The following is a 57,671-nucleotide window of genomic DNA, read 5'->3' on the forward strand; positions in this document are numbered from 1 at the left end:
GTTGGTTAGAATTCGGTGCCGATTTCCTGTTCCATTCAACTGGCCGGTACCAGGGGTTTTTGGTTTCATGAAAGCTGGTACAAAGGGGCGAATCATGGCCTAGGACTCATTGTCTTTGCCTGCTGTCGTTTTTAAATATTTATCTACGAGATTATACAACTCTATGATCAGTAATTCCCTCAACTCTGAATTGGAATTCATAAACAAGAGAATGGTCAGGGGTTCATCGAGTTTTCGAACCACCATTGTTCGCGTTCCATTCCAGCTTCCCCGATGCATGGCAAGGTCATCAGTGACTATCCATCCCATACCATAACCGAACTTTTTCCCCTGGTTAAATGGATATAAATCAATCATTTCGTGCCCGGTAGCAGGCCAATCGCCGGTGATCTGTGAACTTGGCTTAAAAATTCTTTCATGTAAGTCGTTGGAAAGGATCACATTACTTCGAAGGGCGCGATCGTATGCCAGGTAGTCCATGATATTCGTATAGACGGCACCATCTCCCAGGATTCCATTCATGAAATACCCATCCACTTTTTCCCAATTCCCCAGGCTGTCCTTTTCATAGCAATAGGCCCGTTCCGGAATGTCAATGGGATGGGCCAGGTTGTAATAATTAGTGCGTTCCATTCCAGCTTTGCTAAAGACATTTTCTTTTGCATATGCTGAAAACTCCTGCCCGCTTACCTTCTCTACCAATAGCGCTAAAACCAGATAGGCTGTATTTGAATATTCCCACCCCTTTCCGGGCTCGAATAATGGCTCCGGATTGGTTTCTAGCCATTTCAAGATATCCTTATTTTCGACAATCTTTGACCTATCCCAACTTTCCAAAAAATAAGGGGATTCATAATCTGCTATTCCAGAAGTATGATTGAGTAACTGCTCAACAGTAATATCCTCAAAAACAGGATAGTTCCAAAACTTCGTTATTGTATCCTGAAGGGAAAGGACATTATTATCAACAAGACTTAAGATGCATAGTGCTGTAAACTGCTTACTGACAGAGGCCATTCTCATATTCGTGCGGAGCGTGACAGGCTCTTTTCCTGCTATATCCCTTAATCCGTAGCCTTTCCCGAAAATCATTTCCTGCCCGTACGAAACTGCGATGGCAGCTCCTGGTCCCTCTGCTCCGATTTTAGCATTGAAAAGCGAATCAATACTCGATTGAAGCTGCTTGAGTCCAATTGATTGTGATTCTATTTTATTGTCCTTGTTTTGCTTACAGGAAACCAAAACCATTAATAAAATTAGCATCAATAGGTTTTTCATGGTATTGGTTTTAACTACAGGATGTTTTAAAGGCGTTTACCGCTTCATTGGATAATTCCTTTATTTCCATATGTTCGAATTAGGCAAAACGCTCCGACTACAGCTCATGGACGAGAGCAAAGAAGTTTTTGATTTGATGGAAAGTTAATAAAAAGGGCACAAGCGGAGGAGCATGGGCTATCCCCACGGAAGTGCCTTCGTTACTTCTTGGACTCTGAAAAAATTTGATTCATCCACACGGAAAAATCCCTGGAAAAGGCAAATCCCACTTCATTCCAATACGCTTCGAAACCCGGTGAGTTTAGAGCTGCCACGATGAATTTTGCATAATTGTCCCAATGATTATCCGGCATAAGGTTCAATTTATGGTGGTGAAAGTAGGTTTCTGCGTGAAGCAAAAGCATCATATGGTTCCAATTCCTGAATTCCAGATCCCCGGAACTTAAATCCTCTTCCGTCATTACTTTCGCCCAACGGTCTGCATGTTCCACCCTGAATTTTGTCAGTTCCAGGGCGAATTAAGATAGTGAATGTCTTGCTGAAGCCCTGTTTACCCGAGTGCCCTGTCTTACTTGTTTCGCCAAATAAATCAAGGTGATGATAACGGCAACCGAGGCTATAATCTCACTTATTCGCGCGATGTTTTCTAAAGTCATTTTGGTGCTTTTGTCAATGATTAATTTCGGCTTCGATCAACTCTAAAATCTCCAGTATTCTGTTGCGTAAAGCCTCTGATTGCAGATTTGCTGCTTTATTCAAGGTAATCGCGCTTCCGGGAACCGCTTCCAGCTTTCTACTGCTTAATATTTCATTCAAGGGAGCACCCAGCTTGGAGGTTCCGATTTCTATTTTATAGGATTCCTCGTTTTTATCTAAAAGCCACAGATGTTTGGAGTCATTTATAAAACTATCAGAGACATCTCTGCCCAGGCCTAATTCTGACAGAATTATACCGAATTCGCCATTCACGAATGCAGACCATGTAGCTTCAATTTCCCGGACTCCTACAACATCGGACGACCAATTTGATAGCAGGCGTTTTAGCTTATGGTTGCGGATCAGCATTAAATTGCCCGAACTCGTTAAATCATTTTGAATAGGATCGTATGTGGGATCATGGAACATGTTCGCAATGTCTTTGACCAGACTGTCACGAATAACTCCTTCAGGTTGGTCAAAGGCCCTTAACAGGCTGATAGCCGAAGAAATGATCCGGTCCCTGGTTGTCATTTTTTCTTCTAACTGCAAGAGATTGGCCTGATAATCTTCCTGCAGTTGTTTGAGGACCACTTGTTCCCTTATCCGGTCTTTTCTTTGTTCATTCCAGTCATTTACCTGCAACGCCAGCAGGATACCTATCATGACCAGAACTATTTCACCGATGGCGTACTTGAAATACCTTCCGGTATTCCCTTCGGAAAGCAGATTTTGCCTGATCCGTCTGAAAAACTTGATCATATCGTATGTCTTTTCGGCCAGCGTAGCGCCTGGCTCCTCACTATCAAAGGGTTTAATGATCGTTAAGCCTAATCCATCTAAGACGGCTTTTAGGGTATCGATTCGTGAGGGGGTAAAGTGTCAGTGTATCACCAGAGAATTCATACCTCCGTATAGCCACCGTACCCCACATAGCCTGAAAGTTTGCCGATTCGATATGATGCTCGATAATGTTCAGTGTGTCATTCACCGTATACTTCCCAAAATAGACAAAATTATCAGCTAAATGCCTTAAATCCCGGGTTGTCAAACTATCGAGTCCACCACTTCCCTCAAATTCATAGGCTTCATAATTTTCAGTTACGTGATGCACGCCCATTCCACCTTTACCGTCATAAATTATAAATCCTTTTCTGTTTTTATAATTACCTTGTCTTGGTTCCCACCGTGAGGTAGTATCCTTTTGAGTTTCTACGATAGAAAGCGTCCATCTTCCTGTGAATTTATCAAAGTCGGATGATTCATTCTCAGCATTGCAGGATAGCAGCAAAGGCAGAAGAAGAAGTATTTTTGGCTTATTCAATTCCTAAAAGGTCAACACATTCCCCCAATTCAAAAGGAGCATGGTTATAGATGTAAATACAATACTATATAAAATTGCAGCCTGCCAATAGGATAGTCTCGTTGGCCAGTGTTTCCACATCTTTGGACCATACCCTTTTTTAGCATAAGCACTGGTCAGCTTCCAAAAAAGTAAAGTGAATAATGAGAAAATCATTATCGCCGTAAACATTACCCAGGTTTTTTCCATTTTTCAGACTTTTACTTTTTCTTGAATGTTGCCACCGGTTTGCATGGGGCTGGTGCTTTTATTTTTCAATGTCATAGGTCAGGATTTTAAGTCCTTCGTCAAATGATTCGGTTTCCTTCAAGTTCCATTTTGTATTTGTGGTCGATTTTCCGAAAAGCCGAATTCCTTCTCCGAGAATAATTGGATTCAGTTTTAATTTCAGTTGGTCTATAAGTCCATTGTCCAGCAACCAACCTGCAAACTCACCGCCACCACATAAGTAGACGTCCGTGTCGGCTTCGCTTTTTATTTCTCTTACTCTGTCGATTGATTTTGGTTCTACATGAACTGTTTTCGACCTGTTTTCGAGTTTCAAGGAGTCGGAAAAAATGTAGTGTTCCATATGGGGATATGCGGGTTGCCCTGGTTCGAGTCCATACCGATAGCCAAATTCATACGTTCTGCGGCCCATGATCACAGTCCTGAACTTTTGCAAGTCAGACAGGTATTTATCAACACCGCTTCCACCGGCAACAAAGCTGCTTATATCATCATTCGGTCCGGCAATGAAACCGTCAATAGAACTTGCCACATAGTAGATAATCCTTGCCATGAGTTCCTGATTTTTTGTATTGCCATAACCCCGTCAATAACTGTGGCCGAGCTCCATGCGGTTTTGTGTTGATTTGTAAGTTAGGAAAAAAAGGGGGTAATCAGGCGCGGAAGTATTCCCACTGGTTTCTTGCCAGCGGCAATGCATCGGAGAAGCCCTGCTTCTTCCAAATATATTTCAATCGTAGTTTAGGCGGTCCCTGATGCTGCCGTCCTGTCTATGGATAATCACATCTGCTTTGTACTTTCTCGCCAGTCCTTTTGCTTTTTTAATGGCGGTTTCCTGCAGCCTGTGTTTGGAGGTGATGCGTTTATTCCCTTCGCGCCTTACGGCCCAAAACTCTCCATAGGGCACCACGTGCTGGTTCCAGGACCTTCCCCGTTTACTTTGACGGCTGCTTTTCAAAAAGAGCTCTGCGAGTTCGCTAATAATGTCTATCCAGGACCGGGATCCGCTGCTTTTCGGCATTTGAATATTTTGATCATGCCTAAGATACTCCTAAACCGATAAATTAGGGTTTGATGCCTGTAAATGTCACCTGGGTTCACAGTCTGGCTGTGTCTTGTGGCCGGGCGCCAGGCGTTTTTTGGTTTAGTGGGAAGTTATCTGAAAGCGGCCAGCAAAAGTCGATTGGTAAAGTCCCGGTTGGCCCTAGATTTCATTGATCTTGGCGTTCTGTACCCATATAAGAAATTAACATTCTTCGGCGGGAAATAAACGAGCAAGGAATAAATGGAAAGGGAAGAAAACCCAGTTATCAACAATACCATTGTCGCAGTATTTTCCAGGATTTAGCAATTAGCATGTCGCCTTCAACGATTTTGCTACGCGCAGTGTCCCGAAGGGCATTGCGAACAGGTTTTGTTGTGCGCCTTTTTTATTCCTTTGAATTTTCAAACTCTTTCAAGCATTCATTCAATGGTTGACCATCTTTATGAATGCACTCACAAAACTTAATTCCAACAGCTTCATTTCCAGTATTCTCAAATTGCTTTTTACAATCTGATAAAGAATTCCTGGGCATTACATCATATCCATAACGGGCAAATGAAATCGTTAGCGCCACAGTAATCACAACCCCTGAGAAAAACAGAAATGGAAATTTTGTGCTGTATTTTGCTGGTTTCCTGATAATTCCAAGATCCGGGAACTGCCTAAATGGTAGAATGTATCTTAACCTGTCATAATTCCATATCAGCAGATACAGATTGGCCAGGACCATTAGGGGTGAGGTCACAAGGGAACCTTCAAAGCGAACTGCAAATGAGAGCAACCAAATATTCACAATAATTGGGAAGTACAGCAATGCTCCCAAAGTCACGGTTCTGGGTATTAGCAGCAAAACAGCTGCAACCACCTGCGCAATTCCAATGAATGTGTAATAATAACCCGTGTGATGCAATGCTTCGAGATAAGCACCCATAGGATGAATATCAGATAACCCACTAGCAAATCTTTCGCCCACAATTTTCACCATTCCTGCAACGATGAAAGCATAAGCCAATGCCAACCGACAAAAGATTGAAAACAACCAATACCATCTATTCCCCTTTATTTGAAGATAGAATCGTTCAAATGATTGAATCAGGTTCAAATGATAGTTTTTTCTTCAATTACACACTGCGGTTTGCGTTTGGCGCATTTCCGATAGGATATGTACTATACAGCTTGTTGCCGCGCGCTGACTCTTTTTATTTTTTGCTTTTTCCAATACGTCAAGCTACGCCATAACCACTCAAATGGCCCAAATCTGAAATGCCTTAACCAAATAGGACTGTACCAAAGTTGCAGAACCCAAATGATGATAACTACAAAATATAGCTGGTAGTAACTGAGTTCATTAAACAGCCCTAAACCAAAACCAAAAAATATACCTGCCAGAAAAATTGACTGCATCAAATAATTTGTCAACGCCATTTGCCCAACAGCTTCGAGCCTTTTGAACAGGCTGCCGAACCAGCCTTTTTGATATATCAGGATAATGAGGGCAACATGAGCCAATGCCAACGCTATGCGCTGAAGGTGATAAACCAGCAACGACAAATCAAAGGCCTGGTTCTCATACATGGTCATCCTGGCAGTTTCCTGATTTTGTACTTCAAGAACGAAGTACCAGTCATAAATGACCAGGGGGATACCCAACAGGTAACCGATTATTGCCATTTTTTTGTACTGTCTTTTTTTCCATTCATTGGTAAAAAATCCCAGTTGAAACAGTGCCATGCCCAGAAGCATTAGCGGGATATTATCGGTAATCCTGCCAATGAATTCCTTTGTTTGTGCCGCAAAGACCTTGGGATAGACAGCGGTGGCCACATTGACGTAGCCTCCCTTCATCAGGCGTTCTTCTGCCTCAAATGTTGGATTCGTTTTCGGCTGATCTCCTCCCTGTGGCGCATTTAAAGCCGAATTGTCGGTTTCTGTCCGGGTCTCAAAGTAATACATCCTTTCCCTTTGATAGTCCATGTTGCTCTCAACAAGCCCAATTAAAATAACCAGGGGCATGGCCAGCAGTTTAAATCGGATTCTCAGGTTTTTGAGAAAAATCAATAGCCCCCCGGCAATTGCATACATGAAAAGGATATCGTATTGAAATAAAAGGATATAGCCATTAAACAAACCGAATAAGGCCAGCCAGAACATCCTTTTGAAGTGTAATTTCCTGATTCCTGCAACTTCCTGTTTTTCCTTATTCCGGAGAAACAACAATATGCCTGCACCAAACAACATGCAGAAGAGGGCTCTCATTTTACCTTCAAAAAGACCCTGCACAATAATAGTGGACAGAAAATCTGCAGATGAATAATTGCTTATGAGATTTTGAAAATAGGCGCCCTCCCAGTATTGCCCACCAACATAAACGTTCATCAGCAGGATCCCGAGAATTGCAATGCCCCTGATGGCATCTATGATCCGAATACGTTTATTGTCGGCTATTGGTTGCGTATTCAATAGAAAGTTTTTAGAAAGGTTTAAAACGCACTTCAACGGTCTGGCTAAAACCCATAGGCGGGCGCCAGGCGATTTTGTTTAAATGAAAGTTAGCAAAAAGTGATAAGCGGAGACCAATGATTGATGGCACCTGCTGTGTGTAGTTCATATTCTACTTGATTTCGCGCAAGTATTCGCGGGGTATATCCAGGAATTCCTGATAGCACCAACTGTCCGGACAGTCTTCATTGCGCTCAGAATGCTCGGCGATTCTGATTTTAATGGATGCCCCACCACTATCCGTGCCTTCATAAATTTCGCCAACTTCGAACGTTCTTTCTTCAGTTCCCACAACGCCCCCAACTGTAACATCGGTGGTATAAACTTGAATGAATTCAAACCTTTCACCCTCGGATTCGCCGGAATTATTGCTGCAGGAATACAAACAAATTACCAGGAAAAGAACCTGCAATACGTTTTTCATATTGAAAGAATATGCTCCTAAGATGCTAATAGACAGAATCGTTGCATGGTCTGTTGCACAACGCTCTTGTTTATAAGTTGTTTTAATGGCTTATATACATTGTTGTGTTGCGGGTTTAGTCATTCAGGAAATCCAGTTCAAAAAAACGAACGGCATTTTCATAGAATATCTTTCGTTTGTCCTGCTCATCCAGGAATTCAAAACTGTCCAGTCTTCTGATGCTGTTCTCAAGCTCATCAGGCCAGTACATGCTATCTGAACCGAACATTACCCTGTCCACGAATCCATAATCCTTTACCTTCTTTAAGAACTCCGCTACATGGAAAGGAGTGGATCCCCCCTGCAGGAAGAGGACAGCCCCCAGATCAACATATACTTGTGGGTATTGATCCATCAGAGCTAATGTGTTTTCAAAAAACGGGATCCCGGCATGCATCAGGTAAATCTTGAGTTTGGGATATTTTATGAGGACTTCGTCAATCAATAACGGATCCCCGAGATGTAATCTGAATTCTGGATAGCGTTTGTAGATGGAAGGTGGCCCCCGCCCGGTGTGAAGTGCGATAGGAATTCCCTCGCGTTCACAAATCTTTAAAAAAGGGGCAAATCCGGGATCCGCAACAGTCATTCCATTGAACATAGGCATAAACTCCCCCCATACCTGAACTTTATCCTGCTCGATGAGACTTTTGAATTGGATCGTGTCAAACTCCGGGTAGTTATTGCTTTCATAGCCCTGAAGCATCCTTGACTCCATATCCGCGTCAAACGCTCCTCCGCTCTTCACCGCATACACGATATTGTATTTTTCAAAGACCCGTTTCATTTCCTTCTTGAACAATTCAAAATTCTCCGGGGCACCTTGAACGGGACGATATGTTCTTTCGGTATATCCATGAACGTGAACATCGATAATGGGCTTGACTCCATCCTGGGCCATCGCCGTAAATGTCAGAATAAAAAGAAACAGAGTTATTCTTTTCATAATCAAAACTTTAAGGATTATAAGGTGCAATACAAAGGGTCCGGCTATGACAGGGCGCTTGAATGCGCAGGCCCAGGCAGACCAAATTTGTATTCAATTAAGATAAGAAATTAGCGCAAACCCCTGAGGCCGATGGGTTATGGGCCCTGCGGATTGCGAGTAAAATATGCCGGCACGCCCCATATATAGTCAGTCCTTGTTCAGTTCAGTCCGGATCAAAGCCATTAGTTCTTCAAGGGACTCCTGGATTTGAAGCAAATAATTCCTTCCAGTAGACAACGCGCCATAGACATCCCGGCATTCCGAAACCAATTCCTCATAGTTGGCATTGAAACGATCCGGATCTGCATGGCTGAGGAAGGTGAATTCCGATTGGGCATTGTAGGTACCCAAAAAGCGGATTTTCTTTCGGATCAGGGAATTAAGCTGATTGTGGAATTTTTGATCCACCGTGGCATCCACGTCCTGATAGCGTTTGTATTGAAAATCATACAGGTTGATCAACCGGGATTTAATCTGGTCGGATTCCAGCAGTTCCATACTGTTGTTGGAGGTAATCAGTTCATATACCCCGGATTTCGGATAAAAGCTCATGATGCCGCCAAACAGGTAACCGAGTTTTTGATCCAGTGTGTCCTGGTCAACCCCTTGTGCATAGGGATTTTGGGGGCTCAGGATGAGGTCCTTCTGAATGGCCAGGCTCCGGGTTTGAAGTAAGATGGCCCGTTTCACCTCCATGGAATCCTGTTGCATGGAGGTTAGCAAATTGATGTAGATCTCCCGTGCCACCGCCCGGGATTTCCGCGTCTCATTCCAGGTATTGATTTGCAGGGCGATCAGGATTCCGATAACCACAAGCACTATTTCCCCTATGGCATAGAGCATATACTTACGGAATCTAGCATCTAAGAGTAGTGTTTGCCGAATTTTTCGAAAGAATTTCATCCCTGGTTGGTGATTGATTATAACAAAGAACAGGACCCTGTTACTTACGGAAAGCAATATACAGTGAGGCCTGGCGCTACCCGGCGGGTTAGAGTCAAAAGTCAGCAATATCCCGCGGATGGAAAACTGCCGAAATGTGGCATACCCGATTTTGTGATTGCGCTATTTTTTTAATTCAGTTTCTATTAAATCAATGATGTTGATCGTTTTTTCTTTAACACCAGTCGACTGGTCATTGGTGTAAGCGGTGTAACTAAATAATTGCAATAAATAGTCTTCAAAGTCCGGATGACCTAATAAATTCCGATAGTCCGATATTTGAACTAAACTGATCAGAGAGTCATAATTCCTAAGTTCCCCAGAAGTGATTTTGGCTCTTAATTCTTTATCATCCAGAAGAACCATCATCATCCGCCCAATTTGATAGTTTTCTCTGATGAAAGGAATTAACTGCTTTTCTGTTAATTCAAATATTGCCTGTTCCTCTTCCTTCAGTTCGCTTAGAAAACTGGAATAGGATGAAACATTGTTTCTTAAATCTGAGTTTTCTATTAAATAGAGCTTGCCGGAATTTATTAATTCATTGCTCACACTGAGTTCCGGGTCGAAGGTAGGTCTTATGGTAATCCTGAAAAGATGCGCATCAAGACTATCCTGATCAATTAATTCAGGTTTTTCCTTTCGGAATTGCAACAGTTTAAAACACGAATGCAACATCTCATTTCTGATATCGATCTTTTGCTCAATCTGCTTGAGATTACTGGTATATTCTTTCGATAGTTGCGATAGGATTTGCCGCTCTTGTTCTCGGTTTAACCGCTCCTCATTCCAGGTATCAATCTGCAACGCAATCAAAATACCAATAACAACAAGCACGATTTCTCCAATGGCATAAAGCAGATACTTGCCGGATTTGTTTTCTGTCAATAATCTTTGACGGATTCTTCTGAAGAATTTTATCACAAGCGGTTAGTTTCTCTAAAAATATGTCTTTAAATGAATTGAGGATTCTGAATTTTTAAGTACATAGATCTGGGTATGACTCGGGGCCGAGCGCCGGAAGTTCCTGTTTTATTGAAAGTTAGTGAAAAAGAATTCTGCGAATTCGCTAATGATGTCTGTCCAGGACCGGAATCCCCTGCTTTGCGGCATTTGAAGATTGTCAATTGACATGGGTTAACGTTGAGTATTAACGGTCGTTTTAATGCCGTTAATGCCTTGTTGGTGATGCTTGTTGTATCAATCCAAACCTTATTCATGATTTTCTATTGTAGATTCATGAACGTAGATTATTTTCCATTCATCATCCCTCCTGGTCATCATCAAACTAACTGCACCTTTTCCATATGGGGAACCATTCCTGTCATCAAAATGGAAGAATACAACAGCATTGTTTCTATCAACAATAGTCTGGTCAACATTAAACATTATCAGTTCATAGTATGTGTCAAGAGTGGTCATTGACTCAGCTCCTGCTTTTGATGTTTCATAGTTGCCTGGAGGGCTAACACCCCTCCAGACATATTTCATATCTGAATGATAATTTGACATCATCTTCTCAGGGTCAACCTTGCCACTCCAGGAGTTGAGCCAGTTTTCGGCAAGACTGAGAGTTTGTTTTTCTATTTGTTTCGTTTCCTCTTCTGTTAGAGATCTTTCATTTTCTGTTGAGCAGTTGAAAAACAAAACTGACGTTAGCAGGATTATAAAACACTTAATCAGAAATCTCATTATAACTGATTTTAACCTTCGTGTATATGTATGATTTTCCATTCTGAACCAACGCGGGTTAATACCAGCGTAAATGCATTTTCATCCTTTTCCACATCCTCAAGGCTATCCCCAAGTTGAAAACCGACGATGACATTGTTTTCTTCTATCACTGTCACCACAGGATTAAAAAGTTTATTGTTGTATGTCTCGACCCCAATAACATATTTCTTCAGAACTTCTTCAAAACCCGCATAAGATAGTGGCTTGCCATGCCAGTAGTATTGTAAATCCTTGTGGTGAAGTGACATTATCCTGTCAATGTCAATATCCCCATTCCATGCCTTATTCCAACTTTCTGCGATTTCAAGTGCCTCCTTCTGAATTTTCTCCCTATCGTATTCTACTGAATTACTACACCCGGTAGCCAGGAGAATAAATAAAAGTGTTGATGTGTTTTTCATATCGATTATCGCTAACGGCCCGGCTATGACTCGTGGCCAAACGCCGTACGTTTTTGTGTTAGTGAAAGTTAGTGAAAAAGAGGGGTAATCCGGGGCTGAAGGGTTTCAGGACCTTCCCCGTTTACCTGGACGGCTGCTTTTAAAAGAAGCTCTGCGAGTTCGCTAAGAATGTCTATCCAGGATTGGGATGCGCTGCTTTTTGGCATTTGAATATTTTGATAATGCCTGAGACTCTCCTTGCAAAAACATTTTGGGTTTTATGGTTTTCCCTGTCACCTGACTACATTGCCTTGCCCTAACCTGTTGATTATAAACATTTCTTACTGACCGGGATCATTTTATGTCCTTCTCTTGCAGAGTAGTTTTAACAGCTAATGCTAAAACACCATACCCATGAGACTTCTCAAGAGGATTCTACTCATACTTCCGGCATTATTTCTGGTCATTTCCTGTTCGGATGATGACGATGAACCAGAAAAGTTCATTCTATCGGTAACCATAATTCCTGAAAATGGGGGAATTGCTTCCCCGGATGGAGGAACATTCGAGGAGGGAACCGAGGTAACCCTCAAAGGCGAGCCTTCCGAGGGATATCTTTTCAAAGAATGGACGGGGGACCTCAACAGTACGGAGAACCCTGTGTTGGTTTCTATGAATTCTGATATGAACGTAACCCTTGTTTTTGTTGTGGCCGATGGGGACAATGATGGTATTTCCGATGATTTGGATTCGTGTCTGAACACCCCTGAGGGAGAAGAAGTGGATGAAAAAGGGTGTTCCTCCTCACAGTTGGACACTGACTTGGATGGGGTATCTGATGATGACGATCTATGTCCCAATAGTCCTGAAGGAGAAGATGTAAACGAGCACGGATGTCCACTAATATCTCCAGTTTATCTGGATGAAAATGGAATTACCATTAAATGCCACGAATGGGGGGAAATTGGTGAACAGGGTACAATTAATGCGGTTGTCTACACTATTGTTGATGAAACTATGTTGAGAGAGATGGCGCAGGATGGGAAAGATTTGACCAAAGTTTGTACTACTAAAGTTACAGATATGAGTTATTTGTTCCAATTCTTAAACTTCAACCAAGCCATAGGTTCCTGGGATGTAAGCAATGTCACGGATATGGCAGGAATGTTCTGGAATCCTATAGGAATGGGAACTTCAACTCCAAATCCTTTTGACCAGGATATCAGTGCTTGGGATGTAAGCAATGTTAGCAATATGCGGGTAATGTTTGCGGGTAGCCTGTTCAATCAAGATATTGGTGCCTGGGATGTAAGTAAAGTCACTGATATGAGTGCTATGTTTTCAACTTCTGTATTCAATCAGGATATAGGCTCCTGGAATGTGAGTAGCGTAACTAACATGGCAAGTATGTTTTTTAATTCTTCCTTTGATCAACCCATACAGAACTGGGATGTGAGCAATGTCGCTGATATGAATAATATGTTCGCATACTCCTCTTTTAATCAAGACATTAGCTCTTGGGATGTCACAAGCGTTATAGACTGTGGGGAATTCAGCTTAAACACCCCCCAATGGACCCTGCCTAAACCCAATTTCACGAATTGTAATCCTGATTGAGATGGTCACACCCGGGTTGCTTCCTCCTGCGTCGGAAGCGACCAGAGAAGGCGCGAGTTTGCTGCTTGATGTGGTCCCAAGGGGATAATTTCGTATCTTATTTAAGGGATTTAAAGATATAATGTTATGGGTATCAAGAGTTTTACAGGACCGAGGAAGAAACAGGAGCCGGAGCAAACGCCCTTGAGCGTCCGGGATTATATGACACGTGAGTTGATCACATTCAGGCCGGACCAGTCCGTGGAAGAGGTGATTGACCTGCTTATCAAACACAAGATTTCAGGCGGACCGGTAGTGGATGAGGAAGGGAAGCTGGTGGGTATTATTTCCGAGGGCGATTGCATCAAGCACATAAGCGAAAGCCGTTACTTTAATTTGCCTATGGAAGAGGGTCAGGTGTCCAGCCGGATGATCCGAAATGTAGAAACCATCGATGGGAACATGAACATTTTTGATGCAGCCAAGAAATTCCTGAGTGCCCGCAGGCGACGGTTCCCTATATTGGAAAACGGGCGGTTGGTAGGACAGATTTCGCAGAAAGATATTCTGAAAGCTACCCTGAAGTTAAAATCGCAACATTGGAGGTAAGGCATCGGCAATGACCGGGCATGTAATGTTTGTCCGGGTCCATTCCTTGCAAGAGTAGACCAGAGAAGGCCCGCTCCTGCAAATAGTGTCGAGCGATCACCAATTGTCCGGTGGACATTTGGTAGCGAGGAGCCAGCCGGTGCGGTGGCGTTAAAATGATAAGCCGACACCTGGGTTGCTTCCTCCTGCGTCGAAAGCGACCAGAGAAGGCCCGCTCCTGCAAATAGCAAACCTTGCCTTTGCTGACGCAAAGCCTGTTTTTACTTTCTGTCCGAAAATCAAAGCAAGCTTTATTTTCTACCAGAAAGCAAAAACCCGCGCCTTCTGGCGCGGGTTTGCTGCTTGATGTGGTCCCACCTGGGCTCGAACCAGGGACCACCTGATTATGAGTCAGGTGCTCTAACCAACTGAGCTATAGGACCGGGGAATCGGGTGGGCGGTTCCCGGATGCTCCAATCGCGTTGCGGAGGTGCGGGAAAACCGCGGGCCGAAACCGGATTTTAGAGCATGCAATATTACCACTTATTTCGTGAGGTTGCAAGCCGTCCGGGCTAATTGAGGGAGCGGGCAGGGGCCTGTTCTTGGCAGATGGTGCAGAGGGCTTGCAGGCGGGTGAAAGCACCACTCATGTCTGCAGCTGCGAATGGGGAAGCACGGTGTGCGGGACAGGCTCTGGGAACGGGGTCCCGCACCGGGGGCAGGGCATAAAATTATTTTTTTACCTGCCTACAATTCAGTAACTTAAATAGCATCAAAACAACTTAATCATGGGAACAATAGACACCTGGAACAAGTGGGCAGATGCCCATTCGTATTACGCACTGGACGTGTTGCGGGTTGCCCTGGGGGTATTCCTGTTTGTCAAGGGCGTCAGTTTTATGTCGAACCTGGATATGTTCATGAGCATGATGCGGCCCTACGAGCACATGCCGGGAAGCTGGATTATCCTGCACTACGTGGCGGCAGCGCATTTCGTGGGCGGGTTCTTTATCGTCATCGGGCTGCTGACGCGCTGGGCGGTGGCCTTCCAGTTTCCGATCCTGTTCGGGGCCATCATGACGAATTTTCTGGGCGAGATGATCCCGGCCAACCTGATTACGGCGGTAGTCGTCCTGTTGGTCTGTGTGTTCTTCTTTGTCTACGGGTCGGGCAAATTTTCCCTGGACAGTTACCTGAACACCTACCAGTAGGTCCTTTTCAGGAGATTTCCTGGCAGAGTTCCACGAGCACGCCGTGGGTGCCCTTTGGGTGAAGGAAGGCCACGAGTTTGTTGTCGGCCCCCCGTTTGGGTTCCTCACTGAGGATGGTAAAGCCCGCTTCTTTCAGGCGCTGCATTTCCGCCCGGATATCGGCCACGTCAAAGGCGATGTGGTGGATGCCCTCCCCCCGCTTTTCAAGGTAGCGGGCAATGGGGCTGTCGGCAGAAGTGGCCTCAAGCAGTTCGATCTTGTTCGGTCCGGACCGGAAGAAGGAGGTGCGCACGCCCTCTGAGGCCACTTCCTCCATTTTGTAGGGGGGTTCCCCCAGGAGTTTTTCGTACAGGTCGTTCGCTGCTTCCAGGTCGCGGACCGCGATGCCGATATGTTCGATTTTGCGCATTCCCATCCCCATTTTTAACGAAAATAAGCCATTTGTGCGTACTTTTGGGCCGTGGAAGAAACGCAGCGACAGAAAAAGATTGCCGGTGTCCTCCAGCAGGACCTGGCCGAAATCCTCCAGCGCACCGCCACCGACGGCGGGCTGCAGGGGGTCATCCTCTCCGTGACCAAGGTCCACGTGACTTCCGACCTGTCCATTGCCAAGGTGTACGTGAGCATCTTCCCGGTCAAAGAGGCCGCCGCCCTGATCAAGGGTATCAAGGCCCAGAAAGCCCAGTTCCGGCACGAACTGGCCCGCCGCACCCGCAACCAGCTCCGGAGGGTCCCGGAACTGCTGTTCTTCCTGGACGACTCCCTGGATTATATCGAGAACATCGAGAAGTCCCTCAAGGAAGGGGAAGACCCCATCGAGAACCCGGACCTGCTCCCCCGCCGCAAAAAATCCTGAGCGTGAACTTCCCGCTCTACATCGCCCGGCGCTATATCCGTTCCAAAAGCAGCCAGAACGCGGTAAACATCATCAATGCGGTCACCTTTGCCGTCATCGTCATCGGGTCGGCCGCCCTTTTTATCGTCCTCTCCGGCTTTGCGGGCCTCAAGAATTTCAGCCTTTCCTTCAGCAATACCTTTGACCCGGACATGCGGGTGGTACCGGCAACCGGCAAAACCTTTGCCTTCGGGCCGGAACAGGCGGGAGCGCTGCAGGACATCCCCGGGATCGCCTCTTACTCCCGGGAGTTGGAAGAGCGGGTCTACCTCACCCACCAGCAGAAGAGCATGATCGCCTATATCAAAGGGGTGGATTCGGACTACAACCGGACCACGGGCATCGACAGCACGCTCTACATCGGCCTCTGGGACCTCAGCGCCCAACAGGCAGTGTCCGGCATCTCCATTGCCAACCAGCTGTCGGTCAGCGTACAGGACTACCGCTCCCCCCTGATCGTACTGGTGCCCAAACCGGGCAGGGGCAACCTGTCGCCCCAGGGGCTGGGGGACCAGCCCTACAACCAGATGGCCGTGGTCTTGTCGGGTGTCTACCAGATCGAGGAGGGCCTGGACAAGAAATACATCTTTGCAGAACTGCCCCTGGTGCAGGCGCTGCTTGAGCGGGACAGCCTGCAGGTGTCCGGGGTCAACCTGAAACTGGCGCCCGGGGCAGATGAAGCGGCTACGCTGGCAGCCATCCGGGAAGCGCTGGGCGGGGGCGTGGATGTCCGGACACGGAGGGAACTCAACCAGACGCTCTACCGGATGCTGAATACCGAAAACCTGGCTACCTACCTGATCTTTACCCTGGTGCTGATCATCGCGCTCTTCAACGTGGTGGGGGCCATCATCATGATGATCCTGGACAAGCAGCTCCACACCCGAACGCTCTATTCCCTGGGGCTCACCATCCGGCAACTGCGACGCATCTACTTCCTGCAGGGGGTGCTGGTGACCAGTGCCGGGGGCGCCATCGGTGTGTTGATCGGGGTAGTCCTGATCGGATCCCAGCTGGCCTTCGGGTGGCTGCTGATCACCCCTTCCCTGGCTTACCCGGTGGCCCTGAAATGGGCCAATGTGGGGATTGTCCTGGCCACCATCATGGTGCTTGGGGTCATCGCCGCCCGTATCGCGAGCAACCGGATCGATAAAAAGATGCTGAGTATTTAGGTACGGGTTTTATGAGCTCCGGGGCTGACGACACCCCGGATCCTTTGGCAGGACAAGACGGGACGCTTTAGGTACTCCTATCGCGCACCAAATTTCCCGCTTAAGCAAATTCATAACCGGCAAAGGCTTCCATCGCCTCGTCGAAGGCGGCAAACACATCGGCGGCATCGTCACTGGTGACCATCTTCATGCGGTAGGGCTTGAAGTTGGGGATCCCCTTGAAATAATTCGTGTAGTGCCGGCGGGTCTCAAACACCCCTAGTTTCTCCCCTTTCCAGTCGATCGCCATTTGCAGGTGGCGGCGGGCAGCGGCCACACGGGCTTCCATATCCGGGGGCGGCAGGTGTTCACCGGTCTTGAAGAAGTGCTTCACCTCCCGGAAGAACCAGGGGTAGCCAATGGAGGCGCGCCCGATCATGGCACCGTCCAGGCCGTACACGTCGCGCATGCGCATGGCGGCCTCGGGCGTATCCACGTCCCCGTTCCCGAAGACCGGGATGTGCATGCGGGGATTGTTCTTTACCTCGGCGATCGGGGCCCAGTCTGCCTCCCCCTTGTACATCTGCACCCGGGTGCGGCCGTGGATGGCAATGGACTGTATGCCCACATCCTGCAGGCGTTCGGCCACCTCCACGATTTTGATGGAATTGTGGTCCCAGCCCAGTCGCGTCTTCACGGTGACAGGCAGGTGGGTGCGTTTGACCATGGCCTCGGTGAGCTTTACCATGAGCGGGATGTCCCTCAGGATCCCCGCCCCGGCATTCTTGCAGACCACCTTCTTGACCGGGCAGCCAAAGTTGATGTCGATGATGTCCGGGCCCGTCTCGGTGACGATGTCCACCGCCTGCAGCATGGAATCCAGCTCCGCCCCGAAGATCTGGATGCCGATGGGGCGTTCCTTCTCGTAGATATCCAGTTTGATGACGCTTTTGGCCGCATCCCGGATCAGGCCCTCGGAGGAGATGAACTCGGTATACATGACATCGGCCCCCTGCTCCTTGCAGAGCGTGCGGAAAGGCGGGTCGCTCACGTCCTCCATGGGGGCGAGCAACAAGGGGAAATCCGGTAATTCAATGGGGCCGATCCGTGGCATAACCTGCTGTTTTAGCGCTACAAAGCTACGAATAAGGAGGATTTCCCGGCAAATCCGGGGGCGGGTTTGTAAAAAAAGGTGCCGGTTATCTGAAATGCCCGCGCGGATCAGTCCTCCCGGATCCGGTCCCGTTCGCTGTTCCGGAGGCCGGCGGCCCGGTTGCCGAGGCGGTAATTCCCGAAATTATAGGTAAAGCCCAGCCGGATAAACCGGGTTTCCGGACGGGAGTAGAAGGCATTGTCCTGGTTGTAGTACCGGGAGGTATAGGTGGCGTTGGCCCGCCCCAGCAAATCTTCGGCCACCAGGGTGAGGGCGGCGCGGCCATTCCAGAGGGATTTGCGGATGCCCGCGTCCAGGGTCATCGTCTCCGAGCGCTTGAAGGAGCCGTGCAAAAAGCCACTCAGGTAAAGCAGCGACAGGTCGCCCGTCCAGGTGCCATCCCCGGAGAGCGTAAACGAGTTGCTCAGGTAGCTATAGAGCCCGCTCACGCGGTTTGTGTACGCTTCCTGGGGGCTGAGGACGGCCAGCAGGGTTTCCTCCTCGTAGAAGAGCGAGTTGTAGGCGTAGAGCTGCCACCATTCCCGCAGGGTTTTGGAAACGGTAAAATCCAGGCCGTAGGAGATGCTGCCCTGGGTATTCTGCTTGATCTCCAGCAGTGTCTGGTTCACATTGTCCTGGAAACTCAGCGTGCTGATAAACCGGCCATTGTCCCGGTAGTACAGGTCAATGAAGTAAGTGTTGTCCAGAGAGAGGTTCAGGTTGAAATTGTGGCTGAAATTCGGCACGAGGCCCGGGTTGCCCTCGTTGTAGTCGTTCTCGTTGAGGAAAAACCGGAAGGGGTTCAGGTCCTGGTAATTCGGGCGGGTCAGCCGCCGGTTGTAGGTCAGGGACATGCTGTGCTTCTCCCCCAGGGTGCGGCCCAGATAGAGGGTGGGGAAGAGCTCCAGGTAGTCCTGGTTGTTGATTTCGTCCAGGGTCTCGGAACGGGCCCGCACATGGGTCTGTTCGGCCCGCAGCCCCAGACGGAGCGACCAGGCGGCCCACTCCTGGTACAGGCTCGCATAGGCGGCATAGACCTGCTCCTTATAGGTGAATCGGTCTGTCAGCGCAATGTCGAAGGGTGGCTCCGCATTGTTCACGTCCAGGTAGTCGATGGCATTCCGGGATTCGATGAAGGAGCCCCGCAGCCCCGTCTCCAGGTTGCCGGACCCCACGGGGAGGTCCAGGTCCAGTTGCGAAGTGTAGATATCGATGCGCTGCCCGGCATCCGTGGCAAAGGAAAAGTCCCGCAGGAAGGCGCCCGAGGGGTCAAAATAGTCGGTGTTGCCGTCCTGGGTCCGGTCGAGCCGGAAATAGGTGTAGTGTCCCCCGGCCTTCAGGGTGGCGCCTTTTTCGCCCAGGCTGCGCTGGTAGTTGAGTTCGGCGGAGGCGTTGAGCCGGTCTTCGTCCAGGACAGAAGCTGTCCGCAGGGTGGAATCCAGTACGCCCTGCCCGTTCCGCATGGCGGTGGCCAGGGTGTAGGCGCTGCGCTTGTCCGGGGAATAACCCAGGTTCGCGGTCAGTTTCAGCTGGTCGCGGCCCGACGGGTTGTAATCGAGAATCAGGTTCCCCTGCTGGGCCCGGGAGCGCGCAATCCGGTCCATGCGGGTGTCCCAGCGCGCATAGATATCGTTGCCGGCATCGATATAGTTGATATAGCTGTCGGAGACTTTCAGCTCTTTCTGGGGGGCGATGGAATAGCTGGCAAAAGCCCCGAATTTTTCATTTTTGAAAAAGTGGCTCGTGCCCAGGCTGTATTTGGGGAAGACCGCCTGGGTGTATTCCCCGCGGACGCTGCCCTTATACCCGGGGACGATGTTCTGGCGGGTGCGGATATTCAGGATGGGGCCGTCGCTGGCCTCGAAGCTGGCAGGGGGCAGGGGGATCACCTCCACCGACAGGATCAGGTCGCCGGTAAGTCCCTTGAGCAATTCCATCACCTCCTCCTGACTGAGTTGTACCTTGTTGTCGTTCAGGTAGATGGTAGCGGCCTGGCCCCGGATCTCCAGGCTTTCCGGGCCGGCGATGACCCCGGGGGCATTCCGGAGGATGTCCCAGGTGCTGCCGGAGCTCAGGACGGTGTTTTCCACGTTAAAGACCACCCGGTCCGCCTTCCGCTCGATGGTGGGACGCTGGCTGGTGACCACAACCTCGTCCAGCTGGTCTGCATCCTCTTTCATCACCAGGGCGCCGATCCGCAAATCGGCACGGACCTCCAGGGGGACCGGGTCGGACTGATAGCCGAAATATTTAGGCTGCAGCAAGTACAATTCGGGGGGGACGCCCTCGAGCCGGAAAAACCCGGACTCGTCCGAGGAGGCCCCCAGGAACTGGACGCTGTCGGCCGGCCTCAGGAGCAGTACATTGGCATAGGGCAAGGGGGCTCCGTCGGTGTCTTTGACGAAACCGGAGACCGTGTAGGTCTGGCAATGCAGGGCGATGGGGGAAAACCCCAGCAAAAGCAAGATTCGTAACTTCAATTCAGATTGGGCTGGCCTAAAACTATAAAAATTCCCGGATCGGACCGCCGATTTTTGAAAGAATTAGCCTACGCAGGCGGCCATGTTCCAGCGTTCGTTTCCGGCGTCTGGGCCTGGTGCCTCCCCCTGGTCCTGCTGCCTATCCCTCCTTACCCGGCCGGGGGGGTGGGTGGATTGTGTACCGCGACACCCCGGGTGCCAGGTATCAGAATCCGATTTCTGCCGTGACCCGCTTGCCGGAACGTTCCATCACCACGGTGGTACTGTCCCCGGGTTCAAAGGAGGAAAGGGCCCGCATATAGCTCATCATATCGGTGATGGTGCTGTCGCCCAGCTGCACCACAACATCGCCTTTCTGCAGCCCGGCACGCTGGGCGGGTTTGTCCTCGCTGACCCCGTCGATACGCATGCCGGTCCCGTCGAACAGGTAGTCGGGCACCACCCCGAGCCCCACCTTGAAACGGGGGACTTCCTCGCTTTCGTTCTTTGTTTTCCGGAAGGCCACCTCCCGCTGCTTCTCCATGGCGGCGGTCAGGTCCAGGATGTAGCCGGCAATCTGCTCCATACCCTCATAGTTCAGCTTGTCCGCATCGTCCGAAGGCCGGTGGTAATCCGGGTGCTGGCCGGTAAAGAAGTGAAGGACCGGGATATCCTGCAGGTAAAAGGAGGTATGGTCCGACGGCCCCACTCCGGATTCCTGCAGGACCAGCTTGAAGCCGGGGTTCTGGGAACGCAGTATCTGGTTCCACACCGGGCTTGTGCCCGTCCCGCTGATGGAAAGGGTGCTGTCCGGCCGCAGCCGGCCCACCATGTCCAGGTTGACCATGTAGGGGACTTCCCCCAGGTCGATATTCGGGTTCTTGGCGAAGTAGTTGGAACCGAGAAGCCCCATTTCCTCCCCGGAAAAGGCGATAAACAGGTAGTTGTCGCGGGATCCCGTCGCAGCTGCCGGTTCCCTTGCGGCCAGTTCCCGGGCCAGCCGCAGCATCACAGCCACCCCACTGGCATTGTCATCGGCCCCGTTGTGGATATCCGGGTCGCCCCGGTGCAGGGAGCCTTCGCCCCCCATGCCCAGGTGGTCGTAATGCGCCCCGATCACCACCGTCCGCTCCCCCTGGTTGTCCAGCAGGCCCAGCACGTTCATGGCTGTTACGGAGCTGTCCGAGGTGTCCCCGAAAGCCACTTCCCCATGGGGGTCCGTCCGTGGGCGAAAACTGAAGCTCTGGTAGTACCCCCCGTCCAGGCCGGCAGGCTGCAGCCCCAGGCCCTCCATCCGGTCGGCCAGGTATTCGGCCGCTATGCGGGCCCCTTCGGTCCCGGTTTCCCGGCCGGCCAGGGAATCACTGGCCAGGAGGTTCACATCTTCCTGCATGCTCACCTCAGGTGCAGGGGACTTCCGGCACCCGGCAGCCCCGAGGAGCATCCCCGACAACAGAATTCCTGCAAAAACCTTGTTATACTTCATGGCTTCCTTCTATTTTTACCAAAATTACGCATCTCCATGAGAATCTTACTTTTATTGCTCGCAGGAATTTCGCTAATGGGCTGCAAGGAGGCCCAAAAACAGGATGGGGACGCCGGATCCGCCACGGAATCCACCGACAGCCCGATGGCATCTTCCTCCGATACCCTGATCTACCCCGGGGAGAAGCACTTTAAATCCATCCGGCAGGTGACCTTCGGGGGGGACAATGCAGAAGCCTACTGGAGCTTTGACGACCGCCAGCTTGTCTTTCAGTCCAACAATGCAGGCTGGGGCCTGGAATGCGACCAGTTGTTCCTGATGGACGCAGGGGAAACTTTTGCGGATAGCCGCCCTCCCATGGTCAGTACCGGTATGGGGCGTACCACCTGTGCCTACTTCCTGCCGGACAACCAGCACATCCTTTACGGCTCCACCCATCTGGCCGGGGAGGAATGCCCCGAAGTCCCCCTGAGGTCGAACGGGAAATATGTCTGGCCGGTGTATGATTCCTTCGACATCTTCGTGACCGACCTGGAAGGGAATATCGTGGACCGGCTGACGGATGAACCGGGGTACGACGCAGAGGCCACCGTTTCGCCCCAGGGTGACCGCATCGTGTTCACCTCGGACCGCAGCGGTGACCTGGAGTTGTACACCATGAACCTGGACGGCTCGGATGTGCGGCAGATCACGGACGAACTGGGCTATGACGGGGGCGCCTTCTTCTCCCCCGACGGCACACAGATCATCTTCCGGGCTTCCCGCCCGCAGACCGAGGCCGAGATTGCAGAGTACCGGGAACTGCTGGCCCAGGGCCTGGTACAGCCTACGGAAATGGAACTCTTTATCTGCAATGCGGACGGCAGCGACCTGCGGCAACTCACCTTCCTGGGGAATGCGAACTGGAGCCCGTTTTTCCACCCGGACGGGGACAAGATCCTGTTTTCGAGCAATTTCGAAGCCGAACGGGGCTTCCCATTCAACCTCTACCTCATCAATACTGATGGTACGGGCCTGGAGCGGGTGACCCACGGGGAGACCTTTGACGCCTTCCCGGTATTCTCTTCCGACGGCAGGTACCTGGCCTTTTCGAGCAACCGCAACAACGGGGGCACGCGGGACACGAATTTGTTTATTGCCGAGTGGCAGGATTGAGGCCGCAAACACGTATATTTGCGACCTATTTTCGGATCGCATGAAGAATATTCGGAATTTTTGCATTATCGCCCACATTGACCACGGGAAGAGTACCCTGGCGGACCGCCTGCTGGATTTTACCGGGTCGGTGACCGAACGCGAGAAACAGGACCAGCTGCTGGACAGCATGGACCTGGAACGCGAACGGGGCATTACCATCAAAAGCCACGCGATCCAGATGGACTATATCCACGAGGGCGAGCCTTACGTGCTGAACCTCATCGACACCCCCGGGCACGTGGATTTCTCCTACGAGGTGTCCCGCTCCATCGCGGCCTGTGAAGGGGCCCTGCTGGTGGTCGATGCCGCCCAGAGCATCCAGGCGCAGACCATCTCCAACCTATACCTGGCCCTGGAAAACGACCTGGAGATCATCCCGGTCCTGAACAAGGTGGACCTGCCCAGCGCCAACCCGGAAGAGGTGACAGACGATATCGTGGACCTGATCGGCTGCAAGCCCGAGGAGGTGATCCCGGCAAGCGCCAAAACCGGCCTGGGGATACAGGAGATCCTCACCGCCATTATCGAGCGGATCCCGGCGCCCAAGGGCGACCCGGCCGCCCCCCTGCAGGCCCTGGTGTTTGACTCGGTTTACAATCCCTTCCGGGGGGTGGAGACCTACTTCCGGGTGATGAACGGGGAAATCCGCAAGGGGCAGCACATCAAGTTCGTGGCTACCGGCAAGAAATACCATGCGGACGAAATCGGCACGCTGCGCCTGAAACAATTCCCCAGGCAAAAGATCTCCACCGGGGACGTCGGGTACCTGATCACCGGGATCAAGGATGCCCGGGAGGTAAAAGTGGGGGACACCATCACCGATGCGGCAAACCCCACACCCAAGGCAATTGCCGGGTTTGAGGACGTCAAGCCCATGGTCTTTGCCGGGATCTACCCGGTAGACACGGAAGACTTTGAGGAACTCCGGGCTTCCATGGAAAAACTGCAGCTCAACGACGCCTCTTTAGTCTTTACCCCCGAGAGCAGCGCCGCCCTGGGCTTCGGATTCCGTTGCGGCTTCCTCGGGATGCTGCACATGGAGATCATACAGGAACGCCTCGAGCGGGAATTCGACATGACCGTGATCACCACCGTCCCCAACGTGAGTTATTACGCCTACTCCACCAAGGACCCGGAGACCCCGGTCATCGTCAACAACCCGTCCGACCTGCCGGACCCCTCCACCGTCCACCACGTGGAGGAACCCTTTATCAAGGCGACCATCATCACCAAGGCGGATTTTGTCGGGAACGTGATGTCGCTCTGCATTGACAAGCGGGGGGAGATCACCGGGCAGACCTACCTTACCCAGAATCGGGTGGAGCTCACCTTTGATATGCCCCTGGCTGAAATCGTCTTTGACTTCTACGACCGGCTGAAAACCGTCTCCAAGGGGTATGCCTCCTTCGACTACAGCCCCATCGGCATGCGTACCTCCAAGCTGGTGCGCGTGGACATCCTGCTCAACGCACAGATGGTGGATGCCCTCTCCGCCCTGGTGCACTTCGACAACGCCTATGACATTGGCAAGCGCATGTGCGAGAAGCTTAAGGAACTCATCCCCCGCCAGCAATTCGACATCCCGATACAGGCGGCCATCGGCTCCAAGGTCATCTCCCGGGAAACCATCAAGGCGCTGCGGAAGGACGTTACGGCCAAGTGTTACGGGGGGGATATCTCCCGGAAGCGGAAGCTCCTCGAAAAACAGAAAAAGGGTAAGAAGCGGATGCGGCAGGTCGGCAACGTGGAGATCCCCCAGCAGGCCTTTATGGCCGTGCTGAAGCTGAACGATTAGGGCTTCTGACCCCATCGGGTCGCCCCGGAATCCGCCCGGCCTTAATCGCTTTCGGAGGTATCTTCCTCCTTTTTCAGCCGGGTACTGTCTTCTTCATCCTCCTCATCCAGGTCCAGCATCTTGCCCAGGTAAACGAGTTTGTAGCCGTCGGTAATGTCCTTGAAATCCTTGGAAAACGCCGGGATGATCTCCAGGTCGCCTTCCGGGTCCTTCAGGAAAAGCGGGATGGAATAGTCCTCGGCTTTGGTGATCTCGATAAGCCCCTCGTAGTGCTGCCGGTCCTTGAGGTCCATTTCATGCACCGCGGGATAGCGGCGGGTGGCCTCGGCCAACTTGATGAAGTCATCCGTGTGGGAGAACAGTCCTTCCTTTGGGTTGTTCTCCGGGTTGTTCATCTCATCCGTATCCACCAGCCGGAAGGAGCCCTGTTCCCCGAACTGGGTCCTGAACTTTTCAATGGCATACCGGTTGATGTCCGCGCTGGGGGTAAGGGCCATCAGGTAGCCCACATCGCTCAGTTCGATGTTGTCGCTCAGCGTATCGGAATAGATGTCGGCGGCCATGGCTTCCAAACCCAGGCTGTGGGCCTTCTCCACATTGGTCTGGTTGGTGTCTATCAGCACCACGTGGCGCTTGTTTTTCTGGAGGTACTGGGCGATCAGGCGGGAGGGCTTGGACGCGCCGATGATCAGGATTCCCTCCGACTTCTTGAGGAATACCCCGACGAGCTGGGCAAACATCCGGGCCGTGGTGGCATTCAGCAGCACGGTCCCCAGCACGATCATGAATACCAGGGGGGTAATGTATTCTGCCCCGTCCTCGCCCCGGTTGAGCAGCCTGGAACCGAACAGGGAGGCGATCCCCGCCGCAACGATCCCGCGGGGGCCCACCCAGCCGATAAAGAGCTTTTCGTTGGTTTTCAGGTTGGACCCCATCGTGGACAGCAACACCCCTGCCGGGCGGATCAGGAAGACGATAATCGCGAAGAGCAGGGCTGTTTTCCAGGTGTAGATGAGTTCGAGGTCTGGCAAATCGATGTTAGCCGCCAGGACGATAAACAGGATGGAGATCAGCAACACGCTGAGGGATTCCTTGAAATAGAGTAACTCCTTGAGGTTGGGCAGGTTGGTGTTCCCCATCACCATCCCCATCACGACCACGCCCAGCAGGCCCGATTCCTTGGCAAAAATGTCGGACATCACGAAAACCCCAAGGACGGTGGACAGGGCCACCACGTTGAGCAGGTAATGGGGGATGAAGTTCTTTTTGATCACAAAGGCCAGGGCGTGGGCAAACGTGAAGCCGAAGGTAAAGCCAAAGAGCAGGATCTTGCCGAATTCGATCAGGGCGGTTTTCGTATAGGCCTGTCCTTCCCCGACGCTGATAAACTCATACACCAGTACGGCCACCAATGCCCCGATGGGGTCGATGAGGATGCCCTCCCATTTGAGCACGGCCGACACGTCTTTCTTGAGCGGGATATTCCGGAGGATGGGCGTGATCACGGTAGGGCCCGTCACGATGATCAGGGCGCTGAACAGGAAGGACATCTGCCAGGGCAGGTCAAATATGAGGTGGGCGGCGATACCTGCCCCGAAAAAGGTCACCACGGTGCCCAGGGTAATGAGCTTGGTGATTACAGGCCCCACGTTGGCCACCTCGGAGCGCTTCAGGGTGAGGCCGCCCTCGAAAAGGATGATGCTGATGGCCAGGGATACAAAATAATACAGGCCCTCCCCGGGAAAAAGGCCCTGGCTCCCGTTCCAGATGGGTTCGATCAGTTTGTTGCCGTCTGCGGTGAACAACGTGGAGATGGGGCCCACCAGCAGCCCGATCAGGATGAGAGGCAGGATGGCCGGCAACTTCAGCCGCCAGGCGACCCATTGTGCTACTATCCCTAGAATAACTATGCCCGCAAGTTCAATCATGCGTCCGTGGTTGGTGTGATTTCCAAAAATAGGGAATCTCCCCAGTTCTGGGGCGCCATCTGCAAATATTGTTATCTTATCCCCCTATCCGAGCTTATGGCGCTTTCCGGCATCTCCTATAAAACCCTGTTATTCGGCTTTGCATTCTCCCCCAATCTGGAAGCAAACCTGATGGAGGTGACGCGACTGGCCGGCTTCCTGCAAGCGCGGCTGATTCTCCTCCATGTGGGTGTGCCCACTGCGGAAAAGAAAAAGCAGCTCGGGGCCCTCCTGGAAGGAATCCCAAAGGGCCCGGAAGCGGTTCAGGTGGCCTGGAGGGAAGGAGAACCCGTCCCCGTTATCCTGGAGGCAGCAGTAGCTTACGGGGTGGACCTGTTGCTCCTCGGGGCACGGCAGCACGAACACGGCTACCGGTTTTACATGGGGTCCATCGCGCGGCAGTTAACGCGAAAAATAAGGTGTTCTGTGTTGCTGCTGATCAGGCCGGCCATCGAGCGGGTTCCCTGCCAGCATATCGTGGTCAATGGCCTGGACGACCCGGACACGCCGCTGGCGATTGCGACCGCCTTCCGGATGTCGCAGGTGCTAGGTGCAAAGCAGGTGACCGTCGTGGAGGAAATACGCGCCCGGGACGTTGCCGTGGAGGTGGTGGACGACCGGACCCTGAAGCGGGCAACGCTGATGAAGGAGCGCATCAAAAGGCGCGAAAACAGTAGGGTTCTTGAAATCGTTGCTCAGCTCCCCCGGGAACTGACCCGCGGCATCACGCTGAAAACCCAGCCTATTTTCGGGAAGCGCGGCTACTCCATCGGGCATTTTGCCGAAGTGGTGCGTGCCGACCTGCTGGTGATGAACGCCCCGAGGCGATCCCAGATCTGGGGCCGGATTTTCCCGCAGGATATCGAATACATCCTCTCGGACCTTCCCACCGACCTGTTAATCGTGCGCAACCCATGAGCGCCCGGAAAAAACAAATGGCCGCCTTTACCCGGGAACTGCCCAGGAACCTGTTTGCGGGTTTTGTGGTTTCCCTGGTGGCCCTGCCGCTTGGGCTCGGCTTGGCGCTGGCCAGTGATGCCCCCCCTATTTCCGGGCTGATTGCCGCAGTCGTAGGGGGGATGGTAGTGGCCCTGCTGGGGGGATCCCACGTCACCATTGCCGGGCCGGGGAACGGCCTGGTCATCGTCATCCTGGGCGCCATCACCACCCTGGGGGGAGGGGACCTGTACCAGGGCTACCTTTTTACACTGGCCGCCGTAGTATTTGCGGGGGGCCTGATGATCCTGCTGGGTTTCCTGAAGATGGGCCGTCTGGCCGATTTTTTCCCCGCCTCCGCCATCCAGGGGATGTTGGCCGCGATCGGTATCGGGATCCTCTCCAAGCAATTCCACATCATGATCGGGCACACACAGGTTTCCGGGAGCATTGTGTCTCTGCTGGGCCGGATTCCTTCAGGGCTTTACCAGCTTTTCCTGGCCGACGGGGCCCAGGTCTGGATTGCAGCCGGGATCGGGGTGGGTTCCCTGATGATCATGATTTTTTACGGCAGGATCCGGAACCGAGTGGTCCAACTCATCCCTGCCCCCATGTGGATCCTGATCCTGACAGTAGGGATGAGCTACGTCTACCAATGGCTGCAGGAGCCCTATCCCCTGGGGGCGGATTTCCTGATCCGCCTGCCGGACAGCCTGGCGAGCAGTTTTGTGTTCCCGGATTTTTCACACGCCTGGGACCGGGATTTCTTTGTAGCGGTTTTTGCCATCACCTTTATTGCCAGCATCGAATCCCTGCTGAGCATCAAGGCCCTGGATAAGCTGGACCCGGCCAACCGCCGCTCCAACGTGAACCGGGACCTGAAAGCCCTGGGCCTGGCTTCGGTTATCAGCGGCTTTTTGGGGGGGCTGGCCGTGGTCACGGTGATTGCGAGGAGCTCGGTGAATGTGAACAACGGGGCTACCAACCGGTCTTCCAACTTCCTGCATGCCATGCTGCTGTTGCTCTTTGTCCTGGTTTTCCAGGAACAGCTGCGCCGCATCCCGCTCTCAGCCCTGGCCGCCATCCTGGTGTACACCGGATACAAGCTGGCCACCCCGGGACAGTTCAAGGAAATGGCCCGGATCGGGAAGGAACAGCTGATCATTTTCCTGGTCACCCTGGCAACTACCCTGCTGACCAACCTGATCACTGGGATTGCCGTGGGGATCCTGACTACTTTCGTATTCCACGTCATCGTCACCCGCAGCATCGGCCTGTTCCTCCGCAACGTTTTCAAGCCAAACGTCCTGCTGTTCCGCGAGGGGGAAGAAAACTACTATGCCAGCGTCAAATACTTCTGCAACTTCCTCAATTTTTACCGGCTGAAGGACAAGCTGGACGCCGTTCCCGAAAACGAGGAGCTCGTCCTTGATTTTTCCCTTTGCGAATTTGTGGACGACACCGTCCTGGAGAGTGTCGAGAATTATTCGGAGACCTTCGAGAAGCGGGGGGGCCACCTGGAACTCATCGGCCTGGACAAACACCATACGAAATCCACCCACCCCTTTGCGCTTCGGAAACTGACGCAGCTCTCCGTCCTTAAACCCATTGAGCATTTCTTTACGGGCCGCCAGCGATCCCTTGAGCAAACCGCCGCAGAATACGACTGGGTTTACCGGCCGGAGCGCAACACGGATACGCGCTTCCTCCGGGATTTTATATTTTTCCGGCGGCGGCAGCTGGCCTACAGCTATAACGAATTGCGGAATGCAGCCGGGGACTTCCGGCTAATGGACATTGAGTTTACGGAAGGGATATTCACGGCCAGGGAAGTTGTCAAGGCTACGGTCCTGTATATCGAATGTGACCAGGAACTCCCTGTCTTCACCCTCGACAGGGAAGGGCTCCTGGGCTTCCTCTACGACCTGGCCGGATTCCGGGATATCCCCCTGGACGATCATCCGGACTTCAACCGGCGCTTTCACCTGAGCGGGGCAGACCCGGAGCCGATTGCTGAAATGTTTTCGGACGAGCTGGTCCTGTTCCTGGAAAGCAACCCGTATTACCATGTGGAATCCAACGGAAAGGGCCTGCTGATCCTGAAAAACGAACGGCTGCTCGGCATCCGTGAAATCAAGCGGATGCGCTATTTCGGGCAGCGGCTCGGGGAACATTTTGGAATGCCTGTTCCGGGCAACAAAAAATAAAAACTTTGTTAATCGCCTCGCCTTTGGGGCTTTCTATTCGTATTTTGCAGGGCGTAAATTTCCCCGATGACCTTATACCCCATTGAAACCGGCAATTTTAAACTGGACGGGGGTGCCATGTTCGGCGTGGTGCCCAAGTCGCTGTGGTCCCGCACCAACCCGGCCGATGCCAACAACATGATCGAGATGTCCGCACGCAGCCTCCTCATTGAGGACGGCGACCGCCTGATCCTGATCGACACCGGAATGGGAAACAAGCAATCCGAGAAATTCTTCGGCTACTACTACCTCTGGGGCGACCATTCACTGGACACCTCCCTGGAAGCCGCCGGGTTCCACCGGGACGATATCACCGACGTCTTCCTGACCCACCTGCATTTTGACCATTGCGGCGGTAGCATCCAATGGAATGCAGACCGAACCGGCTACGAGCCCGCTTTTAAAAATGCGCGATTCTGGACCAATGAGGACCACTGGCGATGGGCGACCCAGCCCAACGCCCGGGAAAAAGCCTCCTTCCTGAGCGAGAACATCCTGCCCATGGAAGAAAGCGGCCAGCTGGAGTTTATCCCGCGACAGGGGGAGCCTTACCAGGAAGACAGCCCCCTGGGATTCGGGATCCTGTACGCGGACGGTCATACGGACAAGCAGATGATCCCCCATATCCGGTACAAGGGCAAAACCCTGGTGTTTATGGCCGACCTGTTGCCGACCGTGGGCCATATCCCCCTGCCCTATGTGATGGGGTTCGATACCCGGCCGCTGCTTACCCTGGAGGAAAAAGCCGCCTTCCTGGAAAAAGCCGCCAAGGAAGAATTCGTGCTGTTTTTGGAACACGACGCCCAAAATGAATGCTGTACCCTGCAGCAAACCGAAAAAGGCATCCGCCTGGATAAAAGTTTTGATTTTGACACACTCTTTTAATTGCCCGGCCGGCATGCCCGGCAGAAAGTACCGGGTTTCCAGCCTGTCGTTTCTGGCGGGCTTTCTCCTCCTGAGCGCTTGCGGCAACGGCGCAGACAGTTCGGACCTGCTGGACGAGGGCACCTTTACCCCGGGGATCGAAGGCCCGGCAACCGATGCGGCCGGCAATGTGTACGCCGTAAACTATGCAGAAGAGGGGACCATTGGCCGGGTGACCCCATCGGGGGAGGCTTCCCTCTTCCTGAAATTGCCGGAAGGGAGCGTGGGCAATGGCATTGCATTCGGCCCCGGGGGGGACATGTTTATAGCCGATTATGTCGGGCACCGCGTCTACCGGGTCCCGGCCGGCACCACTACCCCCCAGGTCTGGGCTGAGGAACCGCGCATGAACCAGCCCAACGACCTCTGTATCCACCCGGATGGCAGCATCTACCTGAGCGACCCGGACTGGTCCCGGGATTCCGGCAACATCTGGCGCGTCCGCCCAGACCGGACCGTGGAATTGCTGGAGTCCGGAATGGGCACGACCAACGGCATTGCCCTGAGCCCGGATCACCGCCACCTCTACGTCAACGAATCGGTGCAGCGGACCATCTGGCGCTACACATTGGACCCGGACGGGCAACCCGGGCAGAAAGAAAAATTTTTCGAATTCGCGGATTTCGGGCTGGACGGCATGCGCTGCGACCAGGCCGGCAATCTCTACATTGCCCGCTACGACAAAGGCACGATCGCCGTATTGAGCCCGGAGGGCATAATGTTAAAAGAATACCAGCTTTCGGGTAAAAAGCCCAGTAATCTTACTTTTGCCGGGCCCGATGGCAAAACGGGCTACGTGACCCTGGCGGACCGGGGCTGCTTTGAACTGTTCGAGGCGCTGCATCCGGGAGCCGGATTTTCGGATTAAACAAATGAAACTAACATGAAGCAATTGAATGAGCTGATGCGCCCTGTCGGCATACTTGGGGCGGGACTTTTATTGTGGGGTTGCGGCTCCACCCGCCTGGTAAGCACCCCGGTGGAAAATATAGACAGCGTGGTCCCCAAGGTGACCGAACTGACGGAAGTGCAGTCGAAACACTGGTCACATGCGGACCTGGTCCGGGATTCCATCCCCGGGATGAGCGTGGACCGGGCCTATGAGGAGGTCCTAGGTTCCCTGAAAGGGCAAACCGTGGTGGTGGCCGTGCTGGACAGCGGCATTGACCTGGACCACGAGGACCTGGACGGGGTACTCTGGACCAACCAGGACGAACGCCCCGGCAACGGCGTGGACGACGACAACAACGGGTACGTAGACGACATCCACGGCTATAACTTCCTGGGCGAATCCTATAACGAACAACTCGAAGCGGCGCGGATCCTGCGTCTGAAGCTGGGGGATGCCTCCCTGCAGGAACGGGCGCGCAAAAAACTGGAGGCCGAAAAAGCGGAAACCGCGGCGAACAAGCAGCGGTACGAGCAGATCCTCGAGGCGGTAAAGAATGCGGATGCCGCGGTCAAGGCGCACCTGGGCAAAGACAGCTATGCCCAGGCCGACGTACAGGGCATCCAGACCCAGGACCCCCAATTGGCCCAGGCAGTATCCATCCTGAAGCAGATGTACAACTTCGAGGACAGCATCGATGCCGTAATGGACCAGCTGCAGGAGGGCATTTCCTATTTCTCCGAGCGCCTGGACTATCATTTCAACACTGCATTCAACGGGCGGGAAATCGTCGGGGACGACCCCTATGACATCGACGACCGGGGCTATGGCAACGGCAACCCGGGCAACCGGGTGGACGACGAGTCCCACGGCACCCATGTGGCCGGTATCATTGCAGCGGAGCGCGGCAATGGGATCGGGGTTGACGGGGTCGCGGACCAGGTGCGGATCATGGCCGTGCGGGCCGTGCCCAACGGGGATGAATACGACAAGGACATCGCCCTGGGCATCCGCTATGCGGTAGACAACGGCGCGAGCATCATCAATGCGAGTTTCGGGAAACCCTTTTCCCCCCGGGCCGAATGGGTGTATGACGCCATAAAATACGCCGCGGAAAAGGATGTGTTGATCGTCCATGCAGCCGGCAATGACTCGGAAGACCTGGACCTGCCGGAAAACACGAATTACCCGACCGACCAGATGGGCAACGACCCGGAATTCGCGGACAATGTACTGACCGTGGGCTCCTTGGACAGCCAGTACGGATCGGAAATGGTCTCTTCCTTCTCCAATTATGGCAAAAGCCACGTGGATGTATTTGCGCCCGGCGGCGATATCTACTCCACCATGCCGGGCAATACGTATGAATTCCAGGGGGGCACTTCCATGGCGGCGCCTGCGGTGGCCGGGATTGCGGCGGTCATCCGCTCCCGTTTCCCCAGATTGTCTGCCTCCCAGGTAAAGAAAATCATCATGCAATCCGGGCTGGCGGTGAAATCCAGCGTCATCCTGGGCGGCAACCCGGAAAACGCCCGGCCCTTTGCCTCGGCTTCCCGCTCCGGTAAAATCGCAAACCTGTACAACGCCCTGATCCTGGCAAGCCAGGTGGATCGCGGTGTGGCACAACCCTAAATGAACCCCCTATGAAACAAGTAACAGCACTCTTCCTGCTCCTCGCGGCCACGGTATTTTCCCAGGGCAACACCGGCTACTGGCAGCAGCAAGTGGACTACGCAATGGAAGTCGCCATGGATGTGGAAACCTTCCGGTATACGGGCACACAGAAACTGGTATACACCAACCATTCGCCCGATACGCTGAACCGGGTGTACTACCACTTGTATTTCAACGCCTTCCAGCCGGGCAGCGAGATGGATATGCGGCTGCAGAGCATCGAGGACCCGGATGGCCGGATGGTCGAGGACGGGCAAAGCCGCATTGCCGGGTTGTCCCCGGATGAGATCGGTTACCTGCACGCCACCTCCCTGAAACAGGATGGGGCCCCGCTGACCTATCAGGAGGAGGGAACCGTCCTGGTAGTCCCCCTGAACGCCCCCCTGCTGCCGGGAGGGAAAACCACCTTCGACATGACCTTTGAGGGCCAGGTGCCCGTGCAGATCCGGCGTTCCGGCCGCAACAACAGCGAGGGCGTGGCACTGTCCATGAGCCAGTGGTACCCCAAACTGGCCGAATACGATTTTGAAGGCTGGCATGCCAATCCGTACATCGCCAGGGAATTCCACGGGGTATGGGGGGATTTTGACCTGAAACTGACCATCGACAAGGACTATGTGGTGGGCGGCACCGGCTACCTGCAGAACCCGCAGGAAGTCGGGCATGGCTACCAACAGGCCGGCACCCGGGTACGCACCAAGGGCAAGACCCTGACCTGGCATTTCAAGGCGCCCAATGTACACGATTTTATGTGGGCGGCCGACCCAGAGTATATCCACGATACACTAGCGCTCGATAACGGAACGACCCTGCACTTTTTCTACAAGGACAACCCTGAAATCCTGGAGAACTGGAAAAACCTCCAGCCCAGGGCGGCAGCGGCCATGGAGTTTTTCAACCGGAACATCGGCCCGTACCCCTATGAGCAGTATTCCATTGTACAGGGGGGCGACGGGGGCATGGAATACGCCATGAGCACGCTGATCACCGGGGAGCGTTCTTTCGGCAGCCTGGTGGGGGTTACCATCCACGAAATGGCCCATTCCTGGTTTCAGCACGTGCTGGCCACCAATGAATCCAAACACGAATGGATGGACGAGGGATTCACTTCCTTTATTTCCGCCCTCTGCATGGATGCCGTAATGGAGCAGCAACGGGAAAACCCCTTTGAAGGTTCGTACAACGGCTACCGCAGACTGGCCACCTCGGGTCGTGAGCAACCCCTTACCACCCATGCAGACCGGTATGCCTTCAACGGGGGCTATGGCATATCCGCCTACAGCAAAGGGGCAGTTTTCCTGGCCCAGCTGGGATATGTGATCGGTCAGGACAAACTGATGGAGACCATCCAGCGGTACTTCCGGGAATTCCGGTTCAAACACCCCACACCCAACGATTTCATCCGGGTGGCCGAGAAAGTCAGCGGGGCAGAACTGGACTGGTACCTGACGGACTTCGCGCAAACCACCAACACCATCGATTACGGGGTGAAAAGCGTGGAAGCAGCCGGCGGGGGTACGCGGGTATCCCTGGAACGCATCGGGCTGATGCCCATGCCCATCGACCTGCTGGTGGTTCTCAACGACGGCACGCGGAAGACCTATTACCTGCCCCTGCGGATGATGCGGAGCGAAAAAGCGAACCCCTACCAGGGGTTTGAACGGGAGGTCCGGGCCGACTGGCCCTGGGCGCAACCCGTCTATGACCTGGTACTGGACATCCCGCTGGAAGAGATCCAGGCGATTGCCATCGACCCTTCCGGCCTGATGGCAGACATCGACCTGGGGAACAACCTCTGGCAGCCCGAATAAGGAGGCGTATCCCGGCCCTGCCGCGTCACTTTCGGACAAATTTCCTGCGGAACCAGAAGGTTTCCGCATAGTCTTCGTTCCGGGCGGTGCGTTCCCTGTTACTCAGCAGCAGGTGGGTCCTGTCTTTTTGTTTGCTGCGGAAACCGAGCAGGTGAAAAAGCTTTTTGCTGAAAAAACGCGCCACCCGCAGGTTGACCAACAGGTGCTGGCTGCCGGGTGCCGCCCACCGGATGCCCGGGAGCACCGGCAGGACATCCTGGAACCGGAACCGCCGCAGCCAGGCCGACAACCGTAGCGCGCGGGACGGGATGCGGCGGATCAGGAAAAAACCCTCGTCCCCCTGATCCTGGTAGAGCGGCATAAAAAGCAGGCCCTTTTTCTTCATATAAACCGGCTCGCTGTGGTCGTGGGCCAGCAGGGTGCCCCGGGGAAGGGCCTGAAAGCTCCGGAAACCTCCTACCATCCGGAAGTTTTCCGCACCATGCAAGGCATGCCGGTAAAATACCTCGTAAAAATTACGGTCCCCCCGTGCAGCTTCCCGCAACCTCGCCAGGCGTTCTGCAGCTTGTGGGCCGGGTGATTTGCCCATCAACCCCGCAAATTCCAGGGCAAGCCACAGGAAGTCCTCCGCGGCCCGGACAGCCGCCGGGTCTTCGTGCCGACCTGATTCAAAGCCCAGGGAAACGTACCCGAGCTCATTGATGTAACTAAGCAGCGGACCATCCAGGTATTCCTCGATCCCCAGGATCACCGGAACTGGGAAAAGCCCCGCAAACTTCCGGTTGATCACCGCATCATTAATAGTCATAAATGGCAGGGTCGGGCTGGAGGTAGTGTGCAGGTCGACAAAGTAAAATGGAGGCCCGGATTCCTTCAGAATACGGTGGAGGCATTTAAAGATCTCCAACAACCCGGCTTCTTCGGGGGAGCGGAGGGATGGTTCTTTTTCACGTATAACAGCCATCCGCGGTAGCGTCCAGAGCCTGTTCAGGTCGTGGACCAGGAAGCGCCTTCCCTGTTCCAGGGCGGCCAGGTTACCCCTGACCCCGATGAAACGGCCGGCCTCCAGTGGGTTGGCCTCGGTTGCCAGTTGGGCGAAAACGGATTCCAGGGCAGCCACCCCGGCGGGCTCATTCCCATGGATGCCGCCAAAACAAACCAGGGTAGGGCCAGACTGCCCGCCCCCCATGTCGCCAATGATCCGGCCGGTGGCGCGCGGAATGCCCGTCCCCTCGGGTTGCTTAGTCCGGGGTATCAAAATCCCGGTTTGTGAGCAGTCCGACCAGGGTACGGCCGGACACGACGGGAAGACTGTTGATCCTGTAAGAAGCCATCAGTTCCCGTGCCGAAGCGACCGAGCTTTCCGGGCTGGTAGTTATCAATTCCTTTTTCATCAGGTCGCTGATACGGATCTGGTACAGTTCCGGCTTATCTGCCAGTTCCGCCACATCCTTCCAGCTCAGCAGGCCGATGAGCTCGTTCCGGTCATCGAGGATGGGCATGTGGTGGAACCCGTTCCATTTCATCAGGTGGACTACCAGGGCCGCGCTGTCGTCTTCCTGGGCCGTGATGATCCGGGTGCTCATCAGGTCACAGACCCGGGAGGCCCGCCGGCCGCTGAATACCTCATTACAGGTGTATTTTTTCCAGGATGCCACCGGGTACCCTTTATGCGACCGGTTGTACAGGCTGGCCGTGAGGACGCGCAGCGCATCCGGTTGCCGCAATTCGCGGCGGAGCTCCCGGTAGGTCCGGACACTCCATTCGGAACCCGTGTGGGTCTGGATCCGGTTTTCAATGATCTTCAGGTATTTCTCGGCGTCCTCCCCGGAAACATTCATCCGCGAAAGCCCGCGGTATGCAATCGGAAGGAAAAAGTCCAGCAGGAGTTCCCGGGCGCTGACGATTTGTCCCTCCCAGCGGAACTGGGCCGCCATGCCATACCGCGCAGCCATAAAAAAGTTTCTTTTGGCATCCCGGAAATCCATTTTCTCGTGGATGTTGTCAAAGGCCGTAGGCCGGCCGGACATCACCCCGGCCCAAAAGGCCAGGTTGGCGATCTCGTCTGCCGCCGTCGGGCCCGAAGGCAGGTAACGGTTTTCAATCCGCAGGTGGGGCTTGTCGCCTATGCTGCCATAACACAGCCGGTTCCAGGGATAGACGGTGCCGTTGTAGAGGTTCAGGGCTGTAAGCCGGGGAATGATTCCGCTGTTCAACTGGTCCAGGCTGTCGGCCCCTTCAAAATTCGTGGAGACCAGGCTGCGGAACCGGGCGATGGAGCGCTTGAAGAATTCGGTTGCGCTGCCCGTTTCCCAGGCAGACCCGAAGCTGACCCGGGGTTCCCGCTCATTGAGGTGGAAGGAGCTCTGGCGGGTGTCGACGCTTTGGGTAAACAGGGCAATCCGCGTCTCCTCCCACAATTCCCGGCCCATCAGCATGGGCGAATTGGTGCAGACGCTCAGAATCGGGCCTGCCATGGCCTGCGCCCAGTTGTACGTGTTCGCGAAATCCTCCGGGTCGATCTGCAGGTGTGCCTGGAAGCTGGTACAACAGCCCTCGTACATGATGCTGTCATGGCGGAGGTTGATCTCGTCCACCCCCTGTATATGCATTTCCAGGTCTGAATTGCGCACCTTTTTGATGGAATCGTTCAGGATTCGGTACCGGTCCAGGGGCGTCATATAGGCTTCCCCCAGGTGCTTTGTGCGGATGGTCGGCAGGATGCCGGTCAGGATGATCCGGTTCCCGTGGCGCGCTGCTACCTCGTTGGCCTGGTCGAGCAGCGACCGGAGCTGGAAATGCATCTCCGATAAGCAATTCCCTTCGAAACGCCTCGGGTCCAGGTTGGCCTCCAGGTTGTATCGGGTGAGTTCGGGAGTGAAATGGGCATCTTTAAGTTCCTTGAGGATGTCGGGGGCTTTAGAGGAGGGCTCCCAATTCCCGTCTACCAGGCAAAACTCCTGTTCCGCACCGATATGCACGTCATTGCGTTCGAACAACCCTTCCTCCAGCATGGCCTCCAACGCCGCAATATCGCTCAGCAACCGCTGGAAATAGTGCGCCCGCTCCTCTGCGGAGTCCAGGGTCTTTACAGCCAAAGTTCCCATAAAATCTTATTGAGGCCGGAGCCTGGCTCCGACAAATCATACCGACAAGGTAGGGCCTCGGGAGCCGCTTTTTTATGATATTTGTCATCCGTGCTGCCCCTGTAATTATTCCTATTTTTGAACATGGCTTCCTTTCGATTCCCGAAACGCGAAAAATTGTCCCGGCAGAAGCTCTGGGAAGAAGTCTTTAGCAAGGGGGCGACAATCAAGGCCTATCCCTTGCTGTTGTATTACCTGCAGAGCCCCCTTCCCGAGCCCGTCCCCGTACAGGCAGGGTTTGCGGTGTCCAAGCGGAATTTCCGCCGGGCCGTTCACCGGAACCGTATCAAACGGCTGATGCGCGAAGCGTTCCGCCTGGAGAAGCCCGGGTTTTTTAACAATACGGAAGGAAGCTTTGCGTTCGTATTTTTATACATTGGAAGGGAGCTGCCCGATTTTGATACAATTTCCCGGGCCACGCATACCCTGTTAACAAAATTCAATCCCCATGAAGCTGCTGCTGAAGACTAAAATCATTGTCCCTGTCCTGGCCATTGGCCTCTTCCTGACCACTACCGCTTTTAAGAGCGATTTTTTTGAGATCGCCAAACAGATCGAGATATTCACCACCCTGTTCAAGGAACTTAACATGAATTACGTCGATGAGACCAACCCGGCTGAACTGATGGATACGGCCATCAAGAATATGCTGGAGGAGCTGGATCCCTATACCGTTTTCCTGAACGAACAGGATGTGGAGGCTTACAAGATCAACAATGCCGGGGAATACTCCGGCATCGGGGCACTGGTGCGTTCCTACGACGACCGGCTGGTGATCGTGGAGCCCTACAAAGGCTACCCCGCAGATAAGGCCGGCCTGAAGGCGGGGGATGAAATCGTCACCATTGGGGATATCTCCGTGGCGGATTTCAAGGACGATGCGGCCGAATTGCTCAAAGGGGCCAACAATTCGTCGGTCTCGGTGAGTTACCTGCGGCAGGGAAAACTCCAATCCACAACAGTGGAACGGAGCGCCATTGAGGTGGATGCTGTCCCGTTTTACCGGATGGCCGACGATAAAACGGGGTATATCGTACTCTCCCGTTTCAATTCCAAGGCATCCTCCCAAACCGAGGCGGCGCTGATAGACCTTAAGGAGCAGGGGGCGGAGCAAATTATCCTGGACCTGCGCGGCAACCCGGGCGGCCTGTTGTCCGAAGCCATCAATGTCACCAACCTCTTCGTGCCCAAGGGCGAACTCATCGTAACCACCAAGTCAAATGTGGCCAAATTCAACCAGGAATACGAAACGCGCAAAAAACCCTTCGATACGGAAATCCCGCTCGCCATCCTGGTAGACGGGCAAAGCGCATCGGCCAGCGAAATCGTATCCGGGGGGCTGCAGGACCTCGACCGGGCAGTCATTGTCGGCGCCCGCAGCTTTGGAAAAGGCCTGGTGCAGCGACCGCTGAAACTGACCTACGGGACCCAGCTGAAAGTGACCATCAGCCGCTACTATACCCCATCCGGGCGATGCATACAGTCCCTGGATTACTGGAACCGGGACGAGGCCGGGAATGCGGTCCGGAATACGGAATTCCAGGAATTCCGCACCCGCAACGGCCGGAAAGTCACCGACGGGGGCGGGGTGGACCCGGACATCCATATCGATGAACTGAAAACGAACGAACTGATCCGGGCCCTGGTACAGAACCATGTGGTATTCGACTATGCCACGCGCTATTATTACGCCAATAACCTGGATCGGCCGGAGGCCTTTGAACTCAAGCCCTCGGATTACCAATCCTTCGTGGATTACGTCAGCAACAGCAGTTTCTCCTTTGAGACCCAAACAGAAATCGCCCTGGAAAAGGCGCTGACAGACCGGGAGGAGGTGGTCTTCACCGATGCCATCGCGGAGGATTTCAAGAAGCTGCTGGCCGAGATCGAAACCAGCAAACTCAAAGCCCTCAACACCTATTCCCGGGAAATCTCGCGGCAATTGGGGGACGAGATCATCAAGCGCTATTTCTACCGGGAAGGCCTCTATGAATACTACCTGGAAAAGGATGCCGCCATCCTGTCGGCCCGGCAGGTGCTCTCCCAGCCCCAGCGCTACCGGGAAATACTGCAGGGGCCTTGAAACGGTTCGCCCCGATGCTCCTGCTGCTCTTCCTGCCGGGATCCCCGGCACAGGGGCAGGCCGACAGGGCGGAGCCTGGCGGCGGGGTGGAGCTCGTGGTGCTGGGTACCGTACAGGACGGCGGGTCGCCCCATATAGGGTGCAACCGGGACTGCTGTGCGGGGCTGGTGTTAAACCACGACCCCTCCCGCATGGTGGTGGCCCTGGGCCTGGTGGACGGCCGCAGCGGGAAAACCTTCCTTTTTGAGGCGACCCCGGATATCGACCGGCAACTCCGTGCCCTGAACCGGGAGGCCGGGCGCACCGACGCTTTTACCCCGGACGGGGTTTTCCTGACCCACGCCCATATGGGCCACTACACCGGCCTGATGTACCTGGGCCGGGAAGCCCTGAATGCCCGGGAGGTACCCGTCCACGCCATGCCGCGCATGCGGGGGTTCCTTGCGGAAAACGGCCCCTGGAGCCAGTTGGTGGAGGCCCGGAATATCCGGTTGGAGACCCTGGAAAACGATATTTCAGTCTACATTGGCGAGGCCCTTTCGGTCACCCCGGTCCAGGTCCCCCACCGGGACGAATATTCCGAAACCGTCGGGTACCTGATCCGCGGCCCCCGCAAGACGGCGCTCTTCATCCCGGATATCGACAAATGGGAACGTTGGGGCACCCCCATCGAAAAATACCTCGCGGAAGTGGACCTGGCCTTTGTGGACGCCACCTTTTACGATGCCGCCGAGATCGGTTACCGGGACGTCAGCCTGATCCCCCACCCTTTTGTCTCCGAAAGCCGGCAAAGGTGGGATGGGTTGGCCGGAGCCCTGAGAAACAAGGTACATTTTATCCACCTGAACCACACCAACCCCCTCTTGGATCCGGAGAGCGAGGCAAGCCGGTCCACTGAAGCTGCCGGTTACCACATTGCCAGGACGGGACAGAAATTCCGCCTTTAGATGGCCCCTGAGTCCCTTCCTGCCGCACTGGAAGCTGCCCTCGGCAAGCGCCCGGGGTCCCTTACCCGCCTGAGCGGAGGGGATATTGCCAACGCTTACCGGGTGGAAGCCGGTTCCCGCCTGTATTTCGTAAAAACCATGGAGGGCGACGCCGGCAGACGGCAGCTGGAGACAGAAGTGGAAGGCCTGCGCGCCATCTCGCGCACCGATACCCTGAGGACCCCGGGGATCGAAGGCGTTTTCCCCCTGGAAACCGGGGCCTGTCTGATCCTCGAGTTTATCGCTTCCCGTATGGGGAGCCCGTCCGAATACCGCGCCTTTGGTCAGGCCCTTGCCAGGATGCACGGGGAATTACCCGGATCCTTTGGCTGGCCGGAGGACAATTTTATCGGATCCCTGCCCCAGCCCAATGACCCGTCGGGCGACTGGCCGGAGTTCTACGCCTCCCAAAGGCTGGGGCCGCAGTACCGGTTGGCTGTCGAAAACGGGATGCTGGGGCCGGATGAAATACCGGAGCGGCAGGCTGTGCTGGGGTGGCTGCAGGCCCGGGCGGGGGAGGTGCGGCCTTCCCTCCTCCACGGGGACCTCTGGGGAGGCAACCACCTGATCGCGGATGACGGCATGGCCGTACTCATTGATCCGGCGGTCTACCGGGGCCATGCCGAGGTGGACCTGGCGATGAGCCGCCTCTTTGGCGGGTATCCCCCGGAATTTTACGAGGGCTACTATGAAGTCCGGCCCCCACGGGCGGGTGAGTCGCAGCGGCAAAAGGCTTACCAGCTCTATTACCTGCTGGTGCATTTGAACCTTTTCGGGAGGAGTTATGCTTCCGGGGTGCGCCGGCTGGGCAGGGAATTATTCGGGGTTGGCCGGTAAGGCGATTTTCCCTAATTACCTATATTTAAACAAACTTCCGTCTGCATGAAGCGCCAGCCGACCGTTACCCGTATTCCCGCCTTACTCCTGCTCCTTTCCCTGCTTGCAGGTTGCAGCGAATCCGCCGACACGGCCTTTACAGCCCCGGAAGATTTTACTGCCTGGTCGCACTACCTGGGGGATCCGGGGAGGAGCCACTTCAGCACCTTGGACGGGTTCACCCCTGAAAATATTTCGAACCTGGAGGTCGCCTGGGAGTATACGGCGCCCGACAGCGGGCAGATGCAGATGAACCCCCTCGTGGTGGACACCGTGCTCTTCGGGGTGACCGCTGCCCTGCGGGCATTTGCGCTCGATGCGCGCACCGGGGAGGAGTTGTGGGTTTTCGGGGACTCCCTGAAGGCCTGGCATTCCACCAGCAGGGGGTTGAGCTATTGGGAGGAAGGCGATGACCGGCGCATCCTTTATACCATGGGCTCCGACCTATGGGCCCTGGATGCAGCGACCGGGAAGCCTGTTGCCGGATTCGGAGACGGGGGGCGAACCGACCTCCGGGCGGGACTGCCGGAATCGGCTGCGGAAAAATTCGTCATCTCCAATACGCCCGGGACCGTCTTCAAGAATCTGATCATCATGCCCCTCAGGGTCTCCGAAGGTGCGGGTGCGGCGCCCGGGGATATCATTGCTTTCGACATCAAAACCGGGAAGGTGGCCTGGGTATTCAAAACCCTGCCGGAGGCCGGCACCCCCGGAAGCGAGACCTGGGAAAACCCTGATATACGGAGGAGCCCTGTGGTCGGGGCTGCCAACAACTGGGCCGGAATGGCCCTGGATGCCAAAAACGAGATCCTGTATGTCCCCACCGGATCCGCAGCCCCGGACTTCTACGGGGGCGACCGCCGGGGTGCAAACCTCTATGCCAATACGCTCCTTGCCCTGGACGCCAATACCGGGGAACGGCTCTGGCACTTCCAGTTTACCCATCACGATATCTGGGACCGCGACCCGCCGGCCCCGCCCAACCTGCTGACGGTCCGGCGGGACAACAAACCCGTGCCTGCTGTCGCCCAGGTGACCAAACAGGGATACGTATACGTGTTCAACCGCCTCACCGGGAAGCCCCTGTTTGATATCGAAGAGGTGGCGGTACCGCCGTCTACCCTTACCGGGGAAGCGGCCTGGGCCACCCAGCCCATCCCGGTAAAACCGGCGCCCTTTGCCCGTCAGGCCGGGGACCTGACCGAAGCAGACATCAGCCCGTATGCTCCGGGCCGGGATTCCCTGCGGGCATTGTTCAACCGTTCCGATACCCGTCTGTATGCGCCTCCCTCCCTGGAACCGGTCCTGCTGTTGCCCGGCTATGACGGGGCAGCGGAATGGGGCGGGGCGGCTGCAGACCCGGACAGGGGGATCCTGTACGTGAATTCCAACGAGATGGCCTGGATCCTATCCATGGACGAAACCGAGGTGGTCAGCGGCAACCTCCCGCCGGGGGAACAGGCATACCTCATCAATTGCGCGGTATGCCACCGGCCCGACCGGCAGGGGGTGGCCGCAAGCGGTTATCCGGCCCTGACGGGGGTCGGGGGAAAATACACTCCTGAGGAGCTCCGGGCATTGATCGCCAACGGCAAGGGGATGATGCCGGGTTTCCCCCAGCTCAGCGGGGCGGAACAGGAGGCGCTGATCGCATTTTTGCTGCAGCAGGAACAGGGGGCAACCCCCGGGGACAAGCAGGAAGTCGCTGCGGGGCCTGCCGGGATTCCGGAATACCAGGTTCCCTACCAGCACACCGGCTACCACAAATTCCTTGACAGCAATGGCCTGCCTGCCATATCCCCGCCCTGGGGGACGCTGCACGCCATTGACCTGAACACGGGGGAATACCTCTGGCAGGTGACCCTGGGCGACACGGAATCCCTGAAGGCCGCCGGCCACCCGCCCACAGGATGCGAAAACTACGGGGGGCCGGTGGTAACCGAAAACGGCCTCCTGTTCATTGCCGCCACCAAAGACGGCTATTTCCGCACTTTTGACAGACACACCGGCGCCCTGTTATGGGAACAGGCACTGCCTGCGCCGGCATTCGCCACACCGGCCCTTTACGAGGCGGGAGGCCGGCAGTACATCGCCCTGGCCTGCGGGGGGGAAAAGCTGGGAACACCCGCCGGCAACAAAATAATTGCATATACACTCAAATGATGAAAAAACAACCGATACGCGTAATCGTTGTGGGCTGCGGGAATATGGGCACCAGCCATGCGCGTGCCTATCACGACATGGAGGGGTTCGCCATTGCTGCCCTCGTGAGCCGTTCCCCGGAAAGCAGGGAAAAACTTTCGGCAGAACTGGGCGGCTATCCCACCTTTTCCAGCCTGGGGGAAGCCCTGGAAAATAAGGGGGCCGAAGCGGTTTCGGTCAATACCTACCCGGACACCCATGCGGAACTCGTGCGGGAAGCCCTGGGGGCCGGCTGCCATGTTTTTGTCGAAAAGCCCCTGGCCCTCACCGTGGAAGAAGCTGCAGCGCTGGCAGACCTCGCCCTGGAGAAAGGGCTCAAGATGGTGGTTGGCTATATCCTCCGCGTTCACCCCGCCTGGTCCCGGTTCGTGGAACTGGCCCAAACCCTGGGCAAACCCCTGGTGATGCGGATGAACCTGAACCAGCAGAGTTCGGGGTCCAACTGGTATACGCACAAGCATCTCATGCGTTCCATGTCGCCCATCGTGGATTGCGGGGTCCACTATGTGGATATCATGTGCCTGATGACTGGCTCCCGGCCGGTTAGCGTCAGCGCCATCGGAGCCCGTCTGAGCGACGAAATCGCGCCGGACATGTACAACTACGGACAGCTGCAGGTTCGGTTCAAAGACGGCTCTGTAGGCTGGTACGAGGCGGGTTGGGGGCCCATGATCAGTGAAACCGCGTTTTTTGTCAAAGATGTGATCGGGCCCCTCGGATGCGTATCCATACGCGATACCGCCACAGCCGATTCCGACGACGTGGAAGGGCACACCAAAACCGGCAGTCTGTTGTTGCACCACAGCGCCACGGGCGAGCGGGGGGAATTCCTGCGGGAAGATGAGATCATCAGCACGGCTGACGAACCGGACCACGACGGCCTCTGCCGCCTGGAACAGGAGTTCTTCCTAAACGCAATCCAAACGGATGCCGACCTGGAGGACCACCTGCGGGATGCGGTAAACAGCCTGCGGATCGTACTGGCAGCCGACCAGTCCTTCAAAACCGGTAAAACCATCAACCTGGATTAGCTGTAGCAAGGGTGATTCCCGGATTTACAGGGGGTTCAGGCTTTAAGGATTTGTTAATTAGTGGCGAAAATTTGCGTAACCCAAATTTTCTGCTATCTTACTAGCTATGATCAAAGTAGAAAAGCAAGATAATATCGACATCCTGGAGAAGTCCATCCAGCATCTGGAAGCGCGCGGCTTTGCCAATATCAAGGCCGACATGGAGGGGTTTGAAACCCCTAAATCCTATACCAAAAAAAGCACGGGGAACCCGGTGACACCGGACATCACCGCCACCAAGAACGGCAGGAAGTACCTGTTCGATATCAGCCTGAAATCGGAAAAGCCGACCCTGCTGAAATCCAAATGGCTCTTCCTGGACACCCTCAGCCGGATGAAGTCCAACAAGTTCCGCATCATCACCTTCAGGGGGCACTACAAATTTACCGACACCCTCCTGCAGGAACTGAACCTGGGGAACAAACAGCCGATCAAAGTAACCTGATCCGGCGCATCAGCCTGCCTTCCAGTACATTTTTATATGCGGGATTCCATCTTCCAGGTATTCCGCACCGGATGCCGTGAACCCCAGTTCATTGTAGAACCGGACCAGGTACACCTGGGCGGAGATGACCACTTCCCTGCTTCCTATTTCATTTACAACCGCCTCCAGAGACGCCTGCATTATTTCCCTTCCGAACCCGCGGCCCCGGTATGAATGGTGTACGGCCACCCGGCCGATACTGGCCTGCTCCAGGTACTGACCGGGCGGGAAAATCCGCGTGTAGGCCGCCAACCGGCCCCCTTCGTAACCCAACAGGTGATACGCCTTCTCATCCATCCCGTCCGGGTCGCAATAAGCACATTCCTGTTCCACGACGAATATTTCCGCACGCAGCCTGAGGACTTCGTAAACTTGCCGGGCAGACAATTGTTCAAAAGTGAGGAGCCTGATTTCCATGTCAGTGGTGGGCGATTACGCGTTTGCTGTCGCATTTGCCGAACTCCGGCTGTATGCTGATGTGGCTGATACCGAATTCGTGGTATACCTTCTCTTCGATCTCCCCGAGAATGGCCTCGAATTCGGAAAGGTTGATGTCCTTCTGAAAGTCGATGTGGGCTTCCAGGTGAACGGATTCCTCATTCAGCTGCCACAGGTGGACATGGTGCACGTTTTTTACGGGTTCCAACTCGCAGATACTGCTGACGATTTCCTGAACCCGGATATGGTTTGGGCTGAAAAGCATGAGTACCCGGGTGGAGGATTTAAGCAAATCATACCCCATATAAATCAGGTAACAGGCAATCAGGATGGTCAATGCCGGATCGATCCAGTACAGTTCGAAATAATACATCAGGATCCCACCGATCAGGACGGCTACAGAAGCCATCATGTCAGTTAACAGGTGCAGGTAGGCCGAGCGCATGTTCATGTTCTGTTTGGAATCCGCCCGCATCAGCAGCACACTTAATCCGTTGGCCAGGATGCCCAGGATGGAAAGCCAGATAACGATTCCTGTAACAATGGGCTGGGGTTCCAGGAAGCGCTCTACGGCTTCCTTGATCAGGAAGGCCGCCACCACGATCAGTGTGGCCGAATTGACAAAAGCCGCAATGATTTCCGCCCGGCGGTATCCAAATGTTTTGTTCAGGGAAGCTTCTTTCCGCGTCAGCCGGTTGGCGATGTAACTGACCACCAGGGAAAGAACGTCGCTGAGGTTATGGAGTGCATCCGAAAGCAGGGACAGGCTGCCGGAAATAAAACCCCCAATCGCCTGGGCTATGGTGATGATCAAGTTTAAAATAATGGATATCAGCAGGTTGCGCCCGCCAGTGGGCGCGTGGTGATGATGGTGATGGTGGTTGTGGGAGTGTCCCATACAAGGGGGGTTTCGAAAGGAAACGGGTCAGATACAGGGTATCTTATCAATGCGCCGTTGGTGCCGCCCGCCCTCGAAAGGGGTGTTGAGGAACGTACGGACCATTTCCAGTGCCTGGGGAATGGCAATAAACCGGGCAGGTAGCCCCAGGATGTTCGCGTCATTGTGTTCCCGCGCCAGTTTTACGATCTCCGTATTCCAGCAGAGGGCTGCACGGACCTCCTGGTGCTTATTGGCCGTCATACAGGCGCCGTTGCCACTGCCGCAGACCACGATGCCCAGGCTGGCCTCCCCGGAAGCCACATCCCGCGCAACCGGATGGATGAAATCGGCATAGTCAACCCCATCCGTGCCGTCCGTACCATGGTTGATTACTTCTATATTCATGGATTTCAGCAAGCCAATGATGGCGAGCTTGTACTCGGTGCCGGCATGGTCGTTGCCGATGGCTATTTTCATTTCCATAGCGAATGCTTTACCCTGATAAAGTTACAAAACCCAATCCGGTTAGACCATATCCCGCGCTATTAACATCCCTTTTTTAAAAATTATCCAACACCCTCGGAATAAGTATTTTAAAAAACCACGGATTGTTAAAAACCCAACCTATAAAAAATAACAACCTGACTTTGTTTTCCAGCAATAAAATTGCATTAACCCCAATTATCCAAAAAGTCAAATGGAATCTGTAAAATCTTGTCAGGGATTATGATAAAAAAAAAGCGGGTCATCAACAGCATTTTCCTAAAAATTTATCGATAATTTCCTGTTGAAAGCACTTATCAAATGCGGTTGATAACTTGCAGAAGCTACTGGAATCCATCGGATTTGCCCGGTAGAGATTGTCGATAGTCATTTGATTTCGGAAAACCCAAATCATTTCCGGAAATTTTATGAGCACTATTAACAAGCCATCATAACCATTATTCTTATTCTTAAAATTTAAATGGTAATAATAATAGTGCAATGAAATTGTTAATTGCCTGAGCCGGTTAATAGGCAGGACATCAGCCAACTCCTCGGAATATTATTCGTAATTTGCGGCGAAATTAAAATCGTACATGTCGAAAAGAAAAAAGCGGGCGAAGAATCACCTCACAAATGAAATTACCAAAGGCATATTCAGCGTATTAGAATCAGATCCCAAAAAGGACTTCAACTACAAACAAATCGCCGGAAAACTACAGGTCGGCGATACAGAGGGCAGGAACCTGCTGATCAAACGCCTCGGACAACTCGCCCAAAAGAAACGAATACAGGAAACATCCCCCGGTAAGTATAAGGCAATCCACAGCGTGGAGCTTTTTACCGGCCAGATCGATATCAATTCCCAGGGGAACGGATACGTTGTTATCCCGGAACTGGAACAGGACGTTTTTATAACGGCACCCAACCTGGGGCGGGCCTTTCACAAAGATACCGTGGAGGTGCAGCTGTTCCAGAAAAAACGGGGCAGCAAACCGGAAGGCAAGGTGGTCCGTATTATCGAACGCCGCAAAAATTCCTTTGTGGGCGTGGTGGACCAGTCGAAATCATTTGCCTTTGTCCGTCCCACTGATTCCAGGATGTACACGGATATTTTTGTATCCCTGGAAGATCTCAATGGTGCCAAGGACAAGGAAAAGGTACTGGTGGAAATCAAAAACTGGCCGGAGAACGCAGATTCCCCTTATGGCAGGGTTACCGAGGTACTGGGAATCCCAGGCGAACACGATACGGAGATCCATGCGATCCTCGCCGAATACGGCCTGCCCTATACCTTCCCCTCGGAGGTGGAACATTTTGCGAATTCCCTGGACACCCGGATCGACCCAAAAGAGGTTTCCAGGCGCAGGGACATGCGGGATACGCTTACCTTTACCATTGACCCCAGGGACGCAAAGGATTTTGACGATGCGCTTTCCTTCCAGGAATTGGAAAACGGGGATTTTGAAATCGGCATCCATATAGCGGACGTTTCCCATTATTTACAGGAGGACACCGTGCTTGAAGACGAGGCGTATAACCGGGCTACATCGGTCTACCTGGTGGATCGGGTGGTGCCCATGCTGCCGGAGATCCTCTCCAACAATGCCTGTTCCCTCCGGCCCCATGAGGACAAGTACACCTTCTCCGCTGTTTTTATCATGGACGAGGAGGCACGCGTTAAGGACCAGTGGTTTGGGCGTACGGTAACGCACTCAAACGAGCGCTTTGCCTACGAGGAGGCCCAGCATGTAATCGAGACGGGCCGGGGTTCCATCCCTGCCGATATATCCATCCGGGACAAGGCCTACCAGGTATCCGGGGAAGTGGTCAATGCCATCTATACGATGGACCGTCTGGCAAAGAAAATGCGCAAGCTGCGGATGCAGCACGGGGCGATTTCTTTTGACAAACTGGAGGTGAAATTTGAACTGGACAAAGACAACAACCCGGTGGGGGTCTTTTTCAAGGAGAGCAAGGACGCGAATAAACTCATCGAGGAATTCATGCTGCTGGCCAACCGGAAGGTGGCCGAGTTTATAGGTAAACAACGCCCGGAGAAGACCTTTGTTTACCGGACGCACGACGAGCCGGACGAGGATAAGCTCATTGCCCTCAACGGCATTGTCAAACGATTCGGTCACCAGTTGAATTTCAAGAACAAAAAGGCCCTGAACAGCTCCCTGAACCAGCTGCTGGAAGACGTGAGGGGGCAAAAGGAGCAAAATCTGGTGGATACGCTGGCGATACGGAGTATGAGCAAGGCTGCCTACAGCACCGATAATATAGGGCATTACGGTCTTGCTTTTGACTATTACACGCATTTTACCTCACCAATCCGCCGTTACCCGGACGTTATGGTCCATCGGTTGCTGCACCAGTACCTGAATGGGGCAAAATCCGCCCCGGAAGCCACTTACCAGGAAAAGTGCAAGCACTCCTCGGAAATGGAAAGCCTGGCCGCCAATGCAGAGCGGGATTCCATCAAGTACATGCAGATCAAATTCATGCAGGACCACCAGGACCAGGAATTCACGGGGGTTATCTCCGGGGTTACGGAATGGGGGATCTATGTGGAAATCATCGAAAATAAATGCGAAGGGATGGTGCGTACCCGGGATATAAAGGATGATTATTATACCTTTGATGAAAAGCAATACGCCCTGGTCGGCGAACGAAGGGGTAAAGTTTACCAGCTGGGCGATGAGGTACGGGTGATGGTAAAAAGCACCGACCTCATCAAGCGACACCTGGATTTTTCCCTCATCGGCAAGGCCTGACCCGGAGCATAACGTTGCACGAAAGTACCTAGGATGGGCTATCTCAGACTTCTAATCCTCTGTATCGGTATGCTCGGGCCCATGGCCGGAGGGCTGCTGGCACAGGACACCCAGGTCTCTCATGAGACGGGCGCCTTCCGCGAAATCAAGGTATTTGACGGTATCTCCCTGACCCTGATACGCAGCGACCGGAACGAGGCGGTGGTACGGGGTGAGAATACCCGGCAGGTGGCCGTGGTCAACAACGACGGGATCCTGAAGATCCGGATGGAAATCACCAAAATATTCAGCGGTTACAGGACCTTTGTGGATCTGTACTACACCCAGCCCCTGTTGGTGGTGGATGTCAATGAAGACGCCCGCATCGAATCCAAAGATGTGATCCGGCAGGATGTACTGGAGGTGAAAGCCCAGGAAGGCGGGGAGATCATCCTGCAGGCGGAAGTGACCCAATTCCTGGTCAAGGCGGTAACCGGGGGGATCATTACGGCCAGCGGCAGCTCGAAAAACCAGGATGTGCAAATCAACACTGGGGGGATCTACAAAGGCGAAAAGTTCCGCACCGGTTTTTGCACAGTCAATGTAAATGCAGGTTCCACGGCCGAAATCCGGGCTACCGACTATGTAAAAGCCACTGTGAAGGCCGGGGGCAAGGTTTTTGTCTTCGGGAACCCGGCGAAAATGGAAGAGAAAACGGTATTTGGCGGAACCATTAAACGTATGTAGCAGGTGATTTGGGAAGATATACACGCGGCACTACCCCTGGGTTTCTTTTTGAGCTTCATGGTAGGACCGGTGTTTTTTGTCCTCCTCGAAACCGGCGCCACCAAGGGCTTCCGGGCTGCCCTCGCTCTGGACATGGGGGTGGTCCTGGCCGATATCCTTTTCCTGACCATTGCCTACTTCAGCAGCTTCCAGCTCCTGGAAAACCTGAGCAACCAGCCGGGGCTCTATGTATTCGGCGGGGTAATCCTGCTGGTTTATGGGATCACCACTGTATTCCGTTCCGATTTCAAGGAAAAGAAGCCGCATATCGTGACGCGTTCCTCGGATTATTTCGGGTTGTTCGTCAAGGGCTTCCTGCTGAATTTCATCAATATCGGCGTACTGGTTTTCTGGTTGGGGGTCATTATTATCGTGGGGCCCAGCCTGGACAACCAGCCCGACCGCATCATCACCTTCTTTACGGCCATGCTGGCCACCTACCTGGCCACGGATATCCTGAAAATACTGCTGGCCAAGCAACTCAAGAAAAGTCTTACGAGGGAGCGCATCCACTGGGTCAAAAAGGCGTTGGGCATTATCCTGGTCATCTGCGGGATTGTGTTGATCATCAAGGGTTTCCTCCCCAAGGACAAGCTATCCATCGAACAGGGCATCGAACTCATCCGGGAATAACCCTCCAACGGGATCCCCCAATAAAAAACCCCGGCATTGCCGGGGTCTTTCATTTGTTGAGGCATCGAGCGGATTCGAACCGCTGTACAAGCTTTTGCAGAGCTGTGCCTAGCCACTCGGCCACGATGCCTTTAGCAGGGGTCAAAGTTAATACATTCCACCCATCCAAAAAATTTCAGTCCCTGTTTTTATGCAGGCAGACAGTCACTTGCTGCACATCCCCACCAATGGGAGGGTTGATTTTTGAAACGGCCACTTCGGCGGATTTTACCGCCGGCAGTTCCTCCAGGACCCGGTCCAGGATGCGGGCGGCAACGGTCTCGATAAGTTTGGTGCGGATGGCCATTTCCTCCCGGATAATGCTTTGAAGGTGTACGTAATCCACCGTATCCCCCAACCGGTCCGAACGGGATGCGGCGCTGAGGTCGGCGGTTACTTCCAGGTCTACCCGGTAGTCCGACCCGATCATTTCCTCTTCCTTCAGGCACCCGTGGAAACCATAGAGCCTGACATTTTCCAATCGAATTTTACCGAGCATGCGAGAGGTGTTTTGTGCAAAACTAGGAAAAATTGCCGCAGCAGGCCCGGTGCCTTTCGACCCGTACGGTCGGCCACAGCGCGTGCGGATCCCTGCAGCCTGTCCGAATACCCGTAACCGGAAGGATATCCGGGCCTGTCCCGGGATCGGCGGCAACCCGGTTTCCGGTTAGTACGTACAGCGGCAGTTGCTGAGCCCCTGGAAGAGGTCCATCCCCACCGTGATCACGTGGGTCCCGTAGCTGTAGGCCAGGATGTCGTTCAGGATCACCTGCACGGAATAGCCAAAGTAGAAGTTGTTTTTCTTGAGGCCCACGAACGGGGCAATGTAAAGCGGCCTGCCGATCTGGTCGTTCAGGAATCGGTAGTTGATCCCCCCGTAGTAGTAATCCTCAAAATCGTAGAGGCGCACCTTGACGTTCAGGTCGGTTTCCGAACGGCCGTCGCTCTCAAAGATTTTATACAGGGCGGACGGCTCGATTTCCACCCGGCTGTTCTTGTTCTTCGAATACCGGAATCCGGTATAGACGTAATAGTTCCGCAGGTGGTTCGGTTCAAAGATGGGGTTGAAACTCGTCAGGTCCTTGTCCAGCAGGTTGGAGGCATTCACCGCCACGTAGAACTTGTTGATCCGGTACATGAGCCCCACATCGAAGTTGTGGTTGCTCGTGGATCGGTCGTCCGTGACATTCGGGTCATTCAGCGGATCGCCGTTGGCCTCGCGGAATTCTTCGATGTTGATCCGGAACTGGTTGAAGTTGTACGAGATCCCGAAAGACAGGAATTCATCCTCGTACCGGTCCAGGGTCAGGTGGTGGGCAAAGGAGAGCCGCGCCCCCTGTTGGCGGGTATAGCCGTTTTTGTCGTTGTAGAGGAAGATCCCGAGCCCGGATTTGTTCCCGATCCGCGCATCTGCCGCCAGGGACTGGGTCTGGGGGGCATCCTTGATCCCCACCCACTGGCTGAGGCCGTTGAGGCGGATCTTCACGTGGTCACCAATCCCCGCATAGGTGGGGGCCAACACAAAGGGGTTATCCGCCAGGTATTGGGACAACTGGGGCGAATTCAACTCCTGTCCGCGCACACCCAGGCACCCCAACAGCAACATCCCTAATAAAAATCTCCAGCGCATAGTGTTGTAGGTTAATACGTTAACGGTACAGGGTGAAATGCCCGACGAATTCGCGGTCGTCCCGCTCGCCGTTTAGCTTGACCACATACCAGTAGTCTCCGGTGGGCAACTCCCTACCATCGTAGGTTCCGTCCCACCCCTGAACGCCGTAGGAGAGCTCGGCAACCACTCTACCATAACGATCATAAATTTTGATTATTATTTCCGGGAAGCCTTCCATGTTGTCAGGCAGCCAGAAATCATTGTTTCCGTCCCCGTCAGGGGTGAAATAGTTCGGGATTTCGATATCGATGAATTCCATCTCGATCTGGGCAATGGCCTCACAACCGTTCTGGTCTACCACGCGGACGGTGTATACCCCGGACGCATTGATGTAGTACGTATTGTCCTCCCCGTTGTCGTCATCGTTGAAATAGAAGGTGTATGGGGCCACGCCTCCTTCGGCCAGGGCCGTGATTTCGTTGATGTTCCGCTGCTCCAGGGTCAGGGTAAGCGGTTCATACCCCTCGATTTCAAAATCGATGGTCCGCACGCATCCGTTGGCATGAGATATGGCCAGGTAATGCGGGCCGGGAGAGAGTCCGGCAAAATTCGCATCCAGTTGCATATCGGCAGGATCCGTGGAATCAAGGGCATAGAGCACCTGATTTTCCATTGTCGGGTCGTCCAGGGTTAATTCAATATAGTTGTCAGGGATATTACCCACGCATTCGTATACCGGGGTGACGGTTGCGTTCAGGTTAACGCCCGGATCGACCTCGGCGATAACATTGGTCTCACAACCCTGAGCATCCCGCACAAAGATGACATAGGAGCCTGCCGCAAGCCCTCCAAAGGTGGATTGGGCCGGTCCGAAAGCCTCCGGCGCATTTGAGTTGAATGCAGTTTCGTAAGGGGCCGTGCCTCCGTTGATAACAATATCGATTACCCCATCCGAGTTTCCTGCACACACCTCGGGAGTCGAAGTGGCCTCCACTTCCAGCGGAGTGGGTTCCCCGATAGTGAACTGAAAAGTCAGGAAACAACCGTATATATCCTGTGCTATCACGTCGTAAACACCCGGTTCGAGGTCTGTAAAGACATTGCTTTCGTCAAACTTGTCCAGGTTGGGAGATATGGCGTAAAGGATCGTACCGCTACCACCGGACACCTCCACGGTGATCGTACCGTCGTCTTCCCCGGCACAGGTGATATCTGTGGACTCCTGGCGGTCTACCTGGAGTGGTGCCGGCTCATCAATAACTATGGCCCCAGAGACTGTTTCACAGTCCTGGCTGGTCACAAGGACCCAGTAACTGCCCGTGCCGAGGTTGTTGAAGTCCCCGTTGGACTGGGGCCCGGACAGCAGGTCGGACAGGGACGAATCGCCGTAGAGCTCATACATATAGCTTCCCAGGCCGCCGCTCGCCGAAGCGAAGATGCTGCCGGTCATTTCCCCGGCACAATTCACCAAGGCGGCGCTGTCGTCGATGGTGAGCACCAGCGGGGGAACCGGCTCGATGGATACCTGGTTGGAGATGTCCGCCCGGCATCCGAAGGAATCCCGTACGTAGTACTGGTAGATCCCGTCAGAAACGCTGAAAGTATGCGTATTGCCTCCGGACATCGGACTGTAGTTCACCCCGTCCGTACTGTATTCGTAGGGTGCCGTACCGCCTGATGCCGTAAGCACCAACCCGGCATCCCCCGTACAGGTCATGGTAGCGGATTGGACCAGGTTGGCCACGACTTCGGTGGGTTCCGTGATGGCCACCTGGGCGGTTTCCACCTCACATCCCCAGGAATCCGAGACCGTAATGCTGTAGATGCCCGCACCCAGCCCGGTAAACTCCTCGCTCGGCTGGAAGCCGGAGGTAAATTCGATCGTGCTGCCGGTGTCGTCGTAATAATTGAGCTGGTACTGGTAACTGCCCGAGCCCCCGGAGACGTTTATCGCGGTTACCACCCCATTGCTGTCCCCGTAACAGGCCAGCATGGAAGGTACGGCCGTGATGTCTGCCGTTACCGGTACCGGCGGCAGCAGGTCGAGGGCGTCGTTGTAGACGCAGTCCCCATCGTCGGTAACCGCAACGGTATAGGACCCGGCAGATAGCCCAGTAAAGACAAAAGCCGAAACGTCGTTGGCCGTCCAGGTCTGGGAAGTACCCGTGTTGGTCAACACGATATCAAAAGGGCTGTAGCCCCCGGACGGATCCACCAGGATCTCGCCCAGGTCGTCCGAACAGGTCACATCTGCGATCTGCTGGACCACGGCGGTAAGCGGGCTGGGGGGCGACATGATGGTCACCACGTTCGAATCGCTGCTGCAGAAAGGCGTCCCGGTCTGTGTGATACGGACAAAGTAGTTTCCGCCGCCCAGGCCGCTGATCACCAGCGGGTTTGTAGTCGTGGATCCGCTACCGTTAACCCCGGCCGGGGCTCCGGTGGAATCGAAGACCTGATAGTCGTAATTGCCGGTGTAGTTCGTCACGTCGATGGTGAGAGAGCCGTCGGCATCCCCGAAGCAGCTAACAGGGGTATCAGGTGCAGCGACAATGTCCATGATATCGTACGGGGGCACCACAAAGGGCTCCGTATCCACCCAACAGCCGGTAGTTATGTCGGTAACCCGGAAGACATAATTGTCGGGGGCGCTCAGGTCAAAGGTGGCCTGGTTGTACGCTGGGTTGCCTGTGGGCGTACCATTCGGGTTCCCGACGGGCAGCAGTTCAAACGTGTAGACGTTTGACGTGTCCCCGTTATCGGTTACCGTTATCAGGATCGATTCCGGGTTGATACAGGTAATGGCGGTCACCTGGCTTACGTTGGCAGTAAATCTGTTCAATGGTTCAATGGTCACGTCTGCAGTGGCCACACAGCCATTGCCGTCCCGCACGTATACCGTGATGTTCTGCTCGGATCCGGTATCCGCTACTTTGAAGGTGTTGTCCGTGATGTAATTTACCCCGTCGATACTGTAGAAATACGGGGCAGTTCCACCGGCTGGAGTAGCCGTAATGACCGATTCCGAAATCGTATTGCCTGCCGTACAACTGAACTCGGTGGCGCTTGCCGCTAGGCTTACGGGCGGGGGTTCAGAGATGACGATGGGCTCCCGGAGCGAACATCCCCTTCCGGAAAGAGCTTCCACCTCGTAGGTGCCGGCAGGAAGACCTGTAAACCACGGGTTTGTTTGTGGTCCTGCCAGAAGTATCCCACCGTTATCGTACAGGTTGTAGGTATAGGGTGGATTATCATTCACCCCAGCGGTCACGGGCTCCAGGTTGACACGAACCGCCCCGTCTGATTCGCCAGCGCAACTCGCGTTCACGATCGTATGCGGATCAAAGGTGACCGGGGAGGCCATTTCTAGGACCACCTGGGCAGCGGCTTGCAGGGTACACCCGCTGGTCGTGTCGTAGACGACCGCGATATAGGTATCCGGGTCGAGTCCTGTAAACACGTTGGATGCCTGGGGCACTCCACCAGTAATGCTCGAGTTGGTGCCATCCAGCAGATCGTAGGCGTAATTGCCTGAACCGCCCTGGGCCGTCAGGGTGATTTCCCCATCCGTACCCGTACAACTGGGTTGTGCCGTCGCCT

General features: G+C 54.1%; 50 protein-coding genes and 2 tRNA genes (1 of these 52 cut by a window edge). 23 read left to right on the forward strand and 29 right to left on the reverse strand.

Annotated features, from left to right (window positions below):
* Nucleotides 1–99 precede the first annotated feature (99 nt).
* From H7F20_RS02285 to H7F20_RS02350, 14 genes are all read right to left on the reverse strand, one after another.
* Nucleotides 100–1,278, reverse strand: a complete 1,179-nt coding sequence (locus H7F20_RS02285; protein ID WP_185784521.1) for a serine hydrolase — start codon at nt 1,276–1,278, stop codon at nt 100–102.
* Nucleotides 1,279–1,478: 200 nt separating this feature from the next.
* On the reverse strand, nt 1,479–1,769 hold the full coding sequence (locus tag H7F20_RS02290) for a hypothetical protein (protein WP_185784522.1): 291 nt from the start codon (nt 1,767–1,769) through the stop codon (nt 1,479–1,481).
* Nucleotides 1,770–1,947: 178 nt separating this feature from the next.
* Complete coding sequence (locus H7F20_RS02295; protein WP_185784523.1) at nt 1,948–2,736, reverse strand: DUF6090 family protein; 789 nt, start codon at nt 2,734–2,736, stop codon at nt 1,948–1,950.
* Between the two features lie 52 nt (nt 2,737–2,788).
* Nucleotides 2,789–3,298, reverse strand: a complete 510-nt coding sequence (locus H7F20_RS02300) for a lipocalin-like domain-containing protein (protein WP_185784524.1) — start codon at nt 3,296–3,298, stop codon at nt 2,789–2,791.
* 286 nt (nt 3,299–3,584) lie between these two features.
* Nucleotides 3,585–4,118, reverse strand: coding sequence for a dihydrofolate reductase family protein (locus H7F20_RS02305; protein ID WP_185784525.1), 534 nt, complete (start codon nt 4,116–4,118; stop codon nt 3,585–3,587).
* 177 nt (nt 4,119–4,295) lie between these two features.
* Nucleotides 4,296–4,586 (reverse strand): DUF2188 domain-containing protein, encoded by a 291-nt coding sequence (locus tag H7F20_RS02310; protein WP_185784526.1) that lies wholly within the window; start codon nt 4,584–4,586, stop codon nt 4,296–4,298.
* 409 nt (nt 4,587–4,995) lie between these two features.
* The gene (locus H7F20_RS02315) at nt 4,996–5,712 is read right to left on the reverse strand and encodes a DoxX family protein (RefSeq protein WP_185784527.1); all 717 of its coding nucleotides are present in this window, start codon (nt 5,710–5,712) and stop codon (nt 4,996–4,998) included.
* Between the two features lie 65 nt (nt 5,713–5,777).
* Nucleotides 5,778–7,070 carry a DUF418 domain-containing protein gene (locus H7F20_RS02320; RefSeq protein WP_185784528.1) on the reverse strand — a complete coding sequence of 431 codons (1,293 nt, stop codon included), beginning with the start codon at nt 7,068–7,070 and terminating at the stop codon, nt 5,778–5,780.
* Between the two features lie 151 nt (nt 7,071–7,221).
* Nucleotides 7,222–7,533 carry a hypothetical protein gene (locus H7F20_RS02325; RefSeq protein WP_185784529.1) on the reverse strand — a complete coding sequence of 104 codons (312 nt, stop codon included), beginning with the start codon at nt 7,531–7,533 and terminating at the stop codon, nt 7,222–7,224.
* A 115-nt stretch (nt 7,534–7,648) separates the two neighbouring features.
* Nucleotides 7,649–8,518 (reverse strand): amidohydrolase family protein, encoded by an 870-nt coding sequence (locus H7F20_RS02330; RefSeq protein WP_185784530.1) that lies wholly within the window; start codon nt 8,516–8,518, stop codon nt 7,649–7,651.
* Nucleotides 8,519–8,707: 189 nt separating this feature from the next.
* Nucleotides 8,708–9,403 carry a DUF6090 family protein gene (locus tag H7F20_RS02335; protein ID WP_185784531.1) on the reverse strand — a complete coding sequence of 232 codons (696 nt, stop codon included), beginning with the start codon at nt 9,401–9,403 and terminating at the stop codon, nt 8,708–8,710.
* 222 nt (nt 9,404–9,625) lie between these two features.
* Nucleotides 9,626–10,426, reverse strand: coding sequence for a DUF6090 family protein (locus tag H7F20_RS02340; RefSeq protein ID WP_185784532.1), 801 nt, complete (start codon nt 10,424–10,426; stop codon nt 9,626–9,628).
* Between the two features lie 288 nt (nt 10,427–10,714).
* Nucleotides 10,715–11,194, reverse strand: coding sequence for a hypothetical protein (locus H7F20_RS02345; RefSeq protein WP_185784533.1), 480 nt, complete (start codon nt 11,192–11,194; stop codon nt 10,715–10,717).
* 11 nt (nt 11,195–11,205) lie between these two features.
* Complete coding sequence (locus H7F20_RS02350) at nt 11,206–11,637, reverse strand: nuclear transport factor 2 family protein (protein WP_185784534.1); 432 nt, start codon at nt 11,635–11,637, stop codon at nt 11,206–11,208.
* A 393-nt stretch (nt 11,638–12,030) separates the two neighbouring features.
* On the opposite strand from H7F20_RS02350, the gene H7F20_RS16015 reads away from it, so the two are divergent.
* Entirely contained in the window at nt 12,031–13,233 is a 1,203-nt protein-coding gene (locus H7F20_RS16015; RefSeq protein ID WP_185784535.1) for a BspA family leucine-rich repeat surface protein, read from the forward strand.
* 126 nt (nt 13,234–13,359) lie between these two features.
* Nucleotides 13,360–13,821, forward strand: coding sequence for a CBS domain-containing protein (locus tag H7F20_RS02360; RefSeq protein WP_185784536.1), 462 nt, complete (start codon nt 13,360–13,362; stop codon nt 13,819–13,821).
* Nucleotides 13,822–14,169: 348 nt separating this feature from the next.
* On the opposite strand, the gene H7F20_RS02365 is transcribed toward H7F20_RS02360, so the two are convergent.
* Nucleotides 14,170–14,243, reverse strand: a tRNA-Ile gene (locus tag H7F20_RS02365).
* A gap of 345 nt (nt 14,244–14,588) precedes the next feature.
* Here H7F20_RS02365 and H7F20_RS02370 point away from each other — a divergent pair.
* Nucleotides 14,589–15,011, forward strand: coding sequence for a DoxX family protein (locus H7F20_RS02370; protein ID WP_185784537.1), 423 nt, complete (start codon nt 14,589–14,591; stop codon nt 15,009–15,011).
* A gap of 7 nt (nt 15,012–15,018) precedes the next feature.
* On the opposite strand, the gene mce is transcribed toward H7F20_RS02370, so the two are convergent.
* Nucleotides 15,019–15,420, reverse strand: coding sequence for a methylmalonyl-CoA epimerase (gene mce / locus H7F20_RS02375; protein WP_185784538.1), 402 nt, complete (start codon nt 15,418–15,420; stop codon nt 15,019–15,021).
* Nucleotides 15,421–15,471: 51 nt separating this feature from the next.
* Here mce and rbfA point away from each other — a divergent pair, with 51 nt between their 5' ends.
* Together rbfA and H7F20_RS02385 are read left to right on the forward strand one after the other, a co-directional pair.
* A complete protein-coding gene (gene rbfA / locus H7F20_RS02380) occupies nt 15,472–15,867 on the forward strand; it encodes a 30S ribosome-binding factor RbfA (RefSeq protein ID WP_185784539.1) in 396 nt (131 codons plus the stop codon).
* A 2-nt stretch (nt 15,868–15,869) separates the two neighbouring features.
* Nucleotides 15,870–17,078, forward strand: coding sequence for an ABC transporter permease (locus H7F20_RS02385; protein ID WP_185784540.1), 1,209 nt, complete (start codon nt 15,870–15,872; stop codon nt 17,076–17,078).
* A gap of 100 nt (nt 17,079–17,178) precedes the next feature.
* Here the strand turns inward: H7F20_RS02385 and dusB are convergent, their stop codons facing one another.
* From dusB to H7F20_RS02400, 3 genes are all read right to left on the reverse strand, one after another.
* Nucleotides 17,179–18,171: a tRNA dihydrouridine synthase DusB gene (dusB, locus tag H7F20_RS02390; RefSeq protein WP_185784541.1), complete on the reverse strand. Its 993-nt coding sequence runs from the start codon at nt 18,169–18,171 to the stop codon at nt 17,179–17,181.
* Nucleotides 18,172–18,278: 107 nt separating this feature from the next.
* Nucleotides 18,279–20,690 carry an outer membrane beta-barrel protein gene (locus H7F20_RS02395; protein ID WP_255443954.1) on the reverse strand — a complete coding sequence of 804 codons (2,412 nt, stop codon included), beginning with the start codon at nt 20,688–20,690 and terminating at the stop codon, nt 18,279–18,281.
* A gap of 205 nt (nt 20,691–20,895) precedes the next feature.
* Nucleotides 20,896–22,155 (reverse strand): M28 family peptidase, encoded by a 1,260-nt coding sequence (locus tag H7F20_RS02400; RefSeq protein WP_185784542.1) that lies wholly within the window; start codon nt 22,153–22,155, stop codon nt 20,896–20,898.
* Between the two features lie 36 nt (nt 22,156–22,191).
* Between H7F20_RS02400 and H7F20_RS02405 the strand changes: the two genes are divergently transcribed.
* Both H7F20_RS02405 and lepA read left to right on the forward strand, forming a co-directional pair.
* On the forward strand, nt 22,192–23,310 hold the full coding sequence (locus H7F20_RS02405) for a PD40 domain-containing protein (protein ID WP_185784543.1): 1,119 nt from the start codon (nt 22,192–22,194) through the stop codon (nt 23,308–23,310).
* 40 nt (nt 23,311–23,350) lie between these two features.
* A complete protein-coding gene (lepA, locus tag H7F20_RS02410; RefSeq protein ID WP_185784544.1) occupies nt 23,351–25,147 on the forward strand; it encodes a translation elongation factor 4 in 1,797 nt (598 codons plus the stop codon).
* A gap of 41 nt (nt 25,148–25,188) precedes the next feature.
* Here lepA and H7F20_RS02415 read toward each other — a convergent pair whose 3' ends face one another.
* Nucleotides 25,189–27,075 carry a sodium:proton antiporter gene (locus H7F20_RS02415; protein ID WP_185784545.1) on the reverse strand — a complete coding sequence of 629 codons (1,887 nt, stop codon included), beginning with the start codon at nt 27,073–27,075 and terminating at the stop codon, nt 25,189–25,191.
* 96 nt (nt 27,076–27,171) lie between these two features.
* Here H7F20_RS02415 and H7F20_RS02420 point away from each other — a divergent pair, with 96 nt between their 5' ends.
* The 6 genes from H7F20_RS02420 (at nt 27,172) to H7F20_RS02445 (ending at nt 35,594) form a co-directional block, all read left to right on the forward strand.
* Nucleotides 27,172–28,032, forward strand: coding sequence for a universal stress protein (locus H7F20_RS02420; RefSeq protein WP_185784546.1), 861 nt, complete (start codon nt 27,172–27,174; stop codon nt 28,030–28,032).
* Nucleotides 28,029–30,257: a SulP family inorganic anion transporter gene (locus tag H7F20_RS02425; RefSeq protein ID WP_185784547.1), complete on the forward strand. Its 2,229-nt coding sequence runs from the start codon at nt 28,029–28,031 to the stop codon at nt 30,255–30,257. The genes H7F20_RS02420 and H7F20_RS02425 overlap by 4 nt, the downstream gene beginning before the upstream one ends.
* 66 nt (nt 30,258–30,323) lie before the next feature.
* On the forward strand, nt 30,324–31,181 hold the full coding sequence (locus H7F20_RS02430) for an MBL fold metallo-hydrolase (protein WP_185784548.1): 858 nt from the start codon (nt 30,324–30,326) through the stop codon (nt 31,179–31,181).
* A 13-nt stretch (nt 31,182–31,194) separates the two neighbouring features.
* Nucleotides 31,195–32,088 carry an SMP-30/gluconolactonase/LRE family protein gene (locus H7F20_RS02435; protein WP_185784549.1) on the forward strand — a complete coding sequence of 298 codons (894 nt, stop codon included), beginning with the start codon at nt 31,195–31,197 and terminating at the stop codon, nt 32,086–32,088.
* A 15-nt stretch (nt 32,089–32,103) separates the two neighbouring features.
* Nucleotides 32,104–33,741 (forward strand): S8 family peptidase, encoded by a 1,638-nt coding sequence (locus tag H7F20_RS02440; protein ID WP_185784550.1) that lies wholly within the window; start codon nt 32,104–32,106, stop codon nt 33,739–33,741.
* Between the two features lie 11 nt (nt 33,742–33,752).
* The gene (locus tag H7F20_RS02445) at nt 33,753–35,594 is read left to right on the forward strand and encodes a M1 family metallopeptidase (protein ID WP_185784551.1); all 1,842 of its coding nucleotides are present in this window, start codon (nt 33,753–33,755) and stop codon (nt 35,592–35,594) included.
* A gap of 25 nt (nt 35,595–35,619) precedes the next feature.
* Here H7F20_RS02445 and H7F20_RS02450 read toward each other — a convergent pair whose 3' ends face one another.
* Nucleotides 35,620–36,852, reverse strand: a complete 1,233-nt coding sequence (locus H7F20_RS02450) for a succinylglutamate desuccinylase/aspartoacylase family protein (RefSeq protein ID WP_255443955.1) — start codon at nt 36,850–36,852, stop codon at nt 35,620–35,622.
* Complete coding sequence (locus H7F20_RS02455; RefSeq protein ID WP_185784552.1) at nt 36,836–38,701, reverse strand: CBS domain-containing protein; 1,866 nt, start codon at nt 38,699–38,701, stop codon at nt 36,836–36,838. The genes H7F20_RS02450 and H7F20_RS02455 overlap by 17 nt, the downstream gene beginning before the upstream one ends.
* Before the next feature lie 123 nt (nt 38,702–38,824).
* Here H7F20_RS02455 and rnpA point away from each other — a divergent pair, with 123 nt between their 5' ends.
* The 7 genes from rnpA to H7F20_RS02490 all read left to right on the forward strand — a co-directional run bounded on the left by rnpA (nt 38,825) and on the right by H7F20_RS02490 (nt 46,402).
* Nucleotides 38,825–39,211, forward strand: coding sequence for a ribonuclease P protein component (gene rnpA / locus H7F20_RS02460; protein ID WP_185784553.1), 387 nt, complete (start codon nt 38,825–38,827; stop codon nt 39,209–39,211).
* Complete coding sequence (locus tag H7F20_RS02465) at nt 39,189–40,823, forward strand: S41 family peptidase (protein ID WP_185784554.1); 1,635 nt, start codon at nt 39,189–39,191, stop codon at nt 40,821–40,823. The genes rnpA and H7F20_RS02465 overlap by 23 nt, the downstream gene beginning before the upstream one ends.
* Nucleotides 40,820–41,770 (forward strand): MBL fold metallo-hydrolase, encoded by a 951-nt coding sequence (locus H7F20_RS02470; RefSeq protein ID WP_255443956.1) that lies wholly within the window; start codon nt 40,820–40,822, stop codon nt 41,768–41,770. The genes H7F20_RS02465 and H7F20_RS02470 overlap by 4 nt, the downstream gene beginning before the upstream one ends.
* On the forward strand, nt 41,771–42,646 hold the full coding sequence (locus H7F20_RS02475) for a fructosamine kinase family protein (RefSeq protein ID WP_185784555.1): 876 nt from the start codon (nt 41,771–41,773) through the stop codon (nt 42,644–42,646). It begins immediately after the preceding gene.
* Nucleotides 42,647–42,691: 45 nt separating this feature from the next.
* Nucleotides 42,692–44,848: a PQQ-binding-like beta-propeller repeat protein gene (locus tag H7F20_RS02480; RefSeq protein ID WP_185784556.1), complete on the forward strand. Its 2,157-nt coding sequence runs from the start codon at nt 42,692–42,694 to the stop codon at nt 44,846–44,848.
* The gene (locus H7F20_RS02485; protein ID WP_185784557.1) at nt 44,845–45,918 is read left to right on the forward strand and encodes a Gfo/Idh/MocA family protein; all 1,074 of its coding nucleotides are present in this window, start codon (nt 44,845–44,847) and stop codon (nt 45,916–45,918) included. The genes H7F20_RS02480 and H7F20_RS02485 overlap by 4 nt, the downstream gene beginning before the upstream one ends.
* A gap of 106 nt (nt 45,919–46,024) precedes the next feature.
* On the forward strand, nt 46,025–46,402 hold the full coding sequence (locus H7F20_RS02490) for a hypothetical protein (protein ID WP_185784558.1): 378 nt from the start codon (nt 46,025–46,027) through the stop codon (nt 46,400–46,402).
* 9 nt (nt 46,403–46,411) lie between these two features.
* Here H7F20_RS02490 and H7F20_RS02495 read toward each other — a convergent pair whose 3' ends face one another.
* Genes H7F20_RS02495 through H7F20_RS02505 form a run of 3 tightly spaced genes read right to left on the reverse strand, consistent with a single transcriptional unit; the run spans nt 46,412 to nt 48,236 of the window.
* The gene (locus H7F20_RS02495; protein ID WP_185784559.1) at nt 46,412–46,858 is read right to left on the reverse strand and encodes a GNAT family N-acetyltransferase; all 447 of its coding nucleotides are present in this window, start codon (nt 46,856–46,858) and stop codon (nt 46,412–46,414) included.
* 1 nt (nt 46,859) lies between these two features.
* Nucleotides 46,860–47,777: a cation diffusion facilitator family transporter gene (locus H7F20_RS02500; protein ID WP_185784560.1), complete on the reverse strand. Its 918-nt coding sequence runs from the start codon at nt 47,775–47,777 to the stop codon at nt 46,860–46,862.
* Between the two features lie 27 nt (nt 47,778–47,804).
* Nucleotides 47,805–48,236: an RpiB/LacA/LacB family sugar-phosphate isomerase gene (locus H7F20_RS02505; protein WP_185785804.1), complete on the reverse strand. Its 432-nt coding sequence runs from the start codon at nt 48,234–48,236 to the stop codon at nt 47,805–47,807.
* 602 nt (nt 48,237–48,838) lie between these two features.
* On the opposite strand from H7F20_RS02505, the gene rnr reads away from it, so the two are divergent.
* From rnr to H7F20_RS02520, 3 genes are read left to right on the forward strand one after another with little or no spacing between them, the layout of a single operon-like run.
* Complete coding sequence (rnr, locus tag H7F20_RS02510) at nt 48,839–51,022, forward strand: ribonuclease R (protein WP_185784561.1); 2,184 nt, start codon at nt 48,839–48,841, stop codon at nt 51,020–51,022.
* 33 nt (nt 51,023–51,055) lie between these two features.
* A complete protein-coding gene (locus H7F20_RS02515; protein WP_255443957.1) occupies nt 51,056–51,748 on the forward strand; it encodes a head GIN domain-containing protein in 693 nt (230 codons plus the stop codon).
* A 6-nt stretch (nt 51,749–51,754) separates the two neighbouring features.
* Nucleotides 51,755–52,420, forward strand: coding sequence for a LysE family transporter (locus H7F20_RS02520; RefSeq protein ID WP_185785806.1), 666 nt, complete (start codon nt 51,755–51,757; stop codon nt 52,418–52,420).
* Nucleotides 52,421–52,479: 59 nt separating this feature from the next.
* Here H7F20_RS02520 and H7F20_RS02525 read toward each other — a convergent pair.
* The 4 genes from H7F20_RS02525 to H7F20_RS02540 all read right to left on the reverse strand — a co-directional run.
* Nucleotides 52,480–52,550, reverse strand: a tRNA-Cys gene (locus H7F20_RS02525).
* A 45-nt stretch (nt 52,551–52,595) separates the two neighbouring features.
* Nucleotides 52,596–52,958 (reverse strand): dihydroneopterin aldolase, encoded by a 363-nt coding sequence (gene folB, locus H7F20_RS02530; RefSeq protein ID WP_185784562.1) that lies wholly within the window; start codon nt 52,956–52,958, stop codon nt 52,596–52,598.
* Nucleotides 52,959–53,126: 168 nt separating this feature from the next.
* Nucleotides 53,127–54,089, reverse strand: a complete 963-nt coding sequence (locus H7F20_RS02535; protein ID WP_185784563.1) for a type IX secretion system membrane protein PorP/SprF — start codon at nt 54,087–54,089, stop codon at nt 53,127–53,129.
* Nucleotides 54,090–54,108: 19 nt separating this feature from the next.
* On the reverse strand, nt 54,109–57,671 hold the 3' end of the coding sequence (locus H7F20_RS02540) for a T9SS type B sorting domain-containing protein (RefSeq protein ID WP_185784564.1). Its footprint extends 4,780 nt past the window's final position; 3,563 of the gene's 8,343 nt are visible here — the last part of the coding sequence; the start codon falls outside the window, past its right edge; the stop codon is at nt 54,109–54,111.

The organism is Robiginitalea sp. SC105 (assembly GCF_014243345.1).
GTDB lineage: Bacteria > Bacteroidota > Bacteroidia > Flavobacteriales > Flavobacteriaceae > Robiginitalea.

What these genes read in the sequence shown, in the direction of transcription:
- H7F20_RS02285 (WP_185784521.1), bottom strand. Translation starts at nt 1,278, where the DNA reads ATGAAAAACCTATTGATGCTAATTTTATTAATGGTTTTGGTTTCCTGT.
- H7F20_RS02295 (WP_185784523.1), bottom strand. Translation starts at nt 2,736, where the DNA reads ATGATCAAGTTTTTCAGACGGATCAGGCAAAATCTGCTTTCCGAAGGG.
- H7F20_RS02305 (WP_185784525.1), bottom strand. Translation starts at nt 4,118, where the DNA reads ATGGCAAGGATTATCTACTATGTGGCAAGTTCTATTGACGGTTTCATT.
- H7F20_RS02310 (WP_185784526.1), bottom strand. Translation starts at nt 4,586, where the DNA reads ATGCCGAAAAGCAGCGGATCCCGGTCCTGGATAGACATTATTAGCGAA.
- H7F20_RS02325 (WP_185784529.1), bottom strand. Translation starts at nt 7,533, where the DNA reads ATGAAAAACGTATTGCAGGTTCTTTTCCTGGTAATTTGTTTGTATTCC.
- H7F20_RS02330 (WP_185784530.1), bottom strand. Translation starts at nt 8,518, where the DNA reads ATGAAAAGAATAACTCTGTTTCTTTTTATTCTGACATTTACGGCGATG.
- H7F20_RS02335 (WP_185784531.1), bottom strand. Translation starts at nt 9,403, where the DNA reads ATGCTCTATGCCATAGGGGAAATAGTGCTTGTGGTTATCGGAATCCTG.
- H7F20_RS02345 (WP_185784533.1), bottom strand. Translation starts at nt 11,194, where the DNA reads ATGAGATTTCTGATTAAGTGTTTTATAATCCTGCTAACGTCAGTTTTG.
- H7F20_RS02350 (WP_185784534.1), bottom strand. Translation starts at nt 11,637, where the DNA reads ATGAAAAACACATCAACACTTTTATTTATTCTCCTGGCTACCGGGTGT.
- H7F20_RS16015 (WP_185784535.1), top strand. Translation starts at nt 12,031, where the DNA reads ATGAGACTTCTCAAGAGGATTCTACTCATACTTCCGGCATTATTTCTG.
- H7F20_RS02360 (WP_185784536.1), top strand. Translation starts at nt 13,360, where the DNA reads ATGGGTATCAAGAGTTTTACAGGACCGAGGAAGAAACAGGAGCCGGAG.
- H7F20_RS02370 (WP_185784537.1), top strand. Translation starts at nt 14,589, where the DNA reads ATGGGAACAATAGACACCTGGAACAAGTGGGCAGATGCCCATTCGTAT.
- mce (WP_185784538.1), bottom strand. Translation starts at nt 15,420, where the DNA reads ATGCGCAAAATCGAACATATCGGCATCGCGGTCCGCGACCTGGAAGCA.
- dusB (WP_185784541.1), bottom strand. Translation starts at nt 18,171, where the DNA reads ATGCCACGGATCGGCCCCATTGAATTACCGGATTTCCCCTTGTTGCTC.
- H7F20_RS02400 (WP_185784542.1), bottom strand. Translation starts at nt 22,155, where the DNA reads ATGAAGTATAACAAGGTTTTTGCAGGAATTCTGTTGTCGGGGATGCTC.
- H7F20_RS02405 (WP_185784543.1), top strand. Translation starts at nt 22,192, where the DNA reads ATGAGAATCTTACTTTTATTGCTCGCAGGAATTTCGCTAATGGGCTGC.
- lepA (WP_185784544.1), top strand. Translation starts at nt 23,351, where the DNA reads ATGAAGAATATTCGGAATTTTTGCATTATCGCCCACATTGACCACGGG.
- H7F20_RS02415 (WP_185784545.1), bottom strand. Translation starts at nt 27,075, where the DNA reads ATGATTGAACTTGCGGGCATAGTTATTCTAGGGATAGTAGCACAATGG.
- H7F20_RS02420 (WP_185784546.1), top strand. Translation starts at nt 27,172, where the DNA reads ATGGCGCTTTCCGGCATCTCCTATAAAACCCTGTTATTCGGCTTTGCA.
- H7F20_RS02425 (WP_185784547.1), top strand. Translation starts at nt 28,029, where the DNA reads ATGAGCGCCCGGAAAAAACAAATGGCCGCCTTTACCCGGGAACTGCCC.
- H7F20_RS02430 (WP_185784548.1), top strand. Translation starts at nt 30,324, where the DNA reads ATGACCTTATACCCCATTGAAACCGGCAATTTTAAACTGGACGGGGGT.
- H7F20_RS02435 (WP_185784549.1), top strand. Translation starts at nt 31,195, where the DNA reads ATGCCCGGCAGAAAGTACCGGGTTTCCAGCCTGTCGTTTCTGGCGGGC.
- H7F20_RS02440 (WP_185784550.1), top strand. Translation starts at nt 32,104, where the DNA reads ATGAAGCAATTGAATGAGCTGATGCGCCCTGTCGGCATACTTGGGGCG.
- H7F20_RS02445 (WP_185784551.1), top strand. Translation starts at nt 33,753, where the DNA reads ATGAAACAAGTAACAGCACTCTTCCTGCTCCTCGCGGCCACGGTATTT.
- H7F20_RS02455 (WP_185784552.1), bottom strand. Translation starts at nt 38,701, where the DNA reads ATGGGAACTTTGGCTGTAAAGACCCTGGACTCCGCAGAGGAGCGGGCG.
- rnpA (WP_185784553.1), top strand. Translation starts at nt 38,825, where the DNA reads ATGGCTTCCTTTCGATTCCCGAAACGCGAAAAATTGTCCCGGCAGAAG.
- H7F20_RS02465 (WP_185784554.1), top strand. Translation starts at nt 39,189, where the DNA reads ATGAAGCTGCTGCTGAAGACTAAAATCATTGTCCCTGTCCTGGCCATT.
- H7F20_RS02475 (WP_185784555.1), top strand. Translation starts at nt 41,771, where the DNA reads ATGGCCCCTGAGTCCCTTCCTGCCGCACTGGAAGCTGCCCTCGGCAAG.
- H7F20_RS02480 (WP_185784556.1), top strand. Translation starts at nt 42,692, where the DNA reads ATGAAGCGCCAGCCGACCGTTACCCGTATTCCCGCCTTACTCCTGCTC.
- H7F20_RS02485 (WP_185784557.1), top strand. Translation starts at nt 44,845, where the DNA reads ATGATGAAAAAACAACCGATACGCGTAATCGTTGTGGGCTGCGGGAAT.
- H7F20_RS02490 (WP_185784558.1), top strand. Translation starts at nt 46,025, where the DNA reads ATGATCAAAGTAGAAAAGCAAGATAATATCGACATCCTGGAGAAGTCC.
- H7F20_RS02495 (WP_185784559.1), bottom strand. Translation starts at nt 46,858, where the DNA reads ATGGAAATCAGGCTCCTCACTTTTGAACAATTGTCTGCCCGGCAAGTT.
- H7F20_RS02500 (WP_185784560.1), bottom strand. Translation starts at nt 47,777, where the DNA reads ATGGGACACTCCCACAACCACCATCACCATCATCACCACGCGCCCACT.
- H7F20_RS02505 (WP_185785804.1), bottom strand. Translation starts at nt 48,236, where the DNA reads ATGAAAATAGCCATCGGCAACGACCATGCCGGCACCGAGTACAAGCTC.
- rnr (WP_185784561.1), top strand. Translation starts at nt 48,839, where the DNA reads ATGTCGAAAAGAAAAAAGCGGGCGAAGAATCACCTCACAAATGAAATT.
- H7F20_RS02515 (WP_255443957.1), top strand. Translation starts at nt 51,056, where the DNA reads ATGGGCTATCTCAGACTTCTAATCCTCTGTATCGGTATGCTCGGGCCC.
- folB (WP_185784562.1), bottom strand. Translation starts at nt 52,958, where the DNA reads ATGCTCGGTAAAATTCGATTGGAAAATGTCAGGCTCTATGGTTTCCAC.
- H7F20_RS02535 (WP_185784563.1), bottom strand. Translation starts at nt 54,089, where the DNA reads ATGCGCTGGAGATTTTTATTAGGGATGTTGCTGTTGGGGTGCCTGGGT.